At 60.0% G+C, this 57,671-nt stretch carries 51 protein-coding genes and 1 tRNA gene (2 of these 52 cut by a window edge); 38 read left to right on the forward strand and 14 right to left on the reverse strand.

All coding sequences use genetic code 11. The features are described 5' to 3' along the window. The 15 genes from flgK to folD form a co-directional block, all read left to right on the forward strand. Window positions 1-1,023: the 3' portion of a flagellar hook-associated protein FlgK gene (gene flgK / locus FBZ97_RS24945; RefSeq protein WP_145322481.1), read on the forward strand. It extends 468 nt beyond the left edge of the window; only the last 1,023 of its 1,491 coding nucleotides appear in the window; the start codon falls outside the window, past its left edge; it ends in the stop codon at window positions 1,021-1,023. 3 nt (window positions 1,024-1,026) lie between these two features. Next, window positions 1,027-2,076, forward strand: coding sequence for a flagellar hook-associated family protein (locus FBZ97_RS24950; protein ID WP_095433963.1), 1,050 nt, complete (start codon window positions 1,027-1,029; stop codon window positions 2,074-2,076). 37 nt (window positions 2,077-2,113) lie between these two features. Further along, window positions 2,114-2,461 carry a flagellar biosynthesis regulator FlaF gene (gene flaF, locus FBZ97_RS24955; protein WP_113330066.1) on the forward strand — a complete coding sequence of 116 codons (348 nt, stop codon included), beginning with the start codon at window positions 2,114-2,116 and terminating at the stop codon, window positions 2,459-2,461. Then, a complete protein-coding gene (gene flbT, locus FBZ97_RS24960; protein ID WP_095433964.1) occupies window positions 2,458-2,910 on the forward strand; it encodes a flagellar biosynthesis repressor FlbT in 453 nt (150 codons plus the stop codon). The genes flaF and flbT overlap by 4 nt, the downstream gene beginning before the upstream one ends. After that, complete coding sequence (flgD, locus tag FBZ97_RS24965; RefSeq protein ID WP_113330067.1) at window positions 2,898-3,395, forward strand: flagellar hook assembly protein FlgD; 498 nt, start codon at window positions 2,898-2,900, stop codon at window positions 3,393-3,395. The genes flbT and flgD overlap by 13 nt, the downstream gene beginning before the upstream one ends. Before the next feature lie 29 nt (window positions 3,396-3,424). Continuing rightward, the gene (fliQ, locus tag FBZ97_RS24970) at window positions 3,425-3,691 is read left to right on the forward strand and encodes a flagellar biosynthesis protein FliQ (protein ID WP_075855152.1); all 267 of its coding nucleotides are present in this window, start codon (window positions 3,425-3,427) and stop codon (window positions 3,689-3,691) included. 148 nt (window positions 3,692-3,839) lie between these two features. Next, a complete protein-coding gene (gene flhA / locus FBZ97_RS24975; RefSeq protein ID WP_069611337.1) occupies window positions 3,840-5,927 on the forward strand; it encodes a flagellar biosynthesis protein FlhA in 2,088 nt (695 codons plus the stop codon). After that, the gene (gene fliR, locus FBZ97_RS24980; RefSeq protein ID WP_069611338.1) at window positions 5,924-6,676 is read left to right on the forward strand and encodes a flagellar biosynthetic protein FliR; all 753 of its coding nucleotides are present in this window, start codon (window positions 5,924-5,926) and stop codon (window positions 6,674-6,676) included. Before flhA ends, fliR begins: the two co-directional genes overlap by 4 nt. 71 nt (window positions 6,677-6,747) lie before the next feature. After that, window positions 6,748-7,164 carry a hypothetical protein gene (locus FBZ97_RS24985; protein ID WP_113355677.1) on the forward strand — a complete coding sequence of 139 codons (417 nt, stop codon included), beginning with the start codon at window positions 6,748-6,750 and terminating at the stop codon, window positions 7,162-7,164. 134 nt (window positions 7,165-7,298) lie between these two features. Beyond that, complete coding sequence (locus FBZ97_RS24990) at window positions 7,299-7,895, forward strand: rod-binding protein (RefSeq protein WP_145322483.1); 597 nt, start codon at window positions 7,299-7,301, stop codon at window positions 7,893-7,895. A 14-nt stretch (window positions 7,896-7,909) separates the two neighbouring features. Then, window positions 7,910-8,278, forward strand: a complete 369-nt coding sequence (locus tag FBZ97_RS24995; RefSeq protein WP_095433968.1) for a hypothetical protein — start codon at window positions 7,910-7,912, stop codon at window positions 8,276-8,278. After that, window positions 8,275-8,802 (forward strand): hypothetical protein, encoded by a 528-nt coding sequence (locus tag FBZ97_RS25000; protein ID WP_145322485.1) that lies wholly within the window; start codon window positions 8,275-8,277, stop codon window positions 8,800-8,802. The genes FBZ97_RS24995 and FBZ97_RS25000 overlap by 4 nt, the downstream gene beginning before the upstream one ends. Before the next feature lie 253 nt (window positions 8,803-9,055). Continuing rightward, entirely contained in the window at window positions 9,056-9,895 is an 840-nt protein-coding gene (locus tag FBZ97_RS25005; RefSeq protein ID WP_113330159.1) for a WecB/TagA/CpsF family glycosyltransferase, read from the forward strand. 219 nt (window positions 9,896-10,114) lie between these two features. Next, window positions 10,115-11,914 (forward strand): succinoglycan biosynthesis transport protein, encoded by a 1,800-nt coding sequence (locus tag FBZ97_RS25010; protein WP_246661838.1) that lies wholly within the window; start codon window positions 10,115-10,117, stop codon window positions 11,912-11,914. Between the two features lie 117 nt (window positions 11,915-12,031). After that, window positions 12,032-12,931 (forward strand): bifunctional methylenetetrahydrofolate dehydrogenase/methenyltetrahydrofolate cyclohydrolase FolD, encoded by a 900-nt coding sequence (gene folD / locus FBZ97_RS25015; protein ID WP_145322489.1) that lies wholly within the window; start codon window positions 12,032-12,034, stop codon window positions 12,929-12,931. Between the two features lie 7 nt (window positions 12,932-12,938). Here folD and FBZ97_RS25020 read toward each other — a convergent pair whose 3' ends face one another. Continuing rightward, window positions 12,939-13,970, reverse strand: a complete 1,032-nt coding sequence (locus FBZ97_RS25020) for a substrate-binding domain-containing protein (RefSeq protein ID WP_145322491.1) — start codon at window positions 13,968-13,970, stop codon at window positions 12,939-12,941. 310 nt (window positions 13,971-14,280) lie between these two features. On the opposite strand from FBZ97_RS25020, the gene FBZ97_RS25025 reads away from it, so the two are divergent. The 6 genes from FBZ97_RS25025 (at window position 14,281) to FBZ97_RS25050 (ending at window position 21,284) form a co-directional block, all read left to right on the forward strand. Next, window positions 14,281-15,642 carry an ABC transporter substrate-binding protein gene (locus FBZ97_RS25025; RefSeq protein WP_145322493.1) on the forward strand — a complete coding sequence of 454 codons (1,362 nt, stop codon included), beginning with the start codon at window positions 14,281-14,283 and terminating at the stop codon, window positions 15,640-15,642. Window positions 15,643-15,766: 124 nt separating this feature from the next. Then, entirely contained in the window at window positions 15,767-16,783 is a 1,017-nt protein-coding gene (locus FBZ97_RS25030) for a sugar ABC transporter permease (RefSeq protein ID WP_145322495.1), read from the forward strand. 1 nt (window position 16,784) lies between these two features. Continuing rightward, window positions 16,785-17,939, forward strand: coding sequence for a carbohydrate ABC transporter permease (locus tag FBZ97_RS25035; protein ID WP_113330076.1), 1,155 nt, complete (start codon window positions 16,785-16,787; stop codon window positions 17,937-17,939). 36 nt (window positions 17,940-17,975) lie between these two features. Then, window positions 17,976-19,628, forward strand: a complete 1,653-nt coding sequence (locus FBZ97_RS25040) for an alpha-glucosidase (RefSeq protein WP_145322498.1) — start codon at window positions 17,976-17,978, stop codon at window positions 19,626-19,628. Between the two features lie 22 nt (window positions 19,629-19,650). Next, on the forward strand, window positions 19,651-20,739 hold the full coding sequence (gene ugpC, locus FBZ97_RS25045) for a sn-glycerol-3-phosphate ABC transporter ATP-binding protein UgpC (protein ID WP_113330078.1): 1,089 nt from the start codon (window positions 19,651-19,653) through the stop codon (window positions 20,737-20,739). 191 nt (window positions 20,740-20,930) lie between these two features. Beyond that, window positions 20,931-21,284, forward strand: a complete 354-nt coding sequence (locus FBZ97_RS25050) for a hypothetical protein (protein ID WP_113330160.1) — start codon at window positions 20,931-20,933, stop codon at window positions 21,282-21,284. A 46-nt stretch (window positions 21,285-21,330) separates the two neighbouring features. Here the strand turns inward: FBZ97_RS25050 and FBZ97_RS25055 are convergent, their stop codons facing one another. After that, complete coding sequence (locus FBZ97_RS25055; protein ID WP_246661839.1) at window positions 21,331-22,047, reverse strand: TetR/AcrR family transcriptional regulator; 717 nt, start codon at window positions 22,045-22,047, stop codon at window positions 21,331-21,333. A gap of 174 nt (window positions 22,048-22,221) precedes the next feature. Between FBZ97_RS25055 and FBZ97_RS25060 the strand changes: the two genes are divergently transcribed. After that, a complete protein-coding gene (locus tag FBZ97_RS25060) occupies window positions 22,222-23,052 on the forward strand; it encodes a DUF3313 domain-containing protein (RefSeq protein ID WP_246661840.1) in 831 nt (276 codons plus the stop codon). A 41-nt stretch (window positions 23,053-23,093) separates the two neighbouring features. Here FBZ97_RS25060 and edd read toward each other — a convergent pair whose 3' ends face one another. The 5 genes from edd to FBZ97_RS25085 form a co-directional block, all read right to left on the reverse strand. Further along, on the reverse strand, window positions 23,094-24,917 hold the full coding sequence (gene edd / locus FBZ97_RS25065) for a phosphogluconate dehydratase (RefSeq protein WP_145322501.1): 1,824 nt from the start codon (window positions 24,915-24,917) through the stop codon (window positions 23,094-23,096). Between the two features lie 166 nt (window positions 24,918-25,083). Continuing rightward, window positions 25,084-25,782 carry a 6-phosphogluconolactonase gene (gene pgl / locus FBZ97_RS25070; RefSeq protein WP_113330082.1) on the reverse strand — a complete coding sequence of 233 codons (699 nt, stop codon included), beginning with the start codon at window positions 25,780-25,782 and terminating at the stop codon, window positions 25,084-25,086. A 15-nt stretch (window positions 25,783-25,797) separates the two neighbouring features. Next, complete coding sequence (gene zwf / locus FBZ97_RS25075) at window positions 25,798-27,273, reverse strand: glucose-6-phosphate dehydrogenase (protein WP_145322503.1); 1,476 nt, start codon at window positions 27,271-27,273, stop codon at window positions 25,798-25,800. A 131-nt stretch (window positions 27,274-27,404) separates the two neighbouring features. Next, window positions 27,405-28,703: an FAD-binding oxidoreductase gene (locus tag FBZ97_RS25080; protein ID WP_145322505.1), complete on the reverse strand. Its 1,299-nt coding sequence runs from the start codon at window positions 28,701-28,703 to the stop codon at window positions 27,405-27,407. 12 nt (window positions 28,704-28,715) lie between these two features. Beyond that, complete coding sequence (locus FBZ97_RS25085; RefSeq protein WP_113330084.1) at window positions 28,716-30,152, reverse strand: glutamine synthetase family protein; 1,437 nt, start codon at window positions 30,150-30,152, stop codon at window positions 28,716-28,718. Window positions 30,153-30,289: 137 nt separating this feature from the next. Between FBZ97_RS25085 and FBZ97_RS25090 the strand changes: the two genes are divergently transcribed. The 3 genes from FBZ97_RS25090 (at window position 30,290) to FBZ97_RS25095 (ending at window position 34,630) form a co-directional block, all read left to right on the forward strand. Continuing rightward, window positions 30,290-31,471, forward strand: a complete 1,182-nt coding sequence (locus FBZ97_RS25090) for an NAD(P)/FAD-dependent oxidoreductase (RefSeq protein WP_145322507.1) — start codon at window positions 30,290-30,292, stop codon at window positions 31,469-31,471. A 154-nt stretch (window positions 31,472-31,625) separates the two neighbouring features. Further along, entirely contained in the window at window positions 31,626-31,769 is a 144-nt protein-coding gene (locus FBZ97_RS34525) for a hypothetical protein (protein ID WP_186449546.1), read from the forward strand. 323 nt (window positions 31,770-32,092) lie between these two features. After that, the gene (locus tag FBZ97_RS25095; protein ID WP_145322509.1) at window positions 32,093-34,630 is read left to right on the forward strand and encodes a methyl-accepting chemotaxis protein; all 2,538 of its coding nucleotides are present in this window, start codon (window positions 32,093-32,095) and stop codon (window positions 34,628-34,630) included. Here the strand turns inward: FBZ97_RS25095 and FBZ97_RS25100 are convergent. Continuing rightward, window positions 34,606-34,863 (reverse strand): hypothetical protein, encoded by a 258-nt coding sequence (locus tag FBZ97_RS25100; protein ID WP_145322511.1) that lies wholly within the window; start codon window positions 34,861-34,863, stop codon window positions 34,606-34,608. The two genes, FBZ97_RS25095 and FBZ97_RS25100, sit on opposite strands and share 25 nt — an antisense overlap. 87 nt (window positions 34,864-34,950) lie before the next feature. Here FBZ97_RS25100 and FBZ97_RS25105 point away from each other — a divergent pair, with 87 nt between their 5' ends. After that, a complete protein-coding gene (locus FBZ97_RS25105; RefSeq protein ID WP_145322513.1) occupies window positions 34,951-35,823 on the forward strand; it encodes a LysR family transcriptional regulator in 873 nt (290 codons plus the stop codon). Between the two features lie 36 nt (window positions 35,824-35,859). Here the strand turns inward: FBZ97_RS25105 and FBZ97_RS25110 are convergent, their stop codons facing one another. After that, window positions 35,860-36,858: an aldo/keto reductase gene (locus FBZ97_RS25110; protein ID WP_113353787.1), complete on the reverse strand. Its 999-nt coding sequence runs from the start codon at window positions 36,856-36,858 to the stop codon at window positions 35,860-35,862. 339 nt (window positions 36,859-37,197) lie between these two features. On the opposite strand from FBZ97_RS25110, the gene FBZ97_RS25115 reads away from it, so the two are divergent. The 4 genes from FBZ97_RS25115 to FBZ97_RS25130 all read left to right on the forward strand — a co-directional run bounded on the left by FBZ97_RS25115 (window position 37,198) and on the right by FBZ97_RS25130 (window position 41,291). Next, on the forward strand, window positions 37,198-38,286 hold the full coding sequence (locus FBZ97_RS25115) for a polyamine ABC transporter substrate-binding protein (RefSeq protein ID WP_246661850.1): 1,089 nt from the start codon (window positions 37,198-37,200) through the stop codon (window positions 38,284-38,286). A 129-nt stretch (window positions 38,287-38,415) separates the two neighbouring features. Continuing rightward, on the forward strand, window positions 38,416-39,558 hold the full coding sequence (locus FBZ97_RS25120; protein WP_113353788.1) for an ABC transporter ATP-binding protein: 1,143 nt from the start codon (window positions 38,416-38,418) through the stop codon (window positions 39,556-39,558). 2 nt (window positions 39,559-39,560) lie between these two features. Beyond that, entirely contained in the window at window positions 39,561-40,472 is a 912-nt protein-coding gene (locus FBZ97_RS25125; RefSeq protein ID WP_145322517.1) for an ABC transporter permease subunit, read from the forward strand. Between the two features lie 3 nt (window positions 40,473-40,475). Beyond that, window positions 40,476-41,291, forward strand: coding sequence for an ABC transporter permease subunit (locus tag FBZ97_RS25130; protein WP_145322519.1), 816 nt, complete (start codon window positions 40,476-40,478; stop codon window positions 41,289-41,291). A 28-nt stretch (window positions 41,292-41,319) separates the two neighbouring features. On the opposite strand, the gene FBZ97_RS25135 is transcribed toward FBZ97_RS25130, so the two are convergent. Continuing rightward, window positions 41,320-43,215: an AsmA-like C-terminal region-containing protein gene (locus tag FBZ97_RS25135; RefSeq protein ID WP_113330094.1), complete on the reverse strand. Its 1,896-nt coding sequence runs from the start codon at window positions 43,213-43,215 to the stop codon at window positions 41,320-41,322. A gap of 165 nt (window positions 43,216-43,380) precedes the next feature. On the opposite strand from FBZ97_RS25135, the gene FBZ97_RS25140 reads away from it, so the two are divergent. After that, window positions 43,381-45,333 carry an acetoacetate--CoA ligase gene (locus FBZ97_RS25140; protein ID WP_145322521.1) on the forward strand — a complete coding sequence of 651 codons (1,953 nt, stop codon included), beginning with the start codon at window positions 43,381-43,383 and terminating at the stop codon, window positions 45,331-45,333. Window positions 45,334-45,687: 354 nt separating this feature from the next. Continuing rightward, window positions 45,688-47,604: a DEAD/DEAH box helicase gene (locus FBZ97_RS25145; protein WP_145322783.1), complete on the forward strand. Its 1,917-nt coding sequence runs from the start codon at window positions 45,688-45,690 to the stop codon at window positions 47,602-47,604. A gap of 88 nt (window positions 47,605-47,692) precedes the next feature. Here FBZ97_RS25145 and FBZ97_RS25150 read toward each other — a convergent pair whose 3' ends face one another. Beyond that, the gene (locus FBZ97_RS25150) at window positions 47,693-48,715 is read right to left on the reverse strand and encodes a class I SAM-dependent methyltransferase (RefSeq protein ID WP_145322523.1); all 1,023 of its coding nucleotides are present in this window, start codon (window positions 48,713-48,715) and stop codon (window positions 47,693-47,695) included. 358 nt (window positions 48,716-49,073) lie between these two features. On the opposite strand from FBZ97_RS25150, the gene FBZ97_RS25155 reads away from it, so the two are divergent. The 3 genes from FBZ97_RS25155 (at window position 49,074) to FBZ97_RS25165 (ending at window position 51,825) form a co-directional block, all read left to right on the forward strand. Beyond that, complete coding sequence (locus FBZ97_RS25155) at window positions 49,074-49,886, forward strand: sulfurtransferase/chromate resistance protein (RefSeq protein WP_145322525.1); 813 nt, start codon at window positions 49,074-49,076, stop codon at window positions 49,884-49,886. 6 nt (window positions 49,887-49,892) lie between these two features. Beyond that, window positions 49,893-51,296, forward strand: a complete 1,404-nt coding sequence (gene chrA / locus FBZ97_RS25160; protein WP_145322527.1) for a chromate efflux transporter — start codon at window positions 49,893-49,895, stop codon at window positions 51,294-51,296. A 127-nt stretch (window positions 51,297-51,423) separates the two neighbouring features. Beyond that, complete coding sequence (locus FBZ97_RS25165; protein WP_145322529.1) at window positions 51,424-51,825, forward strand: GFA family protein; 402 nt, start codon at window positions 51,424-51,426, stop codon at window positions 51,823-51,825. 18 nt (window positions 51,826-51,843) lie between these two features. On the opposite strand, the gene FBZ97_RS25170 is transcribed toward FBZ97_RS25165, so the two are convergent. Continuing rightward, on the reverse strand, window positions 51,844-55,518 hold the full coding sequence (locus FBZ97_RS25170) for an ATP-binding protein (RefSeq protein WP_145322531.1): 3,675 nt from the start codon (window positions 55,516-55,518) through the stop codon (window positions 51,844-51,846). Window positions 55,519-55,740: 222 nt separating this feature from the next. On the opposite strand from FBZ97_RS25170, the gene FBZ97_RS25175 reads away from it, so the two are divergent. Both FBZ97_RS25175 and FBZ97_RS25180 read left to right on the forward strand, forming a co-directional pair. Continuing rightward, window positions 55,741-56,187 (forward strand): phasin, encoded by a 447-nt coding sequence (locus FBZ97_RS25175; RefSeq protein ID WP_069612335.1) that lies wholly within the window; start codon window positions 55,741-55,743, stop codon window positions 56,185-56,187. Between the two features lie 220 nt (window positions 56,188-56,407). After that, window positions 56,408-56,484 (forward strand) — tRNA-His (locus tag FBZ97_RS25180). Between the two features lie 52 nt (window positions 56,485-56,536). On the opposite strand, the gene FBZ97_RS34530 is transcribed toward FBZ97_RS25180, so the two are convergent. Continuing rightward, a complete protein-coding gene (locus FBZ97_RS34530) occupies window positions 56,537-56,683 on the reverse strand; it encodes a hypothetical protein (protein WP_167078186.1) in 147 nt (48 codons plus the stop codon). A 190-nt stretch (window positions 56,684-56,873) separates the two neighbouring features. On the opposite strand from FBZ97_RS34530, the gene FBZ97_RS25185 reads away from it, so the two are divergent. Next, window positions 56,874-57,080 (forward strand): hypothetical protein, encoded by a 207-nt coding sequence (locus tag FBZ97_RS25185; RefSeq protein ID WP_145322533.1) that lies wholly within the window; start codon window positions 56,874-56,876, stop codon window positions 57,078-57,080. Between the two features lie 40 nt (window positions 57,081-57,120). Here FBZ97_RS25185 and FBZ97_RS25190 read toward each other — a convergent pair whose 3' ends face one another. Beyond that, window positions 57,121-57,671 carry the 3' portion of a LysR family transcriptional regulator gene (locus FBZ97_RS25190; RefSeq protein ID WP_069612336.1) on the reverse strand. It continues 331 nt past the right edge of the window, so only the last 551 of its 882 coding nucleotides appear in the window; its start codon lies off the right edge, out of view; it ends in the stop codon at window positions 57,121-57,123.

Below are 57,671 nucleotides of genomic sequence, written 5' to 3' on the forward strand. Positions count from 1 at the left end.
ATCAGCTCCGACGTCGATACGCTGAACAGCCTGCTGAAACAATTCCAGACCGCCAACGACGCGGTGAAATCGGCAACGACCACGGCTGGCCCGACATCGAGCGCCCTTGCCGATGCAATGGACCAGCGCGATTCGATCCTGAACCAGATTTCGAAGATCGTCGGCGTGACAACCGTGACGCGCGGCAACAACGACATGGCGCTTTACACCACGAGCGGAACGACCCTGTTCGAGACCATTCCGCGCTCGGTGACGTTCCAGCCGACGAGTACCTACACGGCAGACACGACAGGCAACAGCGTTTACATCGATGGCGTTGCGCTGACTCCAGGCCAGGGCGCGAATACGACGGCACAAGGCACGCTTCAGGCGGCACTTCAGATTCGCGATGATGTTGCGCCGACCTATCAGAAGCAGCTTGATGAAATGGCTCGAGGGCTGGTTACGGTCTTTGCGGAAACGAACAGCGATTCTTCAAAACCGACTCTGCCTGGCTTGTTCACCTGGAGCGGTGGCACCGTTCCGGCCAGCGGTACGGCAGTCACGGGCTTGGCGGGCTCGATAACCGTTAATTCGAAATTAATCACGTCTCAAGGTGGTGACCCGACGTTGCTACGTGATGGTGGTATTAATAACGATAGTACTACTGGTGAAACCGGTTATACCAAGAATACCAGCGGCGACAGTGGATATTCCACCCAGCTTGATGGATTTATCACTGCCATGAATACGAAGATGGCGTTCGATCCTGCCGCTGGCTCCGACACCAATTCCACGCTCATGGATTATTCGGCGAGCTCCATCGGTTGGCTCGAGGGCCAGCGCAGCACGGCAACGACGGCGGGGGAAAATACTTCTGCTGCTCTCTCGCGCTCCTCGAGCGCCTATTCGAATGCGACGGGCGTCAATCTCGATGAAGAACTGACGCTGATGATGGATATCGAACAGTCCTACAAGGCTGGAACGAAGATATTGAACGCAGTCAATGAAATGCTTCAATCTGTACTGGATATTGCGAGCTAAGCCATGAAACTTTCTTTCATTTCGAGCACGGCCATTCAGAACGCCATGCGTCAGACGATTCGTCAGGCGCAGAATGAGATGACGAGTGCATCGACCGAGGCGACCACGGGCGTCTATGCCGACATCGGCGTGGCGCTTGGCAGCAGCACGTCGCTCAATGTGAATCTGACGCGGGAAGTGTCGCGCATCGATTCCATTCTCAGCAGCAATTCCATTGCGAACCAGCGTATGACGACGTCGCAAACCGCCTTGACCGGCATGGGCACGCAGGCACAGAACCTGATGGACCAGCTTGTGGCGCTGAGCGGCAACACCGATGGCAGCAGCGTCGCCCTGGCGCAGCAGACGGCGAGCTCGACGCTGTCGAGCGTCATTGCATCGGCCAATACGATGGTGAATGGCGAGTATCTCTTTGCCGGAACCAATACCGACGTCCAGCCGATGACGGATAATTCCTCGGCAACGAACGCGGATATTCAGGCGCAGCTTGCGACTTACATGGCAAATCAGTCACCGCCGGTAACTGCAGATACCATATCAGCCGACCAGATAACGGATTTCATCACCAATACTGTCGCGCCGATGTTCACATCAGACAGCAGCTGGTCGAGCTGGTCGAGTGCGTCCGATCAGAATATGACGAGCCGCATCAATAATTCGGAAGTCATCGAAACTTCGACGAACTCGAATTCGTCCGGCATGCGGTATCTGGCACTCGCGACCAGCGTGACCAATGCGCTGATGGGTACGCCGCCGGGCCTCAATCAAAGTGCGGTGAATGCCGTCACACAGCAGGCCATCAGCTATACACGCCAGTCGATCGACGGGTTGAACAGCCAGGCAAGTCAGCTCGGTCTCTCGCAGTCGCGACTGTCGGACGCGAATACGACGCTCAATGCCCAGAAGACTATTCTCAACACCAGTATAGGCGACTTGACCGGAGTCGATCCTTATGAGGCATCGACCAAAGTCAACAGTCTCGAGACCCAGCTCGAAACGGCTTATACGATTGTTTCCAAGATCCAGCAGTTAAGCCTTGTAAATTACCTTTGATGATCAAAGGGAAGTAATGACCAGGAAGGATGCATGAATGTATCAGTTCTCATATGCGGAAGTCATGCAGGATGCAGTGGCCGACGCCAAGGAACGAGAACGACAAGTTCTGGACCGGTCGATAGCTCTTCTCTCTGCGGCCCGTGATGCGGGGAAATACGGCCGTGAAGCGATCGAGGCTCTCTTCTATACGCGACGCCTATGGGTAAGCTTTGTCGAGGACCTCAAAAGCCCAGAGAACCAGCTCAATGTCGAGCTGCGCGCCAATCTGATTTCGATCGCCATCTGGATATTGAAGGAATGCGAACGGATCAGGCGGCGCCAGTCGGAAAACTATCAAGGCATCATCGATGTCACCACCATCATCAGGGATGGACTTAAATGAAAAGTACGCTTCGCATATCGCTTAAAGCCGGGGAAAAGATCTTTATCAACGGGGCCGTCCTGCGCGTCGATCGCAAGGTTGCTCTGGAATTCCTGAATGATGTGACATTCCTGCTCGAGAACCACGTGCTCCAGCCGGAGGACGCAACGACGCCCTTGCGTCAGCTCTATTTCATCGCGCAGATGATTCTCATCAATCCGGAAGGCAAGGAACAGTCGACGGCGATGTTCCGCAAGTCGATCGTCATGCTGCTGTCGTGCTTCCACAATGAGGAAGTGCTGGCCGAGCTGAAGCGCATCGACGGCCTCGTTGCCACCGGCCGCGCCTTCGATGCGCTGAAGGCGATCCGCGGCCTCTACCCGGTCGAAGACAATATTCTGAACAATCAGGAAATGCCGGCGGCGACGATCGAGCACATCCGTCGGGAGATTGCTCCATGGCAACGGTAGACGCCGTCAACAGCAGCACGAGCAGCAGCTCCTCGAAGACTGCTGCTGCCGCATCGGCGAGCGCCAACCTAAATTATAACGACTTCCTGCAGCTTCTCATCGCGCAGATGCAGAACCAGGATCCGACCGACCCGATGGACGCCAGCCAGCAGATTTCTCAGCTGGCGAGCTTCTCTCAGGTCGAACAACAGATCCAGACGAACTCGCATCTGGAAACGGTGTTGCAGAACCAATGGATCTCGCAGGCGTCGGACTATATCGGCAAGCAGATCATGAGCGCCGATGGTAAGACGACGGGCACGATCAAGGAAGTGACCGTCTACACGGACGGCATCATCGCCCAGACCGATGCCGGCGACAAGATCCTGATCCAGGCCGGCGTGACGATCGCTCCGGCAGGCACGACCATTGATCCGCCGGCCACGTCGAGCGATAGTAGCAACAGCAGCGATTCGTCGAGCACGGATTCGACCAGCAGCTCATGAGGAGCCGCTGAACCGGGAGTGGACATGCCATGAATGAAGCCGATGCCTTAGATATTTTCCAGGCTGCGATCTGGACGGTACTTGTGGCTTCCGGTCCGGCTGTCGTCGCTGCCATGGTCGTCGGTCTGGTGATCGCCCTGATCCAGGCGCTCACCCAGGTGCAGGAAGCGACCTTGACCTTCGTGCCGAAGATCGTCGCCGTCATGGTCACGATCGGTATCTCGGCACCGTTCGTCGGCGCGCAGATTTCGATCTTCACCAATCTCGTCTTCTCCCGCATCCAATCGGGTTTCTAAGACAAATCCGAAGGCCATTTCGGCCTCTGGATCGCGCGCATCGATGGCAACGGCCATGCTCGCGCAAGCTTCGACCTTTAGAGGTCGGTTCCCATAGGGCAGACGGCTCAGCCGTTTGCCACCTCTCATGAAGAGACGGAACCGGTCGATGGCACAACCACCCGCAATAGCACTTCCCAAAGCCAATCCCAGCATACGCGATATCGGGTTTGCCCTCGGTATCATGGTCATCCTGTGCGTGCTGTTCCTGCCGATCCCGCCGTTTCTGATCGACCTTGGACTGGCTTTCTCGATCGCGTTCTCCGTGCTGATCCTCATGGTGGCGCTCTGGATCAAGAAGCCGCTGGAATTTTCGTCTTTCCCGACGATCCTGCTGATCGCGACGATGACGCGTCTGGCGCTGAACATCGCCACGACCCGCGTCATCCTTTCGCACGGCTATGAAGGGCACGATGCCGCCGGCGGCGTCATCGCCGGCTTTTCCAGCCTGGTCATGTCCGGCGATTTCGTCATCGGTCTGATCGTCTTCCTGATCCTCATCACCATCAACTTCATCGTCATCACCAAGGGTGCGACCCGTATCGCCGAAGTGGGCGCCCGCTTCACTCTCGATGCCATCCCCGGCAAGCAGATGGCGATCGACGCCGATCTTTCCGCCGGCCTCATCGATGAGAAGGAAGCGCAGCGCCGCCGCCGCGAACTGGAAGAGGAAAGCTCCTTCTTCGGCGCGATGGACGGTGCCTCCAAATTCGTACGCGGTGACGCGGTTGCCGGCCTTCTGATTACCTGCATCAACGTCTTTGGCGGCATCATTATCGGCTATTTCCGTCATGGCATGCCGATCGGCCAGGCTGCCGACGTTTTCGTGAAGCTCTCCGTCGGCGACGGTCTGGTTTCGCAGATGCCGGCGCTCATCGTCTCTCTCGCGGCCGGCCTTCTCGTTTCGCGCGGTGGCACCTCCGGCTCTACCGACCAGGCCGTCGTCAATCAGCTGAGCGGCTATCCGCGTGCGCTCGCCGTCTCGGCGGTTCTCATGGGCATACTGGCCATCATGCCTGGCATGCCCTTCCTTCCCTTCGTTTTCCTTGGCGGCCTGATGGCTGCCGGCGCCTGGTTCATTCCGCGCCAGATCGAAGCCGAGAACAAGCTTCGCCGCGATGCTGAAGAGCAGAAGGTGATGCAGACGAAGGAAATGGAAAAGGATTCGGTCAAGTCGGTTCTGAAGACTGCCGAAATCGAACTGGCGCTCGGCAAGATCGTCTCCACCCGCCTGCTCGGCGCTCACCAGGAGCTCGCCTTCCGCGTCGGCAAGATGCGTAAGAAGTTCGCGACGCAATACGGCTTCGTCGTGCCGGAGATCAAGGTGATCGACGACATGGCGATTGCCGACAAGTCGTATCAGATTCGCATCCACGGCACGACGATCGCCTCCAACATGCTGCGCGTCGGCGAAGTGCTTGTCGTCACCGGTTCCGGCCGCAAGCCGACCGTTCCGGGCGACGAGATTCGCGAACCCGCTTTCGGCATGCCCGCCGTCTCCGTTCTCGAAGCCTTTACCGAGGATCTGAAGCGCGAGGGTTTCCAGCCGATCGATAACGTCTCCGTCGTGCTCACCCATATGAGCGAGGTCATCCGCAACAACCTGCCGGCGCTGCTGTCGTATAAGGACGTCAAGATCCTGATCGAGCGCCTCGATCCGGAATACAAGAAGCTCGCCGACGAAATCTGCTCGTCGCATATGTCCTATTCCGGCCTGCAGGCCGTGCTGAAGCTGTTGCTCGCCGAACGCGTCTCGATCCGCAACCTGCATCTCATTCTCGAAGCGGTCGCTGAACTCGCGCCGCATGTGCGCAAGACCGAGCAGATCGTCGAGCACGTGCGCGTACGCATGGCGCAGCAACTCTGCGGCGATCTGGCCGATAACGGCGTGCTGCGCGTCCTCAGACTCGGCAGCAAATGGGACCTGATTTTCCACCAGGCGCTGAAGCGCGACCAGAAGGGCGAAATTGTCGAATTCGACATCGACCCGCGCAGCCTGGAAGAGTTCAGCGAGCAGGCCGGCAAAGTTATCCGTGAATACATGGACCGGGGCATGCCCTTCGTTCTTGTCACGTCGCCGGAAACGCGCTCCTATGTACGCATGATCATCGAACGCCTGTTCGCGACGCTTCCGGTCCTGTCGCATGTGGAATTGGCCAAGGGGATCGAGATCAAGATTCTAGGTTCGATTTCATGATTTCAGACCCGCAGGGGACCATTCTGGCGCTGTTCGTCGCCTTCTGCCGCATCGGCGGCTGCATGATGGTCCTCCCGGGATTTTCCTCCGGTCGCGTTCCCCCGCAGATCAGGCTGCTTCTTTCCGCAGCACTGACGATGGCGATCCTGCCGTTGCTCTGGAACACGATCTATCCGCAGGTGTCGAAGGGCGATGCGAACTATATCGGCCTCATCTTTACCGAAACCGTCATCGGATTGATGTATGGGATGATGGCCAGGATCTATACGCTGGGCCTGCAATTCACCGGCACGGTCATATCGATGATGATCGGCTTCAACGCGCCCGGCGGCGCCGACATCATCGAGGAATCGAACGAAACATCGCTCACCAGCCTTGTCAGCTTTTGCGGGCTGATGATTCTCTTCATTATGGATTTTCACCATTATGTTTTGCAGGCGTTGGTTGATTCCTATTCGGTCATTCCCTTCGGTGGCCACATTGAGCCGCGCGCCGCGCTGATCTCGATTACGGATACGCTGGAGACGACCTTCTTCATCATGCTGCGGCTGGCAAGCCCCTTCGTGCTCTATGGCCTGATGTTCCAGATTTCGATCGGTTTCATCAACAAGCTGGCACCGCAGATTCCGATCTATTTCATTTCCACGCCGTATCTGCTGATGGGAGGGCTGTTCATGCTCTATCTCAGCATCGCGGCCCTGGTCAGTCAGTTTTCCAGTGCGTTCCTCACCGTCTTTAACGGGCATTAGCCCGTAGGCGGACAGATGAAGAAGCCCGATTCGGGCAGGGCCGGCAAAAGCAGCCGGCGGGTAGGTAGACGATGGCGGAGAAAAACCGCTCCGAAAAACTGAAGCGCCTGGTCGCGGTGCAGCGACATCTGGAACGGATGGCGGAAAACGAGCTTGCCGATACGACCCGGCAGCGCGCCGAAGTGACGGAAGCGATGGAGCGGGTCATGGTTGCCATCGGTTCGGTCGATCCGGTGCACATGGCGTTCTCGATCCATTACGCCGAACGTTACGGCCGCCTGATGATCCGGGATCAGCAGCTGGAAAGCATCCAGACGCTCATTCAGATGAAGGTCCAGCAGGAGCGCACCAAGGCCGACAGGCTGGAAGAGCACATGAAGGATGCGCGCGAGCTCGAATTGCGAGCATCGGACGACAATGCCGTCTACGATATCATCGATCAGCGTTTCGCCGGCGCAACGCCAGCCTCCAGCAAGGTTCAAAAATAATAATCATCGCGATCATGGAGCGGGATTCGCAGCGTTGGGTTGCCGACCTGCTCTAACAGTTTGATTCGACATGTCCTGAGATAGGCGCTGAGCTGCGCATTTTCCGGATATGCGAGAGCAGAAGGAGACGTGACGTGGCTATTTCGCCTCCGAGTGATTTGGTCCTCGATGTCGTCAAGGCGGCAAATCCCGCCGATGTCGAGGCCGCGCAGGCCAAGCTTGCCGCCAATCGGGCCGCTTTCGCCGCCACCAGCCTGGCCGAAAACGGCAATGGTTTCGGCGCGACGGTGGATGCGATGAACAGCGCCGCCACCCAGGCGGGCCTCGCCAACGCCAATACGCATGTGGCTGGGACCAAGGTCCCGCAGGCCTATCGCAAGTTCGAGTCCATGGTGCTGCAGAACTTCGTGAAGAACATGCTGCCGAGCAGCGAGACGCTCTACGGTAAGGGTTCCGCCGGCGAAATCTGGAAGGGCATGATGGCCGAGCAGTTGGGCGACACGATCTCCAAGAATGGCGGCGTGGGCATCGCTGAGAAAATGTACAAGGAGCAGGTCGACAAGATGCGCAATACCGGCGCCATCCACTCCGCGACCGATGAGAATGACAAGAAGATGGCGCTTAGTGCGATTACCGATTTTCAGCGCAAGACGCTGGCCGCCGCCGATGCCGATAATGACGGCAACAACAGCATCACCAACCAGAATTCGTTGACGTCCCAGAAAGCATGAGCGAGGTAACAAACATGGAAATGATGTCGCAGGACTATCGGATCAAGTCTGTCCTTGGCCGCCTGGAGATGATCATCGACAATGAGAACAACCGGATCGGCACAGACCCGGAATTCGATCTCAAGGTATCGAACGCTCACAAGAGCCGCTGCCTTTACGAATTGTCGATGCTGTTTCGCGATACCGATCCGGCCGATCTTGCCGCCGCCCATATCGAGCAGCTGCATGATCTGAAGAAGAAGCTGGTTCTGAACGCCCGCCGCGTCGAGGCTCATCTCGAGGCCGTGCGCGCCGTCGCCGAGATTTTGAAGAATGCCGTGCAGAATGCCGATGCGGACGGCACCTATTCGCAGGAGCAATTCCGCGTCCGTGAGGCCGGATGATCAAGCTCGTTATCACCGGCCTGTGGGTCTGCGTCGTAACATTGGCCTCGGTCTATTTTTCGGTGCAGGTGGCGACGGCGCCCGCGATCAGTCCTGATGACGCCAAGAAGGCGCAGCAGGAGCTCGTCAAGGGCGAGTCGATCAACGTCCCCGTTATCGCCAACGGCCAGGTGACCGGCTATTTCCTGACGCGCATTTCCTTCATGATGGAGAAGGGCAAGGCGAATGCGTTTCAGATACCTCTGCCGGAGCTGACGACCGATGAGCTCTTTTCGCTGCTGATCGGCAACAAGACGATCGATATTTCGCATGCGCAGAATTTCGACGTTGCCGCCTTCCGCACCGATCTGAAGAAGCGGATGAACGAGCGGCTCGGCGGTGATTACGTCGCCGACGTGCTGATCGAACAGCTTGACTATCTCTCCAAGGAAGAAACCCACGGTGGGGAAAGCGTGGGCAAGAGAACGGTCAAGCCTGTCAAGATCGTGCAGGATGCGGCCAAGGACAAGGTGCCGGTCGAGTAATATTTCCCGGCCGCAAGATGTCGATTCACGCAAGAATATAAGCAATATCTTACATTATGCAGATATGCTTAACAGATCCCTGCTGACATCCGGCAAATCCAACCTTCCTTCCTAACGGAAAGTTGGATTTGTCTTGCTATAAACTCCTCCAAGCCATGCCTCCCAGTCGCCGCACCGATGAACGGTGAGGGGCATGGACTTTATGCGTACCCGCATCATGCGCGTTAGCGATGCCGGGCAGGAGGGTGTTGGATTGAACCAGGTAGCCGATTTTGCCGTCGTCGCGTCGCGCCGCATGATCTTCGATCTGCCGGTATGCGATCTGGGCTGGGATGACGCGCTGACGTTCGTCAACGAGCTTGCGTCCCTGCCGGTCGGACAGACCTCCATCTCTTTCGTCAATGCCCATAACATGCTGGTCATGCTACGCGATGACAGCTACCGCAATGTCCTTGAGCATAATCTGGTTCTTCCCGATGGCGTTGGCCTCGACATCGCATCGCGCGTCGCTCATGGCGAACCTTTCCCGGCCAATCTGAACGGCACGGATTTCGTGCCTGCGCTGCTGACCTTCATGGAGCGGCCGAGGCGGATCGGTCTCTTGGGCGGCAAGCGCTCCGTCGTCGAGAAGGCGGCGGAGAAATTTCGCCAGCACGCCCCGTGGCACCAGTTCATCGTCGTATCGGACGGTTTCTTCGATCCGGCGCGGAGTAACGCCGTGACCGCGGAAATCAGCCGACAGAAGATCGATATCCTGATCGTCGGAATGGGCACGCCGCTGCAGGAAAAATGGGTTGCCGAACATGTCGGGCCGCAGCATGCACGCCTCGTCCTGACCGTCGGCGCCTTGTTCGATTTCATTTCCGAGACGGTGCCGCGGGCGCCGAGGCTCGTGCGTGCGATGCGCAGCGAGTGGCTGTTTCGTCTGGTGTTGGAGCCGAATAGGCTCTGGCGGCGTTACATGCTGGGCATACCGTTATTCTTCTATCAGGTTGTCAGGCATCAGTTTGGTCGCAAGGAGCGCGTCCTTCGCGCAGAGCCGCATCCTTTGCCGCAGCGGCGTATTGCCCCGCCGAATAAATTAGCAAGCTAGTATTTGCGGGCTTGGCGTTAACTCTTTCTTTGGCATGAAATTTTAGAGTGGGTTAACCATTTGCATTGGTCTCGGACCATGTGCGCGAGATAACCCGCCATGTTTGAAAGCAAAGCCAGGACCGGATTCCACCCCGACGATGCGGAAACCCAAAAGGTTTCGCGGCGATCCGTCCGGCATATCTCCCCTTACGATGAAGATGATGGCTTGGGTAGCGCGGTGAACTTACGCGCTGCCAACTCCGACGACCCGCGCGATGCGGAACTGCGCGCCATCCTGCGCAGACGGTTGAATGGCGATCCCTATCCGGTGTCCGGTCGAGGACGATCGCCGGAGATCGGAACGGCGGCTAAGCAGACGGAAGATGTCTCGCACGTCTACCGCCCGGAACGCCGCGAAATATCCGAGCAGGCATCGGAGCCTACGCCCGATTTGCTGGAATTCGTGCCCGATCTGCTTGAAGGCATAGGGGAGCTTCCGCGGCAGGTCGCCCCCGCTCCGGTTGTCGTTGAACAAGTATCTCGGGTCGGACGCTGGTCCCTCGGCTTTGGCGCTCTCTGTTTCATTGCCGCGGCCGCGCTGATGGGAGCGGCTATTCCCACCCTGCTTGCCCCGCCGCCGCTCTATGTGTCGCAGGCTGTTTTGCATGCGGAGGGCGAAGGTCGCGGGCGTCAGGCCCTGCTGGATGTCGCGGCGACGCGTCTCGTCGCTCCAGCCGTATTGTCCGACATTGTCGCCAGGATGAAGCTTGACCGCGATCCGGAATTTACCGGCAGTCGCGCAGGCGCTCTCGGGGTTGCCGTCGAGCTGCTTTCCGGCAGCGGCAACGCGTCCGACGCGCCGTCACGCGCGCAGGCAATGCTGCGCAAAGACATTGCCGTCGATATCGATAATCAGACGGGTCTGCTGCGCCTGAGCGTTACGTCGGGCGATCCCGCCAGATCGGCCGATATTGCCAACCGGCTTGTTATCGCTTCCCTTTATGATCCCGCCGTTGCAAAGGCGGCCGGTACGTCACTTGGGGCCGAAACGGCGGCTGATCGCAGCCGAAAGGAGCTCGATCGCGCCTCCGCCGCCCTTGCCGAATTCAAGGCGCGCTATGGCGAAGACAGGATTGCTGCGGCGGAAGCGCTCCGGCAGCAGCGTCAGCAGCTGGATGCGCAGATAAAGGCAGCCGATCTGGCGGTACGCACCGCAAAGGCCCGTCTCGCGGCCGCCAAATCGGCCACGCTGGCATCGGTGCTGACCGGTGCATTGTCAGGCGATCTTTCGTCGCCGGTACTTGATGATCTGCGCAGCCGTTACAACGCCGCCAAATCACAGCTGACCCAGCTCTCGGTGCAGCTCGGCCCGCGCCATCCTCGCCTGCTTGCACAACAGGCCACCGTCGATGATCTTGCGGCCAATATGCGCAGCCAGCTACAACGTCTGGCCGTCAGCAGCGAAGCGGACGTGAAAGCGGCTCTTGAGAAACAGGCTTCTCTCTCTTCGCAAATGACTGCCGTCAGTCAGGCGGGGAGCGATGTCGATCTCGGCCGTCTCGCACAGCTCCAGAATGCCGTCGCGACAGCGCAGAGCCACTATGAGGCGGACCAGCAGAATGCCGCCATGACGGTGTCGGAAGCCAAGCCACCGCTGACGGTATTGTCCCAGGCGGTCGCTTCCGCCGCGCCGCTGGATGATCATCTGGCGAGCAATCAGGCTGCCGGCTTCCTCGCGGGGCTTGGCCTGGCACTTTGCGCCATATTCCTGCGCAAGTGGCTGGCCGGCACGGAACTGGCAGAAGACCAAGCGGACGAGGAGAGCATCATGCCGATGGCTCAAGCTTTGCATCATGACGATGATATGGAGCTCCGATCATTGCCGGCGATCGCGCCGGAACCATCGGTTGCTCTTGTTTCCGATGGTGCAGATCGGCTCGATATGGCGGACGAGTGGGTCCGCATCCAGCAGGAACTTGCATCCCTGCGTGCCAAAGTCGAAACCTACGCGGTGCGCCGGCATCAGGATCGCGGCTGAACGCCCCATCGTTTTCCCTTGCAATTACCGCTTTCAGACACCATAGGGCGTTGGCAGGCAACTCCCCCGGGCGGATGGCCTGTAGATTGCCAGCGAATTCATGATCGGGAGACGAGCGTGACGACAGTGATCGACGGTAAGAAAGCGGCGGCTTCGGTGATCGAGGCCGTGAAGGCTGCAGCGGCTGGGCTTGAGGCGGAGGCCGGTGTGAAGACCGGGCTTGCGGTCGTCATCGTCGGCGATGATCCGGCCAGCCACGCCTATGTGAACTCCAAGAGCAAGATGGCCAAGGAGTGCGGCTTCAAGTCGGTCCAGCACACGCTGCCGGCGGAGACGACGCAGGAAGAGCTGGCAAGGCTCGTCCAGTCGCTAAACGACGATCCCTCTATCCACGGCATTCTCGTACAGCTGCCGCTGCCGAAGCATCTGAATTCCGATGCGATCATTCAGTCGATCCGTCCTGAGAAGGATGTCGATGGCCTGCATGTGGTCAATGCCGGCAAGCTGGCAACCGGCGATCTCGAAACCGGGCTGATCTCGTGTACGCCGGCCGGCGCCATGCTTTTGGTACGCTCCATCCATGGCGAGGACCTGTCGGGTCTCAATGCCGTTGTCATCGGCCGTTCCAACCTGTTCGGCAAGCCGATGGTGCAATTGCTGCTTTCCGCCAATGCGACGGTCACGACGGCGCATTCGCGCACGAAGGATCTCGCCTCGGTGGCAAGAGGCGCCGATATTCTGGTGGCAGCCGTCGGCCGTCCCGAGATGGTCAAGGCCGATTGGGTGAAGCCCGGTGCCACCGTCATCGATGTCGGCATCAACCGGATCGATGCACCGGAGCGTGGCGAGGGCAAGAGCCGGCTGGTGGGCGATGTTGCCTATGGTGAAGCATCCGAAGTCGCTGCCGCGATCACGCCAGTTCCAGGCGGTGTCGGACCGATGACGATCGCCATGCTGATGGCCAATACCGTCATCGCTGCCCATCGTGCCGCGGGTCAGAAGCCGCCGAAATTCTAAACAGATATCAGTCGGCCGGCGCAACGCCGGTCGATGCGCGCACGATCAATTCCGCCTTCCATAGTTCTTGGGCCGGGAACGTATCCGTATGCTTGATTTCCCCGATCAGCCGCTCGGCGATGCGCACACCGGCGGCTCGCAGGGACGAGCGGGTGGTCGTCAGCGGCACGGTGAAGTTTTCCGGCTTGAGCAATGTCAACACGTCGTCGTGGGCAATCATCGAGATGTCCTCGCCAAGCCTGAGCTTTGCCTGATTAATGGCGCGAACGGCGCCGAGCGCCAGCACCGTACTCGAGCAAAGCACGGCCGTCGGGCGCTTGTCTTTTTCCATCTGCAGAATGCGTTCCATGGCGAGCAGGCCCTGTTCGTCCGTCATCGGCGTATGGCTGGTGCAGGCCTCCTCAAGCGCCAGGCCACGTTCGGCGAGGGCCGCATCCACGCCGTTCTTCCGGCGAATGGCGAAATCGAGGTAGATCGGGCCGTTCAGAAGAGCAAAGCGCCGATGGCCGAGCTGCAGCAGCAGCTTCGTGGCATCGTAGAAAGCGGCTTCGTTGTCGAGATCCAGGAAGGGATAGTCCGGCTCGGAGCCGATCGATCGTCCATGCACGAGGAAGGGCATGGAGAGCGACTTCAGCATTTCCAGGCGGGGGTCGTGGCCGCGCATATAGTTGACGAACAGCGCGTCGACATTGCCGCTGGCGGCCAGTCGTCGCAAGGCGCCGACCTCATCATTCGGATCCGCCGGCGTCAATACGAAATGGAAGTCGTGCCGCAAGGCTTCTTCGCCAAGGCCGGTCAGAAACTCCGAGAAGTGCACATCCGAGGAATTTCCGGGTGAGGTCGGCATGACGAGCCCGATTGAGCCGGCTTTGCCGGTCGCTAGTCTCTGGGCCGCCTTGTTCGGTCGGTAGCCGGTTTCCCGAACCGCTTTGAGAACGCGCTCGCGAGTCTCGCGATTGACCTCCGGATATCCGTTCAATGCCCGGCTGACTGTCGTCTGCGACAGCCCGAGCATGTGCGATAGCTGTTTCAGATTCACGGTATTTCGGCTCCTCCAACTGCATGCCGCCACGATGCCGAGACAACCTCCCGAAAAGTCTCAGGCTTTCAAAGCGCTTTCAATTATGTAGCAGCAGAAGCGTGGGAGACAAGATAATTAGTGAAAAATCGACATGCATTCTATGCTGCAACGCGAGAATTGCTGTGTATACTGGCTGAAATCTGAAAATCGCTTGACTTTATCCCGCTCTCAATGGATGACAGGAGTAGCCAAAGCGCTTTGAGGAATGGGGCGCGCAGCACAAAACTGTGCCGGGCTCATGGGTTTCGTTATTAGGGAGGACAACCGCATGAAGAAAATGTTTCTGATGACCGTCGCTGCCGCCGCTCTGGTGGCCGGTGCGGCGATGGCTGCCGATCTGAAGTTCCAGCCGGGCCAGGACTCCAAGTTCAACTGGAAGAGCTATGACGACTTCAAGGCGGCGCATGCCGACCTGAAGGGCGAGACGCTGACCATCTTCGGCCCCTGGCGCGGCGAGGACGAGGCTCTCTTCACCAGCGTCCTGAACTACTTCACCGAAGCGACCGGCGTAAATGCCAAATATTCGTCCTCGGAAAATTACGAGCAGCAGATCGTCATCGACACGCAGGCGGGGTCGCCGCCGAATGTCGCCATTCTCCCGCAGCCGGGCCTGCTCGCCAACCTTGCCAGCAAGGGCTATCTAACGCCGCTCGGTGATGATCTCTCGTCCTGGGTCAAGACCAATTACGGCGCCGGCGACAGCTGGGTCGGCTACGGCACCTACAAGGGCAAGGACGGCAAGGACGCCTTCTATGCCTTCCCCTACAAGGCCGACCTGAAGTCGCTGGTCTGGTATGTGCCTGAGAATTTCGAGGAAGCCGGCTACAAGGTTCCGACGACCATGGAGGACCTGATCAAGCTTTCGGATCAGATCGTCAAGGATGGCGGTACCCCCTGGTGCATCGGCCTCGGTTCTGGCGGTGCGACCGGCTGGCCGGCAACCGACTGGGTGGAAGATCTGATGCTGCGTCTGAATACGCCGCAGGATTATGATCACTGGGTCGATAACTCGCTGAAGTTCAATGATCCGAAGGTCGTTGCGGCGATCGATGAATTCGGCAAGTTTGCAAAGAATCCGAAATATGTTGCCGGCGGTGTTGCGGCCGTTGCCTCGACCGACTTCCGTGACAGCCCGAAGGGCCTCTTCACGGTCCCACCGAAGTGCTACCTTCACAAGCAGGCATCCTTCATCCCGTCCTTCTTCCCGGAAGGCACCAAGCTCGGCCAGGATGCGGACTTCTTCTACTTCCCGCCCAGCGCCGCGCATCCTGAACTCGGTAAGCCGGTTCTCGGTGCCGGCACGCTGGCAGCCATCACCAAGGATTCGAAGGCCGCTCGCGCCTTTATCCAGTTCCTGCAGACGCCGATCGCCCAGGAAGTCTGGATGGCCCAGTCCGGCTTCCTGACGCCCTACAAGTCCGTCAACACGGCTGCCTACGCCAACGACACGCTGCGTAAGGAAGGCGAAATTCTGACCACGGCGACCACCTTCCGCTTCGACGGTTCCGACCTGATGCCGGGTAAGATCGGCGCAGGCTCGTTCTGGACGGGCATGGTGGATTTCGTCGGCGGCAAGTCCGCTCAGGATGTAGCCGACGGTATCCAGAGGTCCTGGGACGCCATCAAGTAAGACATCATAGCCCTGCCGTCGCCGGCATTTCGCCGGCGGCGCCATACTGCATATAACGACGCGCCCTTCAGCGCGGCCGATGCCCGACTGATGGACAAAAGCAGAGAATTCGGGGAGGGAAGGGATGTTTTCGCAGATCGTATCGGCGATTGGCGCCATGATATTCGGCGTTGCCATTTGCGCCGCTTATTTTTGGTTCTCCAACAAGTTTCTGGACGTGATTTTCCCTGCGCGGGAGGGTGGCGACGTCCATCAGGCGGCTGTCAATCTTCGCCGCCGTGGCCTCATCCGCCCCTGGCTGTTTTTGGGGCCGGCACTGCTCCTGCTCATCGTCTATCTCGTCTATCCGGTCGTCGCGACCTTCATCCTGTCCTTCTACGGGCCGGACGGCAGCAAATTCGTCGGCGGTGCCAACTATATGTGGGCGCTCAACGATACCGAATTCCGCCAGTCGATCTTCAACAACATTCTCTGGTTGGCCGTGGTTCCGGCCGCCTGCACCTTCTTCGGCCTCGTCATCGCCGTCATGACCGACCGCATCTGGTGGGGCAACATCGCCAAGGCCGTCATCTTCATGCCGATGGCGATTTCCTTCGTCGGCGCCTCGGTCATCTGGAAATTCATCTATGAATATCGTGGCGGCACCGACGCGCAGATCGGCCTACTGAATGCCATCGTCCAGTTGTTCGGCGGCACGCCGGAGGTCTGGATCACCATTCCGTTCTGGAACAACTTCTTCCTGATGGTCATGCTGATCTGGATCCAGACCGGTTTTGCCATGGTCATCCTTTCGGCGGCCCTGCGCGGCATTCCGGAGGAGACGATCGAAGCGGCCGTCATCGATGGCGCCAATGGCTGGCAGATCTTCTGGAAGATCATGGTGCCACAGGTCTGGGGCACGATTGCCACGGTTTGGACCACGATCACCATCCTTGTCCTCAAGGTGTTCGACATCGTGCTCACCATGACCAACGGTCAATGGAACACGATGGTGCTCGCCAACCTGATGTTCAACTGGATGTTCCGCGGCGGCGGCGACAGTGGTCGAAGCGCCGTCATCGCGTTGGTCATCATGATCGCGGTCACGCCGATCATGATCTGGAACATCCGCCGTGCAAACGCAGAAACGAAGGGGCGCTGACATGATTGGAAATCTCGGTCGTATCGGCCCCGCCCGCATCTTCGTTCACGCCGCGGTATTGCTCATCGTCCTTATCTGGCTGTTGCCGACGCTCGGCATCTTTGTCACGGCACTGCGCGACAAGGATCAGATCGTCGCTTCCGGCTGGTGGACGGCCTTTGCCGGCTCGTCGCGCACCACGGCAGCCCGCCTCGACGGTCCGGATAAGGCAAAGCCGGACGGCGCAAATTTCGTGATATCAGGCACGCTCGCCGTCGAAGGCGGCGGCAAGATCCAGTCCTTCGGCCTGCGCGTACAGGAGCCGGCAGCCTACAAGGCTGGCGCTCCCGCCGCACTGGAAAATGGTGAGACGCTGACGATCAACTCTGACGGAAGCTATCGCTATCAGAAGAATGGCCCGTTCGAAGCTGATGCGCGGGCGAAGCGCGTCTATTTGACGGTCGCCACGCCGCCGCAATTCACGCTCGACAACTATCGCAACGTGCTGGGCGGCGAGGGTATCGGCCAGTCCTTCATCAACTCGCTGACGGTAACGATTCCCGCGACGGTCATTCCGATCCTGATCGCTGCCTTTGCGGCCTATGCGCTTGCCTGGATGGAGTTTCCAGGTCGCGCGATTCTGATTGCGCTCGTCGTCGGCCTGATCGTCGTGCCGCTGCAGATGTCACTGATTCCGCTTCTGCGCATTTATAACGAGATCGGCCAGATGTTCGGCGTGCCGTCGAAGACCTATCCAGGCATCTGGCTGGCGCACACGGCCTTCGGTCTGCCGCTCGCCATCTATCTCCTGCGCAACTATATTGCCGGCCTGCCGAAGGAAATCATCGAATCCGCCCGCGTCGATGGCGCCAGCGATTTCGATATCTTCGTCAAGATCATCCTGCCGCTGTCATTCCCGGCACTGGCCTCCTTCGCGATCTTCCAGTTTCTCTGGGTGTGGAACGACCTTCTGATTGCGATGGTCTTCCTCGGCACCGACAAGGATCACCTCGTGCTCACGGCCGCCCTCAACGCGCTGCTCGGCTCGCGCGGCGGCAACTGGGAAATCCTGACGGCCTCGGCCTTCGTCACTATCCTTATCCCACTCCTCGTCTTCTTTGGTCTGCAGCGCTATCTCGTGCGCGGTCTGCTTGCCGGGTCGGTGAAGGGGGGCTGATTCAAAAACACGTACTTACTACAGGACCCATTCAGCATGAGCATTGCTCTTCAATCGGCTTCGGAAGTTGACAAGGACTGGTGGCGCGGCGCCGTGATCTATCAGATCTATCCGCGTTCCTATCAGGACTCCAACGGCGACGGCATCGGCGATCTCAAGGGCATCGCCGTCCGCCTGCCGCATGTCGCATCGCTTGGCGTCGATGCGATCTGGATTTCGCCGTTCTTCACGTCGCCGATGCGCGATTTCGGCTATGACGTCTCCAATTACGAGGACGTCGATCCGATCTTCGGTTCGCTCGCCGATTTCGATGCGATGGTGACGGAAGCTCATCGTCTCGGCATCAAGGTGATGATCGATCTGGTGCTGTCGCACAGCTCGGATCGCCATCCCTGGTTCGTCGAGAGCCGTTCGAGCAAGAATAACCCCAAGGCCGACTGGTACGTCTGGGCCGATGCCAAGCCGGACGGCACGCCGCCCAACAACTGGCTGTCGATCTTCGGCGGCTCGGCCTGGGCGTGGGATCCGACCCGCATGCAATATTACCTGCACAACTTCCTGACCTCGCAGCCGGATATGAACCTGCATAATCCAGAGGTGCAGGATCGCTTGCTTGATGTCGTACGTTTCTGGCTCGACCGTGGCGTCGATGGCTTCCGTCTCGACACCATCAATTTTTACTTCCACGACAAGGAATTGCGCGACAACCCGGCGCTGGAGCCCTCGCGCCGCAACGCCTCCACTGCACCGGCGGTCAATCCCTATAACTTCCAGGAGCATCTCTACGACAAGAACCGCCCCGAGAACCTGGAATTCCTGAAGCGCTTCCGTGCCGTCCTCGACGAATATCCGGCGATTGCCGCCGTCGGCGAAGTGGGCGACAGCCAGCGTGGCCTCGAAATCGTCGGCGAATACACCTCCGGCGGCGACAAGATGCATATGTGCTACGCCTTCGAATTCCTGGCGCCGGATGCCCTGTCGCCGGATCGCGTCGAAGAGGTGATGAACGACTTCGACACGGCTGCTCCGGAAGGCTGGGCGTGCTGGGCCTTCTCCAACCACGACGTCGTGCGCCATGTCAGCCGCTGGGGCAATCTGGTGGCGGACCGCGATGCTTTCGCCAAGCTCTATGCGGCGCTGCTGCTGACCCTGCGCGGTTCCGTCTGCCTCTATCAGGGCGAGGAACTGGCGCTGACGGAAGCCGATCTCGCCTATCAGGACCTGCAGGACCCCTATGGCATCCAGTTCTGGCCGGAATTCAAGGGGCGAGATGGTTGCCGCACGCCGATGGTCTGGGACAGCCAGGTGACACAAGGCGGATTCTCGGCGGTTAAGCCATGGCTGCCGGTGCCGGTCGAACATATCCTGCGCGCCGTCAGCGTCCAGCAGGGCGATGAAAATTCGGTGCTGGAGCAGTACCGTCGCTTCCTTGCCTTCCGCAAGCAGCACCCGGCTTTCGCCAAGGGCGAAATCGCCTTTTCGGAGCCGCAGGGTGATGTGCTGATCTATACCCGCACTTACGCCGGCGAGACCATTCTTTGCGTCTTCAACATGAGCCCTGTCGAAACGCTGGCGACCCTGCCTGACGGCAATTGGCAGGCGTTGACGGGACACGGCTTTACCAGCAACAACTACGGCAGCAGGATCGATATTCCGGCCTGGGGCGCCTACTTCGCGCGTCTTGCCTGAGCCTTTGGGAGGAGGAAGCATAATGACGGGACTTGTTCTGAAGGATATCAAGAAATCCTACGGCAGCGTGCATGTGCTGCACGGCATCGATCTGGAGATCAACGAAGGCGAATTCATCGTCTTCGTCGGCCCCTCCGGCTGCGGCAAGTCCACCTTGCTCAGGATGATCGCCGGCCTGGAGAGCATTACGGCCGGGGATATGATGATCGCCGGACAGAAGGTGAATGAGGTGCCGCCGTCGCGGCGCGGCATTGCCATGGTCTTCCAGTCCTACGCGCTCTACCCGCATATGACAGTCTACGACAACATGGCCTTCGGCATGCGCATCGCCGGCGAAAGCAAGCAGGAGATCGACCGTCGCGTGAGGGCGGCGGCAGCGAGCCTGCAACTCACGCAATATCTGGAGCGTCTGCCAAAGGCACTTTCGGGTGGTCAGCGCCAGCGCGTCGCCATCGGCCGCGCCATCTGCCGCAATCCGAAGGTCTTCCTGTTCGACGAGCCGCTGTCGAACCTCGACGCCGCGCTCCGTGTCGCGACCCGCATCGAGATCGCCAAGCTCAGCCAGTCGATGCCAGAGACGACGATGATTTACGTCACCCACGACCAGGTGGAGGCCATGACGCTGGCCGATCGCATCGTGGTGCTGTCAGCCGGCCGCGTCGAACAGGTCGGTGCACCGCTCGAGCTTTACGAGCGCCCGGCCAATCTGTTCGTCGCCAAGTTCATCGGCTCGCCCGCCATGAACATCATCCCGGCGACGGTAACCGAAACCGGCTCGACGACCACCGTGACGCTGACGGGCGGCAAGGCCGTGACGCTGGATGTTCCGACGACGGCCGACGAGAAGGGCAAGACAGCGAGCTTCGGGGTGCGTCCGGAAGACCTGCGTGTCGCAACCGGTGACGACTATCTTTTCGAAGGCGAGGTTTCCATTGTCGAGGCGCTCGGCGAAGTGACCCAGCTCTATCTCGAAGGCCTGGTCGATGGTGAGCCGATTATCGTCAAGATTCCCGGCATTGCCGATATTCATCGCGGGCAGAAGATGCGCTTTACGGCCGACCGGCAGAAGCTGCATCTGTTCGATGCCAGCGGCCATTCCTATCGCAAGTAGTGGCTTACGGGAGCGTCGCCGGCTCAAACAAAGGTGAATAACAAAATTCATCTTGGGCCGGCGCGTTCAAACCTTCTGTTAAAGACCGGCTGATAGTCTCCCTCCATAATATACTTCAGGGGTCTACTAAGATGGCCGCGTTCGGCAGAGCTAATTCGGGTCAGCATTTCCTCAACAAAGAAGAATCCTTCATGTATGACCGCGAGGTGCGGTTCCGCATGGAAGATACGATGAATGCGGCGCGCCTCGAATACACCGAAAAGGGTGTGATGAACCTTGCGTCCCGCCGCTGCGATATTATTCGTATCTCGCAGAGCAGTGCGGTTCTCGCGATCCTCACCCAGTATAATCTGCCGAAGCAATTCTATCTGGATATCCCCGACGCGCGCATTACCAAGATCGGCTGCGTGTTGATGAAGGTCTTCTCCAACAACACCGTCGAAGTTCGTTTCCTGCGTCTTCTCACCGAGAAGGAAATGAACAAGATCTTCGTCTACAGCACGCATCCGGCTCATAAGAACCGCGTGCTCGATATCCGCGCCTGATCGACGGCCACAAGAAACGGGCATAGCGATCCGTACGGCAGACGGTTCAGATTTCCGTCCGCCATTTTTCGAGCGCATCCTCAAGATATTTGATCAGCGGCAGTCTGCCATTTTCCCGCAACCATTTGTCGACCGACAGGCGCAGCGGACTGACTGCGATCATCGAAACCAGCCGCAGACCGTCTGGGTCCTTCGTCGGAAACAATTCGCACAGGGCTTGGTAGGCGATTTGCTCGAGCTCCAAAGAGTTGCCTCGTGCGCGGGCGCGCAAGATCTCGCTTTGACGTAAAAGCTTGGCAGTCTCCAGAAGCCGAGGCGCTTCCGCCTCGATACGGACCACAAGTCCCAGGGTGGCTTGATGGACGACCTCTAGGGGGCGCCCGGCCGAGGCACTCTCCATGATGCCAGTCCGCAGCGCATCCATATATCGGCGTTGATGCGCCAGAAGAATATCGTCCTTGCTTTTGAAGTAATAAAAGAAAGTCCGGCGGGAAATCCCGGCTGCTGCCGCAATCTCCTCGATTGTCGTTTCCTGATAACCTTTCTCAAGAAAGGATTTCATTCCGACGTCCGCTATGCGTTGAAAGGTCACGCGGCGCTTCTGTTGGCGCAGGCCTTCCGGCTTGGATGGTGCATCGTGCATTGGATCATTTTGGCATGAGTCGCAACGCCGCTCAAATCTGGCGCATGCCTCGTGGCTCCTTCTCTGTGGTCTCAATCTCTGGTGAAATAAATTCTCCGCTTCGCTCCCCGATTGCCGCAAATCGGCCGATATTAATATTACACTCAGTGCGATATTTAATGTTGATGCTGATGTTCATAACCCGGTGCAGGAGCACAAACATCCATGGCAGCCAATGCAATCTCAAATCACGATGGAAGTAAGACCTGTGGTCCATATGCCGCCGAAAGCCGTCGGAGGCGCGATATTTGCTCGATGGCTCTGCTGTTGAGCGTGCTAGGGGGCTGTGCCGCCGCGCCGCTGGATCGGGCGGGATCCCTGCGATCTTATGATGGCCTGGCTCGATCGGACGGGTTGGTCGCGCATTCGCTTCTGAGGGTGAGCAAGGACGATGTTCTTGCGGCCAAAACCGTGAAGATCATTCCCACGGCCTTTTCCATGCGCGCCGAAAATGCCGCCTTTACACCCAAACAGCGCGATCTCGTCACCAATGCCGTCGACAGGGCGCTTTGTTCCGGATTGAGCGAACGCTTTGCCGTCGTCGGTCTGTCCGAGCCAGCGGATTTGACCGTACGCGCCGTCGTGACGCAGGTCAAGGCAACGAATGCCACCGCCGTCGGAGTCTCGAAAGTCGCGTCCGTGGGTAAGAGCGTATTGCTGCCGGGTGTACCGGTTCCGGTTCCGCGTATTCCGATCGGCATGGGCAGCCTCTCGCTCGAGGCGGAGGCTTTCAGTCCCCAAGGCGTACAGAAGGCTGTCATGATCTGGGGACGTGGCGCGAACGCATTTTTTGATTCGGGCACCATCGCCAAGGAAGGGGATGCCTATAGCCTCGCTGCCAAATTTGGCGGCGATTTCAGCAAGATGCTGGTCAAGGGCAAGACGCCGTTTGGCGCGGCGCCTTCGTTCCCATCCAGGGCGAGATTGGCGGCCCTCGTCGGCCGCGCGCCCAAGTATGAGGCCTGCAAGGCGTTCGGGAAGTCACCGGGCGTAACGGGCTTTGTGGGAGCACGCCTCGGCCTTCCGCCTGCCTGGACCGACAAGGCTCCGCCGGCAGCAGGAAATACGGCATCGAAAGCTCCTTGATCAGCCTTCGATGTCGCCCTGCCGAAATCCGGCGGATAATCTCAATGGCGGAACAGGACGCTTGCGCCCTGATCCGCCGGCCCCGCGGCGTGGCGGAACGGCACGAAGAGCTCGCGGCCCATGCCGAACTCGTTCTCGGAGAGATCAGCGACCACGGGCTCCCGCTCCGCCATATCGGCGGCATCGACGAGAACTTCCAGCGTACCGGCGATCGCATCGATGCGGATGATGTCGCCTTCGCGAATACGGGCGATCGGGCCACCGTCGACGGCTTCCGGCGTTACGTGAATGGCGGCCGGGACCTTGCCCGATGCGCCAGACATGCGGCCGTCGGTCAACAGAGCCACGCGGAAACCGCGATCCTGCAGCACGCCGAGTGCCGGCGTCAGCTTGTGCAGCTCGGGCATGCCATTGGCCTTCGGTCCCTGGAAGCGGACGACGGCGACGAAATCGCGGTTCAGCTTGCCGTCCTTGAAGGCCTGCTGCATCTCGAGCTGGTCGTGGAAGATCACGGCCGGCGCTTCGATGATGTGGCGCTCCGGCTTGACGGCAGAAATCTTGATGACCGCCTTGCCGATATTGCCGCGCAGCATCTTCAGGCCGCCATTGCTCTGGAAGGGCGTGTCGATGCTTGCCAGCACTTTCGGGTCGTGGCTTTTGTCCGGGGCTGGCTCGCGCACCACATTGCCGTCAGCACCGAGCTTGACGTCGATGGAGTAGCTCTCGAGGCCCTGGCCGTAGACGGTGCGCACGTCGTCGTGCAGCAGCCCCTTCTTCAGAAGTTCCTTGATGAGGAAGCCCATACCGCCGGCAGCATGGAAATGGTTCACGTCGGCAAGCCCGTTCGGATAGACGCGGGCAAGCAGCGGGATGATGTCGGAAAGCTCGGAAATATCCTGCCAGGTGAGTACGATGCCGGCCGCGCGAGCCATGGCGACGATGTGCATTGTGTGGTTCGTCGAGCCGCCGGTCGCATGCAGGCCGACGACGCCGTTGACGATCGAGCGCTCGTCGATCATCTCGCCGGCCGGCGTGAATTCATTGCCCATGGCGGTGATGGCGAGTGCGCGCTTGGTCGCCTCGCGCGTCAGAGCCTCGCGCAGCGGCGTGCCGGGATTGATAAAGGAGGCGCCTGGCATGTGGAAGCCCATGATCTCCATCAGCATCTGATTGGAATTGGCCGTGCCGTAGAAGGTGCAGGTGCCGGGGCCATGATAGGATTTCGATTCCGCTTCGAGGAGTTCAGCGCGGCCGACCTTACCTTCGGCATAGAGCTGGCGTACGCGTGACTTCTCGTCGTTCGGCAACCCCGAGGTCATCGGGCCGGCCGGGATGAAGACGGCAGGCAGATGGCCGAAGGAGAGAGCGGCGATGACGAGGCCGGGGACGATCTTGTCGCAGACGCCGAGGTAGACGGCCGCATCGAACATATTGTGCGACAGGCCAACGGCAGCCGACATGGCAATCAGGTCACGCGAGAAGAGCGAGAGCTCCATGCCGGGCTGGCCCTGCGTGACGCCGTCGCACATGGCCGGCACGCCGCCGGCCACCTGGGCGATACCGCCCGCTTGCGCCGCCGCCTCGCGAATGATCGCAGGATAAGTCTCAAAGGGCTGATGTGCCGAGAGCATATCGTTGTAGGAAGTGATGATCCCGAGATTGGGCACGCGGTCTCCGGCCAGCGCATCCTTCTCGGAGGGGGAACAGATCGCGAAGCCATGCGCAAGATTGGCGCAGCCAAGCACGGAGCGCTGCGCGCCCTTCGTTGCGGCATTGCGCAGGCGGTCCAGATAGCGTTCGCGCGTCGGCTTCGAGCGCTCGACGATGCGTGCGGTGATCTTGGAAATGCGGGCGTCAGCGGCCATGGTCGATCTGCCTCCGTCTGTTCTGCGCAATGCCCGAAGATCTGTCTCGGTGGGGCGTGGCGCGGGGTCCAAAAGTCAATGCTTTGTCGCTGCGCCCGCAAGGGCACATGGCGCAGCATAGGTTGCTGTGTCATTCAGGGTTCGATGACGAGGCCCGTCGGCCGTGTCAGGGAGCCCAATAAATCTCGACCGGGGAAGCCGCCCGTCGCAGCATGGAGCGGATCGGCATCTCGGTTTCCTCGCCCGCCGCTTCGGCTTTGGCGAGAACCTCTTTCTTTCCTTCTCCCTCGATATGGAGCACCAGCAATCGGGCATCCTGAAGGCTGGAGAAAGTGAATGTCAGCCGCGGCTCACCGGCACCTTCCGCTTCCATCGTGATGATGCCGCGCGGGGTGTTCGGATCGAGTGCGGTCTTGAGATTGCTGCCGCCGGGAAAGAAGGAGGCGGTGTGGCCGTCATTGCCCATGCCGAGAATGGCGACATCGAAGGGATGGCCGATAGCCTTGGTTTCTTCCGTGGCGATAACTGCAGCCTCTTCGACAGAGGCCGCAGCCTGATAGAGCGGAAGGAACTTGGCGGCTGCCGCCTTGTCCTTCAGCAGGTTTTCCTGAACGAGCAGGTGGTTCGAACGCGGATTGTCCGCCGGCACGAAGCGTTCGTCGACGAGGGTGATCGTCACCTTGCCCCATTCGATCGAGCGCGATGACAGCGCCTGGAAGAAGGCCTTCGGCGTCGAGCCACCGGAGACCGCGATGCTTGCGGAGCCGCGCGTCGCGACGGCGACCGAGAGGGTCTCGGCCACCTTGTCCGCGAGCTTGCCGGCGAGTTCGGCACCATTGGCAAAAGCATGCATATTCGCTGTCATCGTTATCGTCCCAGATTAGATATCGTCGTGCCAGGTGCGGCCGTCACGCTCGATAAGCGCAATAGCCTGGCTCGGACCCCAGGTGCCTGCCGTGTAGCCCTGCACCTGCTGGCTGGCTTCTTCCCAACCCTTGAGGATCGGGTCGACCCATTCCCATGCGGCTTCGACTTCGTCGCGACGCATGAACAGCGTCTGGTTGGAGCGGACGACGTCCATCAGCAGGCGCTCGTAGGCATCCGGATTGCGGACGTTGAAGGCAGACGCGAAGCTCATGTCGAGCGAGACGTTGCGCAGGCGCATGCCGCCCGGGCCTGGGTCCTTGATCATCAGCGACTGCTTGACGCCTTCATCCGGCTGCAGGCGGATGATGAGCTGGTTGGCGACTATGCGGCCGGCAGCCTGATCGAAGATGGTGTGGGGAATGTGCTTGAAGGTGATGACGATCTCCGACATACGGCCGGCGAGACGCTTGCCGGTGCGGATGTAGAAGGGAACGCCAGCCCAGCGCCAGTTGCCGATCTCGGCCTTGATGGCGACGAAGGTTTCGGTGTTGGAAACGCCGCCTTCCAGCTCGTCGAGGTAGCCCTTGACCGGGCCGCCTGCCGAAGCGCCGGCGCGGTACTGACCGCGAACCGTTGCCTGCTCGACGTTGGAAGCGTCGATCGGCTTCAGCGCGCGCAGCACCTTCAGCTTCTCGTCGCGAACGGCTTCCGAATCCATCGAGGAGGGGATTTCCATCGCGGTCAGGCAAAGCAGCTGCAGGATGTGGTTCTGTACCATGTCGCGCAGGGCGCCGGCGGTGTCGTAGTAGCCGGCGCGGCCTTCGAGACCGACCGATTCAGCGACGGTGATCTGGACGTGGTCGATATGATTGGCGTTCCATAGCGGCTCGTAGAGCGCATTGGCAAAGCGCAGCGCCATCAGGTTCTGCACGGTTTCCTTGCCGAGATAGTGGTCGATGCGGAAAATCTGCTCTTCCTTGAAGACCTTGCCGATCGTGTCGTTCAGCTGCAGGGCGGATGCAAGGTCGCGGCCGATCGGCTTTTCGACGACGATACGGGTCTGCTTGGTGATCAGCTTGTGATCGTGGATCTTCTGCGAGATGTCGCCGAAGATGCCCGGAGCGACGGCGAGATAGAAGGCGCGCACGCGCTCCTTGCCTTCGTCCAGGATCTTCTTGAGCTGATCCCAGCCGGCGTCGCTGCGGGCGTCAACGGGTACGTAGAACAGACGAGCGAGGAACTTCTTGACCTCGGCGTCGTCATATTCGCCCTTCTTCAGGTGTTCCTTGAGGGCGGCGTCGGCAAATTTGCGATATTCCTCATTGGAAAGCGCGCTGCGCGAAGCGCCGATGATGCGGGTTGGCTCGGAAAACTGACCTTCGACCTGACGATGGTAAAGAGCGGGCAGGAGCTTGCGTTCGGCAAGGTCGCCGCTGCCGCCGAAAACGACATAATCAAATGGTTCAACGGGAATGATCTGGCTGCTCATGAGCTATCTCTCAATCGGTCTTGGTTGAGGCCCCTTTTAATCTAATCGATTTAAAAAGGCCAGTGTGCATCGCAAAATTCAGACTCGGTTTTTAGAGCGGATTACCGGCGGAAGAAATCATCTTCCGGTTTTCAAAACCTGTCGCGCAACGCAAACCACGAGAGCGCCAGGAACAGCAGAGGCGCCCGCATGCGCGCGCCGCCGGGGAAGGGCGGAATGTTCAGTTCCCTGAAGAGGCGAAGTTCATCCGCGTTCCCGAGAACCGTTTTCGCATAGAGTTTACCGCAATAATTTGACAGCATCACCCCATGGCCGGAATAGCCGCCGATCGAAGTGACACCAGGCATGACCTCACGCACGAAGGGCTGCCTCGGCATGGTGATGCCGACCGAACCGCCCCAGGCATAGTCGATCCTGATATCGCCGAGAGCTGGATAGATTTCAGTGATTTGCCGGCGGATGTGCTGCGTTATGTCGCGCGGATTGTCTGATGTATAAGCCTCGCGCCCGCCGAACAGCAGGCGACCGTCCTTCGATTTGCGGAAATAGCGCACGACGAATCGCGAATCGGCCACCGCCTCGTTGCCGGGAAGAACCTGCGGAAAGCGGTCGAGCGGTTCGGTCGCACCGATGAAGGAGCGGATCGGCATGACGTGACTTGCCGTCACCGGCTCCAGATTGCCGATATAGCCGTTGCAGGCGATCAGCACCCGGTCGGCGGTGATCTCGCCGCCATCCGTCTCGATAATGGTCTTGCCGTCCGCTTGACGAAAGCGCTTTGCCTTGGTCATCTCGAAGAGAGAAGCGCCGGCCTCAGCCGCGACGCGGGCAAGGCCTATGAGAAGCTTCAGCGGGTGGATATGACCCGTGCCCGTATCCCGGACGCCATAGAGATAGAACTTCGACCCCAGCCGCTCCTGGGTTTCGGCCTCATCCATGAACGTCATGTGCGGATAGCCATAGCGGGTCGCTGCGATCTCCGCACTATCCATATAGTCGCGCTTGTAGCTGCGCTTATGCGTGACATTCATCTGGCCGGGCAGGAAATCGATGTCGATGCCATGCTCGGACGCGAAATCGAGAAGATGCCGCTTGGCATCTTCGGCCAGATCGAAGAGGGCCTTCGATCGCTCATAGCCAATTTTCTCTTCGAGCTCTTCCGGCCACCAGCGCTGGCCGGTGCCGAGCTGTCCGCCGTTACGCCCGGACGCACCGTCGCCGAAGCGGTTGGCGTCGATCAGAACGACGTCGACACCGCCTTTGGCGAGGTTGTAGGCGGCCTGAAGGCCGGTATAGCCACCGCCGACGATCGCGACATCTGCGCGGCGCGAGCCGTCGAGCTTCGGATAGATCGGACGCGGGCCGACGGTCGCCTGGTAGAAGGAAAGGCCTGGAGCAATCGGGCTCTGCCAAGTTTCCTGCAATGTCATGGGCGATCTCCCTCACACGTTGAGCAGAAGGAATTCCCGCTCCCACGGGCTGATCACCTGCATGAAGGTCTCGAACTCGCCGCGTTTCACGCCGGCATAGATACCGATGAAATCCTGGCCGAAGACCTCTTCGAAGGCCGGCTCGTCTTCCATCAGTGCGATGGCTTCGAGGAGACCGCGCGGCAGGTCAATGGAGCCTTCGTTGGCAGAATCCTCGGTCGGCGCCGTCGGCTCCACCTTTTTCATGATGCCGAGCAGGCCGGAGGCGAGCGAGGCTGCGAGCGCCAGATAGGGATTGGCATCCGAGCTCGGCAGCCGGTTTTCCACACGTCTCGCCTGCGGATCGGAGATTGGCACGCGGAAAGCCGTGGTACGGTTGTCGTAGCCCCAGGCATTGTTGACCGGGCAGGACATGTTCGGCGCCAGCCGGCGATAGGAGTTCACATAGGGCGCCAGCATGGCGAGCGCATTCGGCACGAAGCGCTGCATGCCGCCGATGAAATGGAAGAATTCGGGCGAGGGACTGCCATCCGGATTGGTGAAGACGTTCTTGCCCGTCTCGATGTTCACGACAGACTGATGGATGTGCATCGCCGAGCCGGGTTGGCTCTGCATCGGTTTGGCCATGAAGGTCGCGTAGATGCCGTGCTTCAGCGCCGCCTCGCGGATCGTACGCTTGAACATGAACACCTGGTCGGCAAGCTCGATCGGGTCGCCATGGCGCAGGTTGATTTCCAGCTGCGCCGGCCCTTCTTCATGGATCAGCGTATCGATCTCAAGGCCCTGCTTCTCGGAGAAGTGATAGATGTCGTCGATGAGCTCGTCGAACTCGTTGATGCCGGCGATCGAATAGCCTTGGCCGCCGAGGATCGAGCGGCCGGAACGACCCTTCGGCGGGTGCAGCGGATAATCCGGATCGTCATTCTTGGCGACGAGATAGAATTCGATTTCCGGCGCCACCACCGGCTTCCAGCCGCGATCACGATAGAGCCCCATGATGCGCTTCAGCACGTTGCGCGGCGTATAGGAGACTTCCTGTCCCTCGGAATTGACGATATCGCAGATGACCTGCGCGGTCGGATCCGTTTCCCAGGGCACGACCGACAGCGTCGACAGGTCGGGGACCAGCTTCAGGTCGTTGTCGCGCGGCTCGTAGCGGAAGCTTTCGGTCTCTTCCGGATATTCGCCGGAGATCGTGTGTCGATAGATCGCCGAGGGCAGTGCCAGCGATGTGTTGGAGGTGAATTTCGATGTCGGCATCATCTTGCCGCGCGGCACGCCGGCAAGGTCCGGCGTGATGCATTCTATGTCCTCGATCCCGCGTGCCCGCAGCCATTGAGCCGCTTCCTTCCAGTTTGCCACGCCGCGCGCCGATCTCAGAGAAGGAGGGACTGTAGGGGCTTTCGAGACGGGTATGGAAGCTTTCAGCGGGGTCTTTCTCGCGGGCATAAAACACCGTATTTGGGTTGATCGGTGAGTGCATCATAACTGCAGTTTGCCAATTGGCGAGGGGGAAAACCGCTCGGACTTTCGCCGTATGATGGAAAAATGACGAGAGAGCGCGGCGAAGAATAAAGGGCTGAAGCGTGACCGGCAGATATGATGTGATCGTCCTTGGCGCAGGCGCGGCCGGCATGATGTGCGCCATCCGCGCCGGCCAGCGCGGCCGGTCCGTTCTCGTGCTCGATCATGCCGCCGCACCCGGCGAAAAGATCCGCATTTCCGGCGGCGGCCGCTGCAATTTCACCAATATCCATGCCGGTCCGAAGAACTTCCTGTCCGCCAATCCGCATTTCGCCAAATCGGCGCTGGCGCGTTTCACGCCTGCCGATTTTCTGGCCATGGTCGAGCGCCATGGCATCGGCTGGCATGAAAAGACGCTCGGCCAGCTCTTCTGCGATGATAGCGCCAACGATATCATCCGCATGCTGACGGACGAGATGCGTGCGGCCGGCGTGCAACTGCGACTGCGAACGGAGATCAGCGGCATTGAGCAGAAGGCAGGCGGCTACCGTGTCAGCACATCCGAAGGCGCCTTCGAAGCATCCTCACTGGTCGTCGCTACCGGCGGCAAGTCGATCCCGAAGATGGGCGCGACAGGTTTTGCCTATCGCATTGCCGAGCAATTCGGCTTGCCTGTCGTCGAAACGCGGCCGGGCCTTGTGCCGCTGACGCTCGATCCGCAATTGCTTCAGCGTCTGGCTCCGTTGTCGGGCATTGCTGCCCCCGCCGAGATCCGCCACGGCAAGACGGCATTCCGCGAGGCCCTGCTCTTTACCCATCGCGGCCTCAGCGGCCCCGCCATTCTGCAGATTTCCTCCTATTGGCGGGAAGGCGAGGACATCACCGTCGCGATCGAGCCCGATATCGACATTTTCGCACTGCTAAAGAAAGCCAAGCAGGTCAATGGCCGGCAATCGGCCCAGACGGCGCTTGCGGAAATCCTGCCGAAACGGTTGGCTCAGCACATTGTCGAGAGCGAAGGCATCTCCGGCAACATGGCCGATCTATCGGACAAACGCCTGCAGCAGCTTGCGGCTTCTATCCAGTCCTGGCCGGTCAAACCTTCCGGATCGGAAGGCTATCGCACCGCCGAAGTGACGCTCGGCGGCATCGACACGGCTTGCCTCGATTCGCGGACGATGCAGGCAAAGACCATTCCCGGCCTGTTCTTCATCGGCGAATGTGTCGACGTGACCGGCTGGCTCGGCGGCTATAATTTCCAATGGGCGTGGGCCTCCGGACATGTGGCCGGCGAAGCGGCTTGAGCTGCCGTTTCAAGGCCTTGTCGGCGCCTTGAGAAAATGGAACCCGCCTCTGTTTCTCGCGTTTTCCTTTCCTACATTATTAGTGAATACATTGGCAGTTGCCGAAAGCACTATTTGCCGGTTATCGTGTCAGTGCGAAAATGGGAATATACTCATGAACAGAACACATCGTCGCGCTCGCGCCATTGCAATCGCTCAGACCCGTGACAGTGCCAAGCTTTTGGCGGCAAGACTGTTGATGTTGGCGACCGGCGTTACAGCCGCTTGCATCGCCTACCTTACCGTACGCGGCTTCTGACTTCAGCCGCCACATTGCTCTTGGCCGTCGTCGAACGGCAGCCTCGGCTCGCGCACAGAGATAGATCTCTCCCTCCGCTTTTCAGCGTTCGATTGTATGCTGCGGGTCACACTACATCCTTATCTGAAAATTAATTAATCACGCCGACAATCCCTGTCGATTTCTTGGGGCGCTCTACTGCAAGCTGGAGCCGAAGCAATGATTGCTTCCCGACTTATACTCGGGAACCCCGCCTGCTGATATTTCAAGAATGATGATTATACATCCGGTCAGCGCCGAGGCGGCGTCGACGGGGGAGCGGTGTGTGAGAGGTCTGGGCCAAAATGTTCATTGACAAGATATTGTCGCGTTTCAACATCAAGACGAAAGTTCTGATATTCGTCCTGCCGTTCGTCATCAGCATTTCCGCCGTGGGCCTTACCGGGCTTTATGCGTCGGGCCTGCTTCAGGGCCGCATGGAGATCTCCAACAGCGTCCTGCAGTCCCTGACCGGGTTCAAGAACCTCTATGGTTCCATGGATGACTTCCTGCGCATCACGAACACACAGCAGCGCGACAAGCTCTATGAGGACATCAAGTCGCAGCAGGGCGTGCTGAATGCGACTCTCGGCCAGCTCAGTGCGGATGCGGATGGTCGCGACAATCTGACCGACGCGATGGCAAAGACCGCCGACATGTCCAACCTCGTCGGCAGGCTGTGGTCTCTGCACGAACAGGAACTCTCGCTGCGCAAGAGGATCGACGACGCCCAGCGCGCCTTGATCAGTGCCCGCTTCAACGTCAATTTCAACAGCCAGCAGCTGGAAGACCGGATGCGCCAGGACCAGGCGGACGCGACCTCCACGCTGCGCTCCGCCGACCGCCTGCTGAAGGGCGGCGATATGCTGGCCTCTGTTGCCGAAGACTTCAACAAGGCCGCGACACCGGCCGACAAGGTCAAGGTACTGAAGGACCGGCTGCCGGACCTGAACAAGGCGCAGCGCTCCATCGACCTTGCCTTGCCGCAGAACCAGAAGAGCGTTGTCCAGTCGCTCGTGGGTACCATCAAGGATCTTGCTGCCTTCACCGAAAGCACGGATATTCCGACCGACGATACGATCACCAATATCAGCCGGCTGCTTTCGCGCTTCCGCCAGACCTCGACCTATACGCAGCTGACGGCGACGCAGATGATGCGCCAGGCGACCACGACCTTCGTCTCCCTCGATGCCCGAGTCGCACAGACCAATTCGGTCCTGCAGGACACGCGCCGCCTTGAAGACTCGATCTATTCGCTGCAGCTCGTGCTGGCCGATTTCAACGCCAATACGAACAAGGACAATCTCGTCCGCCTGCGCCAGGAAGTCTCCAAGCTCGGTGGCGATATCGATACGCTGAACCAGAGCGCGAAGAGCATGGATTTCGCCGGCGACATCGACTCGGCCATTCGTCCGGCCATCAAGTCCATGGATGAGGCCGGCGGCAAGCTGGTCGATACCATCAATCAGCGGATCGGCGAATATGCCAGTGCCCGCCAGCAGCTCGATCAGGTCTGGGGCCAGCTGACCGCTTTCGCCGAGACGCAGAAGCAGAGCGCCGGCAGCGAGCGCAACCAGGCAAATTCCATATCCATCCTGGCAACTGCACTTGGCATCATCCTCTCGGTTGCTGGTGGCATCGCGCTCGTCCTGACCCTGCAGCGTCCGATCGGGCAGATCACCGCCGCCATGCGCCGCATCGCCGATGGCATGCTGGAGACTTCGATCTCCGGCGAGCAGCGTCGCGACGAGATCGGCGACATGGCCAGAGCCCTCGGCATCTTCAAGGAAAACGCCATTTCGAAGATCCGCATCGAGGAGCAGAGCGACGAGGAGCGTGCTGCCGCAGAGCACGAACGCCAGCGCAACGATGCCGAAAAGCGCGAGCTCGACCGTCAGATCGACTATGCCGTCAGCGAGCTTGCCGCCGGTCTCGAGCGCCTTGCCCAGGGCGATATCTCGGCGACGATCGACACGCCTTTCATCGGCCGCCTCGAGCAGCTGCGCCAGGACTTCAACAGTTCGCTGTCCCGCCTGCAACAGACGCTGAGCCAGGTCCGCAGCAATGTCGAGATGATCCAGAGCAACGGCGCTCAGATGGCGGCTTCCGCCGAGGATCTCTCCAAGCGCACCGAGCAGCAGGCCTCATCGCTGGAGCAGACCGCCGCTGCCGTCGACCAGATCACCACGACGGTCCGTTCATCTGCCGAGCGCGCGAAGGACGCGGATGCAATCGTGCGCGAAGCCAAGCGCAGTGCCGATGACAGCTCTGTCGTCGTCGGCAACGCCATCGATGCCATGTCGCGTATCGAGGAGGCCTCGCGCCGGATCGAGCAGATCATCGGCGTCATCGACGAGATCGCTTTCCAGACCAACCTTCTTGCGCTCAATGCCGGTATCGAAGCCGCCCGCGCAGGCGATGCGGGCAAGGGCTTCGCGGTCGTCGCCATGGAGGTGCGCGAGCTGGCACAGCGCTCGGCTGCTGCCGCCAAGGAGATCAAGGGGCTCATCAACAAGTCGACCGAGGAGGTCAATTCCGGTTCGCAGTACGTGCAGGAGGCCGGTTCGGTGCTCGCGCAGATCAGCAGCCAGATCGTGACGATCAGCCACCACGTGGAGATGATCGCCCGCGCCAGCCACGATCAGGCAAGCGCGCTGCAGGAGGTCAACTCCTCGGTCAATCACATGGATCAGATGACCCAGCAGAATGCCGGCATGGTAGAAGAAACCACGGCGGCGAGCCGCGAGCTCGCCACCGAGGCCGATGCCCTGCTGCACCTTATCCTGCAGTTCAAGATCGAGACCGGCTATAGCGCGAACTACATGCGTGAGCAGGCGGCCTGACCGCAGCGGGTGTTGCTATCGCAGGCGGATCGGCCCATTTCCGGCCGGTCCGCCTTTTTCATTGCCTGGAGCCGGGTGCTCAAAGCGACAAATATCCGCTCAATCCATATGAAGAGCCGCGGCGGCTCGAGCCCGTAGTCGAGGTAGAATAAATCTTCGTCGCAGCGCCATTGCTCTTCGCGCGCCAGGCTCTGTATTTCTATGGCTTTCGCCAGGGCCATGCTGTCCATCATGAGATGTCTCCTTCCGTGAGGCATCCCTTCAACTACACATACGAATTTGCTTTATAAACAGCCATGATCATCTTATGTTTTTCAATTATGAAAAACACGACATGGGATTCCTATCAGCTTTTTCTGGATGTCGCCCGTGGTGGCGGCCTGACCGGCGCGGTTGCTTCCAGCGGCTTGAGCCCGGCGACGATCGGCCGGCGCATGCTGGAGCTGGAGGGACAGATCGGTCGCCCGCTGTTCGAGCGCAGCCAGGCGGGCTATACGCTGACCGGCAATGGCCAGGCCCTGTTCGACCAACTGCTGGAGATGGAAGCCGCCGCCCGCAAGGTCGATAGCTGGCAGCGCGATGCTCAGGGTGCATCGATCGTGCGTATCGCTGCCGGCACCTGGGTCGGCTGGCTGCTCAGCCAGAACATGCCGACTATCTGCTCTGAGCGTGACGGGTTCGGCATCGACCTTCATCTCGGCGAACGCCGCGCCAGCCTCGCCCATCGCGAAAGCGATATCGGCATCCGCGCCTTCGAGCCGGAGGAGACCAATCTCGCCGCCATCAAGACCGGCGATGTCGCCTATGCCGCCTATCAGGCCCGCAATATGCGCTTTTCCGGCCCGCAGCGCTGGATCGCGGTAGCGGAGGAGGAGGCGATCTCGGCCTATCTGCGCTGGCCGCACCAGAACAAGCGCGAGGAAATCGTTTTCACGGTCAGCCGCCCGCGTTCGCTACGCGATCTGGTGCTTGCCGGCTCCGGCATTGCCGTTCTGCCCTGCTTCGTCGGCGACCAGGAGCCGCGGCTGGAGCGGGTCGGCGAGGAAATTCCGGAGTTGCGCCACCGGCAGTGGATCGTCATGAACAATGCCGACCGTCATCGCCGGGAGATCCGCACCGTGGTCGACCGCATGACCAAGCTGTTGAAAAGCCACGCTGAGCTCTTTGCCGGCAAGCGTCCGACCTATCTGTAAAGAAACCGGCGGCAATTGGCCGCCGTTCGTGCTTCTTCACCGAGCCGCGTCGCCCCAGCGATATTCGACCGTGGCCTCGTCAAGCTTCGCCTTCAGTTCCGGATCGAGCTTCAGGTCGATGGCGGCCAGCGTGTCCGTGAGCTGTTCGGGGCGGCTGGCGCCGATAATGGCTGAGGTGATGACCGGGTTGGCCGCAACCCAGGCGACGGCAAGCTTGGTCAGCGATTGCCCGGCCTCTTCGGCTATGCCGCGCAACTTCTCGATCGTGGCAAATTCGCGTTCATGCCAATAGCGCTGCAGATAATTGCTGCCGGCGCTGCGCAGCTGCGCGCTGAAACGCCCTTCTGTCGGTGCGACATCGTGCTTGTGCTTACCGGTAAGGAGGCCGCCGGCGATCGGGTTGTAGGGAATGACGGCGAGGTGCTGTTCTTCGGCAAGCGGCAGAAGCTCGCGCTCGATCTGGCGGAACAAGAGATTGTAGCGCGGCTGCACCGACACGAAGCGCGCGGTGCGCAGGAAATCGGCGCGGCCGAGCGCAAGTGCCAGCCGGTAGGCGAGGAAGTTCGACACGCCGACATAGCGGGCCTTGCCGGAGCGCACGATGGTATCGAGCGCCTCCAGCGTCTCGTCGATCGGCGTCTCGCGATCGTCCGAATGCAGCTGGTAAAGGTCGACATAATCGGTGCCCAGGCGCCGCAGCGAAGCGTCGATGGCGTCGAGAAGATGCTTGCGCGACGCGCCCTGATCCCAAGGAGACGGGCCGACCTTTCCGACAGCCTTCGTCGCGACGATGAAGCGGTCGCGCTTGCCCTTCAGCCAGCGGCCGACAATCTCCTCGGTGCGGCCGGCAAGCTGCTCGCCGCCGCCGAGCGGGTAGACATCGGCGGTGTCGATGAAATTGACTCCGGCATCGGCCGCCTTGTCGAGAATGGCATGGGCGATCTCTTCCTGCTCGATCTGCAGGCCGAAGGTCATCGTGCCGAGACACAGGCGCGAGACGCTGAGACCGGTATTGCCGAATTTTTGATACTGCATGATAGGTCCCCGCTGATGGGTTTGAGTTTGCCCGCTGGGCAGGATGGCGAAACAGGCGTGAGAATGTTTGTGGACGAGAACGTCTCGATGTTAGCAAAGCCTGCTTCCGCATTCACGTGCGAAGCAAGCCCTGCATTCACAATTGCGTGCGAACGGCATTGTCTCTTGGCGGGCAATTTTGCTTGGAGATCGGTCGTTTTCGGGGAAAACGGCTAAAGCTTATGCCGGCTTGCTTTTTCCCTTGTCGCCTTCCGATTTCCTTTCTAGTCTAGCGGGAAAAACAGAGGGTTGGGTATCGCCTGGATGCCCTTGAACAAAACAGGAGAGACTATGAAGTCCATGTTCGCACGGCTTGCAGCAACGGCGTTTGCCGTCGTTTCGCTGGCAACGGTCGCTCAGGCAGAAGACAAGGTCGTCAATATCTACAACTGGTCGGATTATATCGACAATTCGATCCTGGAGGATTTCACTAAGGAAACCGGCATCAAGGTCGTCTACGATACCTTCGACCAGAACGAGACGCTGGAAACCAAGCTGCTGGCCGGCAAGACCGGCTACGACATCGTCGTCCCGACCGCCTATTTCCTGCAGCGCCAGATCAAGGCCGGCGTCTTCCAGAAGCTCGACAAGTCCAAGCTGCCAAATATCTCCAACATGTGGGATACGGTGCAGCAGCGCATCGCCACCTATGATCCTGGTAACCAATACGCCATCGACTATATGTGGGGCACGAGCGGTGTCGGCTACAACGTCGACAAGGTGAAGCAGATCCTCGGCACCGACGACGCTCCCGATATCAACGTGATCTTCGATCCGAAGCTCGCCGCAAAGTTCAAGGATTGCGGCATTTACGTGCTGGATTCGCCGACGGACGTCATCCCGGCCGCGCTGCGCTATCTGGGCCTCGACCCGAATTCGACAAAGCAAGAGGACTTCAAGAAGGCCGAGGATCTCCTGACCGCGATCCGTCCCTTCGTACGCAAGTTCCACTCCTCCGAATACATTAACGCGCTTGCCAATGGCGATATCTGCCTAGCGTTTGGTTATTCCGGCGACGTGCTGCAGGCCCGCAACCGTGCCGCCGAAGCGAAGAACGGCGTCAACATCGCCTATTCGATCCCCACCAAGGGCGCGCAGATGTGGTTCGACGTCATGGCGATCCCCGCCGATGCGCCGCATGTCGAAGAGGCGCATATCTTCCTCAACTACATCATGAAGCCTGATGTCATCGCCAAGGCCAGCAACTTCACCGCCTATGCCAACGGCAACAAGGCGTCGCAGCAGTTCGTGAGCAAGGATGTACTCGATGATCCGGCCGTTTATCCCACGGATGCGGTTCGCGAGAAACTGTACACGCTGACCCCTTGGGACTCTAAAACGCAGCGCTTGGCGACACGCTTGTGGACAAAGGTCACGACAGGCCAATAAATCGAAGCGGCCCGGACGGCAACGTCCGGGCCTTTCCTTATGAGGATAAAGTCAGGAATCACGAGCGTGCCGGGATGGGGAAGAGCCGGCGCGACGCGCGCCACAATGGCGTTCAATTGGGGATAGATAATGAAGTCACTCGGTAATATCCGGCGTTCCTTTGCTCCTTGGATCGATCCTTCGGCCAAGCCTTACATTTCCTTCAAGAACGTGACTAAGAAGTTCGGTGATTTCACCGCCGTCGATAACCTCTCCCTGAATATCTACAATCGTGAATTCTTCGCCCTTCTCGGCGCATCCGGCTGCGGCAAATCTACGCTTTTGCGCATGCTCGCGGGCTTCGAACAGCCGACGACGGGGGAGATCGTGCTCGATGGTCAGGATCTTGCTGGTACGCCGCCCTATCGCCGCCCAGTCAACATGATGTTCCAGTCCTACGCGCTGTTTCCGCATATGTCGGTGGAAAAGAACATAGCCTTTGGCTTGCGCCAGGATGGCATGCCGAAAGCCGAGATCGACGATCGAGTCGGGCAGATGTTGAAGCTCGTGAAGCTCGAACAGTTCGCCAAGCGCAAGCCCAACCAGTTGTCCGGCGGCCAGCGCCAGCGTGTCGCCTTGGCACGCTCGCTTGCGAAACGCCCGAAGGTGCTGCTGCTTGACGAGCCGCTCGGCGCGCTCGACAAGAAGCTTCGCGAAGAGACGCAGTTCGAACTCATGGATCTGCAGCAGAGCCTGGGGCTGACCTTCGTCGTCGTCACCCACGACCAGGAAGAAGCAATGACCATGGCCGACCGCATCGCGGTCATGAGCCACGGCAAGGTGGTGCAGGTGGCAACGCCGGCCGAGATCTACGAGGCGCCCAATTGCCGCTTCGTTGCAGACTTCATCGGCGATGTGAACATCCTCGACGGCAACGTCACCTCGGCACAATCCGGCATCGTCGAGATAGCGGTCGAATCGGGCTTCACGGTGCGCACGGCTTCCGGAGACACGCCCTCGGCGGGAAGCCGAGCCAGCCTTGCCATCCGTCCGGAGAAGCTCAGAGTGACACCGCGCCCGCCGGCCAATGCCTCGGTCAATGCGGCCGAAGGCGAGATATGGGATATCGCCTATCTCGGCGACATGACCGTCTTCCACGTCAAGCTGAAGAGCGGGCAGGTGGTCAAGGCCTCGTCGCTGAACGCTGTCCGCGCCGTGGAAGAGCCATTCGCCTACGACCAGAACGTCTGGGTCTCCTTCGACGAAAATGCCGGCGTCTTGCTGAAGGATTGATCATGAAAGCGCTCGGTTCCCTAATCTATCAGCGCCTCGTGATCATCGTTCCCTATGCTTGGTTGCTGATCTTCTTTCTCGCGCCCTTCCTCATCGTCTTCCGCATCTCGCTGTCGACGAAGGCCTTGTCGGTGCCGCCCTACGACCCGTCCTTCGCCTGGAGCGACAGTTTCAGCGACTGGTGGGACAAGCTGCAGACCATGTCGTTCGACAATTACACATGGCTTGCCGGCGACCCGCTCTACATGAACGCCTATATCGAGAGCCTGCAGATCGCCGGCATCTCGACGCTATTGACGCTGATCATCGCCTATCCGATCGCCTACGGCATGGCGCAGGCGCCGCGCACGATCCGGTCGATATTGCTGATGCTGGTCATCCTGCCCTTCTGGACGAGCTTTCTGATCCGCGTCTATTCCTGGATGTCGATCCTGAGCACGACGGGCCTGCTGAACCAGCTTCTGATGGCGCTCGGCATCATCCATGAGCCGCTCGTCATCCTGAACACCAATACCGCCGTCTATATCGGCATGGTCTATTCCTACCTGCCGTTTATGGTGCTGCCGCTCTATTCCGCGCTGGAAAAGATGGACGGCACGCTGATCGAGGCGGCGCAGGATCTCGGCTGCACGCCGATCGGCGCCTTCTGGCGCGTCACCTTTCCGCTCTCGCTTCCTGGTGTTATCGCCGGCTGCATGCTGGTCTTCATCCCAGCTGTCGGTGAGTTCGTCATCCCCGACCTGCTCGGCGGCTCGCAAACCCTGATGATCGGCAAGGTGCTCTGGACGGAATTCTACAGCAATACCGACTGGCCGCTCGCCTCGGCGGTGGCGACCATCCTGCTTCTGGTGCTGGTGGTGCCCATCGTCTTCTTCCAGCATTTCCAGGCCAAGGCCGATGAGAAGGGGAGATAAGTTATGATCCGCTGGTCCCGCTTCAACATCGTCTCGGTCACGCTCGGTTTGGCCTTCCTCTACCTGCCGATCCTGCTGCTGGTCATCTATTCATTCAACAGCTCGCGCCTCGTCACCGTCTGGGGCGGCTTTTCGACGCAATGGTATGTGCATCTTTTCAGCAATGACACGATGCTGAATGCCGCCTGGCTGACGGTGCGCATCGCGCTGCTTTCGGCGACGATTGCAACAGTGCTCGGTACGCTGGCGGCTATCACCCTTGTGCGCTATACGCGCTTCCGCGGCCGCATCCTGTTTTCGGGCATGATCTATGCGCCACTGGTCATGCCAGATGTCATCACCGGCTTGTCGCTGTTGCTGCTCTTCGTCACCTCAGGCGTCGATCGTGGCTTCTGGACGATCGTCATGGCGCATACGACGCTCACCATGTGCTTCGTCGCCGTTGTCGTGCAGTCGCGCCTGCTGACCTTCGATCGCTCGATCGAGGAAGCGGCGATGGATCTCGGTGCGCCGCCGGTGCGCACCTTCTTCGAGGTGACGCTGCCGATCATCGCACCGGCGGTCTTCTCCGGCTGGGTGCTGGCACTCACCCTGTCGCTCGACGATCTGGTCATTGCCACTTTCGCTTCGGGTGCCGGCGCCAAGACCCTGCCGATGCTGATCTATAGTCAGGTGAAGCTTGGCGTGACGCCGGAGATCAACGCCATCTGCACCATCCTGATCGGCGTGGTCGCCGTGGGCGTTATCTGCGCCTCCATCGCGACGAAGCGCCGGGAGGTCCAACGGCAGAGGGACGAGCAGACGGCTGCAGCAGCTTGAAGTGCTGCGGCTGAACGGCGTGAAAGAACTACGGCTGTTGCATGGGCTTCTGCAGAAGCGTTGCGACCGGCGAAATCACCGGATTCGGCCAGCTGCCGCCAATGAAGAAGGGCAGCATCGGCAGTTCGTCCGCGTCGGAGGGCGAGGTCGCCTCGAGCGCGCCGGACAGTGCCAGCCCGTTGGTGCGGAACGGAACGACACCGTTGAAGCTGATCGTTTCGTTGCGGCCCGCAATGGCCGCGTTCTGCACCTCGGCGGAACCCTTCGCAAAACTGGCATCCACGCTGATGCTATCGAAGTCGAAAGAAGAATCGGCGATATCGCTCATCCGGAAGAAAGCCTTCTCGGCGGCGAGCGTCCGGAAGGTCGAGATATCGAATTGGCGAAACGATCCTGCCGACGAGGTGAAGTGCAGCGTGCCGGCGACGTCGCTGAGCGTGGCAACCCAGATCGGCTTCGAGGTGCTGAGCGAAAGATCCAGTGAAGCCGATGAGGGCATCGGCAACGGGCCTACCAGCTTCAGGCGCGTGAAGAGGCCACCAAAATCGGCGTTGCGGATCGATATCTGCAATTTGCCGCCGCCATCGAAATCGCCTGGTGCGACCTCCAGATGCGCGGTCAGCGAACCGCTCTCGAAGCTGCTGTCGCCTATGTCGAATTTCGCCTTACCGCCTGCCACCAGCAGGCTGGCGCCGATATTCTCGAACTGGAAGGGGCCGAGAGCCGCCTTGCTCGACGACAGCCGCATATCGAGATCGAGCCGCTGCAGCGGATTGCCGTTCAACAGCGCATCAATGGCGGTTTCCGCGGCCAGACGCATGGAGAAGGCGGCCAGGAACGGATTGAGGTTCATCTGGTCGAAGGCAAGCGTACCGGAAATCTTCGGCTTGCCCGATTTCGTATAGTTCAGATCCATGATGCCGGAAGCGGCGGAATCGTTGACTTTGAAGCTAAGGTTGTTGAAGCGCAGGCCGTTGTCGATTGCTGCGATATTGGCGCTCAGCGAAATATTCTTGAGGGCGTCGGCTGCCGGCAGGCGCTGCCCGCTCCAGGCGATGAAGGAGGGCACGTTCGGCACACTCAGATCCAGATTGCCCGAAAGTGCCGAAAAATCCGATATGCTGGTAATGCCAGTATAGGTCCAGCTGATCAGCGGCGAAACGAAGCTGGTCGTGGTGTTCACATTCTTGCCGGCGAAGAAGAGCAGGGGCTGCGTCGAGTCGAAGTTCAGCTTGATGTCCTGACCGTTGAAGCGGGCAAGAATGACAGCGCTCAGCGACTGGGAAAGCCGCGGCCAGGCGATGTCGGCATTGACGGCGTTCAGCTTGTAGATGCTGCCGCTGCGCTCGTCGGTCATTTCGACGCTTCCGTCCTCAATGGTCAGCATGCCGATGGCGGCATCCTGTTCCTTGCTCATCCGCATGCCCTGGCCGGAGGAGGTTTCGGCCTGTTCGATCGCCTTGGAAAGGCGGCCTTCGTTCGTCCAGTCGATCAGGCCGTTCTCGTCGCGGCGGATATAAAGGATCGGGCGCAGGAAATGGAATTCGTGAAAATGCGCATGCCCGCGGATCGCCGACCATAGCGAGAAATCCGCGGAGAGGCTGTCGACATGGCCGAGGACCTTGCCGTTTCGCGACGGCTCGCGGATGGTGACCTGATTGAGCGTCACGCGCGGGGTTGGCCAGAATTCGAGCGTCGGGTCGCCTTCGATCTGGGCTCGATATCCCGTCCAGTCCGACAATGCCTTCTCAATGCCGGAGCGCACCAGACCGCTTGAAATCAGGAAAGGCGCGGTCGCTCTGAAGACAGCGAACACGATGAGGATCGTGAGAAGAATGATGCCGGTCGTGCGAGCAACGGCAGGCAGCCAGCGCGAGGCCGAACGCATCGTCAACCGCCACTTGTTGTTTTTCGAAGCTCTCATGATCCCGTGGAGACTCTTGAACTGATAGGGATAATCTGCCTGAGTTTGCCGGATATAGGAAATGTTTGTCGGATGCAAACGTCACGCACTGGCAATACCCACAACACCGTGATTTTATTAATGCGCTGCAGCATTGCTATATAGTGCAAAAAGCGGGAGAGAAATATGCAGGATCAGCAGCCGCTCTGGACACCATCGGAAACATTTCGCCGCCAGAGTCCGATGTTCGCTTTCATGCAGGAATGCAACCGCCGTTTCGACCTCCCGCTGTCCGACTTTGCCAGCCTCCACGCCTGGTCCATCGCCGACCGTGAGAACTTCTGGTCGGCGGTCTGGGATTTCTGCGGTGTGAAGGGCAAGCGCGGTGAACGGGCGTTGATCCATGGCGATGTCATGCTGGATGCCCGCTTCTTTCCCGATGCCGAGCTGAATTTCGCGGAAAACCTGCTCTCGCGAAGCGGCGAGGGCGATGCGCTTGTGTTCTGGGGCGAGGACAAGGTGCGCGATCGCTGGTCGTGGGATCGGCTGGCCGCCATGGTCTCCCGCCTGCAGCAGGCCTATCGCGCCGAGGGTATCGGCAAGGGCGACCGCATCGCTGCAATGATGCCGAACATGCCCGAAACCATCGCCTGCATGCTGGCGGCCGCGTCGATCGGTGCGATCTGGTCCTCCTGTTCGCCGGATTTCGGCGAGCAGGGCGTCATGGATCGTTTCGGCCAGATCGAGCCGAAGCTCTTCATCGCGTGCAGCGGCTATTGGTACAGCGGCAAGCTGCAGGACGTCACAGCAAAGGTCAGCGCCATCGCCCAGCGCCTGAAAGCGCCTACCGTCATCGTGCCCTATGCCGGCAATGCCGAAGCCGTCGTGGCAGCGACACCGGGCGCGAGGACCCTTGGTGATCTGGTCGCGCCCTTCGAGGCGAAGCCGGTCGAGTTTGTGCCCGTGTCCTTCTCCCACCCGCTGTTCATCCTGTTTTCTTCAGGCACCACAGGCGTTCCGAAATGCATCGTGCACTCCACCGGAGGCGCGCTGCTGCAGCTCCTCAAGGAGCATCGCCTCCATTGCGGCGTCGTGCCTGGTGAGAAGGTCTTCTATTTCACCACCTGCGGCTGGATGATGTGGAACTGGCTGGCGACGGGCCTTGCCGCCGGCGCGACGCTTTGCCTTTACGATGGTTCGCCCTTCGCCCCCGATGGCAACATTTTGTTCGACTATGCGCAGGAAGAGAAATTCGCGCTGTTCGGCACCTCGGCCAAATATATCGACGCCGTCCATAAGAGCGGCCTGACGCCGAAGACCTCGCATGATCTTTCGAGCCTGCGGCTGATGACCTCCACCGGCTCGCCGCTGTCGCCCGAGGGCTTCACCTTCGTCTATGAGGGCATCAAGGACGATATCCAGCTGGCCTCCATTTCCGGCGGCACGGATATCGTCTCCTGCTTCGTGCTCGGCAATCCGCTGCAAGCGGTCTGGCGCGGTGAGATCCAGGGGCCGGGCCTCGGACTTGCCGTCGATGTCTGGAACGACGAAGGCAAGCCGGTGCGCGGCGAGAAGGGCGAGCTTGTCTGCACCAAAGCCTTCCCCTCCATGCCGGTCATGTTCTGGAATGATCCGGAGCGCGCCAAATATCGGGCTGCCTATTTCGAGCGCTTCGACAATATCTGGTGCCACGGGGATTTCGCCGAGTGGACAGAGCATGGCGGCCTCATCATTCACGGCCGCTCCGACGCCACGCTCAATCCCGGCGGCGTCCGCATCGGCACGGCCGAGATCTACAACCAGGTCGAGCAGATTCCCGAGGTTCTGGAAGCGCTCTGCATCGGCCAAGATTGGGACGATGATGTCCGCGTCGTGCTCTTCGTTCGCCTTGCCGCCGGCGTCTCCCTGACCGAAGATCTCGTCAAGGCGATGAAGACCCGCATCCGCACCGGCGCCTCACCGCGCCATGTGCCGGCCAAGATCATCGCCGTTGCCGATATCCCCCGCACGAAATCCGGCAAGATCGTCGAGCTTGCGGTGCGCGAGGTGGTGCATGGCCGTCCGGTCAAGAACAAGGAGGCGCTCGCCAATCCGGAAGCGCTGGATCTCTTTGCCGGGCTGGAAGAACTCAAAAGTTAAGGTGAGCCTTAAAATTGAGGGGCAAACGATGACCATCGTTTGCTAACCTCGCGTTAAGAAAGCTTGGTCAAAAGTAAAGGCTAACTTGAGGCCGTTCGCATGAGCTGGAGCGGATTGGAGCCGCTCTCGGCTCCCGAGACATGAAGTTCCCCGACTCGAGCTTGCTTTCGACAGCATAAACTTCAAAGGCAGCGCGGTTCGCTGCCTTTTTTTCGTTTCCTCGTCGCGAATCCGCCTCTGCTCTGTACATTGCCTCATTGAACAAGTATGTGCACGCCTGAAGAAGAGGTTCGCGACGTGCGAACCACGATGATCGCCGCCTGATGGTGTGCGAAGAATTCCGAAAGACAGATGATGACTGAATTCGAAGGCATCGCTCCTGCGATCGCCCAGGCTTTGGCGAAGCGCGGGTATGAAACGCTGACGCCGGTGCAAAAGGCCATGCTCGATCCCGGCCTCGCCGGCAAGGATGCGCTTGTCTCGGCTCAGACCGGTTCGGGCAAGACGGTTGCCTTCGGCTTGGCGCTGGCGCCCGGCCTCCTTGACGGCGCGGAACGGTTTGGCCCGGCAGGCGCGCCTCTCGCACTGGCGATCGCTCCGACCCGCGAACTGGCGCTGCAGGTGCAGCGCGAGCTGGAATGGCTCTATGGGCTGACGGGCGCGACCATTGCGTCCTGCGTCGGCGGCATGGACATGCGCACGGAGCGACGCACGCTCGAGCGCGGCGCTCATATCGTCGTCGGCACACCCGGCCGTCTCTGCGATCACATCCGCCGCAACTCGCTCGATATCTCCGAACTCAAGGCCGTTGTGCTCGACGAGGCGGACGAGATGCTTGATCTCGGTTTCCGCGAGGATCTGGAATTCATCTTGGAAGCAGCACCCTCCGAGCGCCGCACCCTGATGTTTTCCGCCACGGTGCCGCGCTCGATCGCCAAGCTTGCCGAAAACTACCAGCGCGACGCGGTCCGCGTCGCCACCGCTTCCGAAGCCAAGCAGCATGTCGATATCGACTATCGCGCGCTGACCGTGGTTCCGAGCGATAGGGAAAACGCCATCATCAACGTGCTGCGCTACTATGAAGCGCGCAATGCCATCGTCTTCTGCTCGACGCGCGCCGCCGTCAATCATCTGACGGCCCGCTTCAACAATCGCGGCTTTTCGGTTGTCGCTCTCTCGGGCGAGCTCAGCCAGAACGAGCGCACGCACGCGCTCCAGGCCATGCGCGACGGCCGCGCCCGCGTCTGTATCGCAACCGACGTCGCGGCCCGCGGCATCGATCTGCCGGGCTTGGAACTGGTCATCCATGCCGATCTGCCGACCAATCCGGAAACGCTGCTGCATCGCAGCGGCCGCACTGGCCGCGCCGGCAACAAGGGTGTCAGCGCCATGATCGTGCCGCTGAGCGCCCGTCGCCGCACGGAGCGCCTGCTGGAAGCCGCCCGTATCCGCGCCACCTGGGCAAAGCCGCCGTCAGCCGACGAGGTGAGCCAGCGGGATGATGAGCGTCTTCTCGCCGATCCGGTCTTTACAGCGCCGCTTGCCGAAGACGAGCAGTCGATCGTTCAACAGCTGCTGGAGCGCCATGGCGCCGAGCAGGTGGCAGCTGCATTCCTGCGGCAATATCGCGCCGGCCATTCTGCGCCCGAGGAGCTGCAGGACGTGCCGGCCGAAGGCGAGCGCAGAAAGCCACGTCGGGATGACTTTCCGGTCACGCCACGCGATGAGGGCTCGTCTGCGGGACGCAACGACTTCACCGATGGCCTCTGGGTATCGCTCTCTGTCGGACGCAAGCAGAATGCCGAACCGCGCTGGCTGATCCCCATGCTTTGCCGCAATGGCAATCTGACCAAGCGCGACATCGGCGCCATCAAGATGCAGCCCGAGGAGACCTTCGTCGAGCTCTCGCAGGAGAGTTTCGAGCGCTTCCTCGCGGCCATCGGCCCCGACAAGACCCTCGAGCGCGGCATCCGTGTCAAGCCGCTTGCCGGCATGCCGGATTTCCAGGCCAAGCGGGAAGGCGGCTTCGCAAAGAAGAAGCCCTTCGCTGACAAGGGACCGCGTTCGAATGACGGCCCGAAGCCGAAATGGAAGTCCGACCGCAAGCCGGAGCGGGCGCATGCAGGCGAGGGCGGCGTTTCCGAGCGTTCCGACAAGAAGCCCTGGGCGAAAAAGCCCGGCAAACCGGGCTTCGCCAAGAACGACGGCCCGCCAGCAGGCAAGCCGAATTCGAGGGCCAAGCGCAAGGCCGCGCGGGCGCAGGAGAATTAACTTCTATCAGCGAGTTCAAGGGGGCGGCGGCCCCCTCGGCGCTATCTCCGCATCTGCCGGCAAGAGGAGACCGGTACTCCCGGCATCGCTACTCGAAGAAGATCAAGCTTGCCGGCGACGGTGGTAGTGGCTTTATCCTCACATTATGAAAACCGGCACGCCTAGCCATCTCAGCCAGGTCCTTCTGCGGGTAGGCCTCGCCTTTTGGCGTACTGGCCAGCATCTCCCATGAGAAAGCGGCGGGGAAGGGCGGGGATACGAGATCGTCGTTCGGCACGAATTCCACCGCAACCACCTTACCCTCGGTGCTCAGGCTGCCTCGGCTCTTCCGCAGCAATCCTGCGCAGGTTTCCAGGTCGAAGTGATGCAGGAAGTTCGGCATCAGGATAAGATCATAATCCGTGCCCCAGTCGACTTCGAATGCACTGCCCGGAATGACCTTGTAGCGCTCGGCGACGCCAAATTGCTGCGCATTATGCTTGGCCAATTCCAGAACGGAGCCCCAATCGACTGCAACGATCTCGGCCGAAGGAAAAGCCTTCGCCATCTCGATCCCGAAAAGTCCGTGCCCTGCGGCAATATCAAGTATTTTCCTTGGCTGCATGGGCAAATTGGACATTTCGGCAGCGAGGCTGATGGCGCTGCCGCCTGTGAACGAGCCCATGCCGCGAGCAAATTTCACCCAAACCGGATTGTCCGGAGACATATTTGCCAATCCAATGGATCCGCCGTTGCGGACATAGGAAGCCGGATTGTCTAGGATCTGCTTGAGGATTTCCGGTGCGGCCAGGAATTCGATGGCCGCGCCCATATAGGCTGGCGAATGCCGGTCGAGGAAGACCCGGCTAGATGGTGTCAGAGCGTATTGATTGCCTGTTTTCGTGAGAAAGCCGTTCACAACGAGATAGTCGCACAGAATGCGCACACCTCTTTCGGCAGCATTTGTTGCGGCCGCCAAGGATGCCGCATTGCTGCCGTCACCGATCAGAGTAAAAAGATCGAGTTCGAGGGCGGCCACGATGGCGGCAGTCTTTCGGCACGCAAACATCGCATCGACCACTAGATTAGGTGAAACTTCGCCTACGTCTGCTTCTACTGCCGTCGTTGACATTGGATCCCCCCTTATGTGCCCAATGACCGACCGGAATAGTCGGTCGCAACGATGAATTATCTCACAAAAGGCGACGGACTTTAAGTTTGTCGTCGATAATACTTCAGAGGTACATCAGATATTCTTGATCGGCAGCGCGGTCTTTCATCGTTGCCGCAGAACTTCGCGACACCACGACGTCATAGGTAATCTGTAAGTGGCTGCAGAAGCCGAAAAATGCCTGCCGGTGCAGCACGCGGTTATTCGGCTTGACATTTGGAACGCGTCAGGCAGAAAATTAATTATGGGGTTGCGATCACCCCACGAGGCTACGGCTGAAGAATCGCGTCCTTAAAACCGAGCCAACGGAGGACGCGCCATGCCGTCATTTCTGGAAATCACACCCGACAAGCTCAATCGTATTATCGGCACGCCCGGTTTGCCGATGATTATCGATGTCCGCAATGACGAGGATTTCGCGGCGGATCCTCGCCTTATCCCCGGCTCGATCCGCCGTGATTATCGAACGGTAACCGACTGGGCGAACGAGCTGGCGGGGCCAGCCATCATTCTCTGCCAGAAAGGGCAGAAACTCGCTCACGGAGTTGCTGCCCATCTGCGTGTCGTCGGAAAGGAGGCGGAGGTCCTTGAAGGTGGGTTCGAAGCGTGGCGCAGCGCGAAGTACATGTTGGTCGCCGAGGAAAAGCTGCCTCTCCGCGATGCCAAGGGGCGAACCGTATGGGTAACGAGGGCACGGCCGAAGATCGATCGCATCGCCTGCCCATGGCTGATCCGGCGCTTTATCGATCCGTCAGCGATCTTCCTGTTCGTTCCGGCAACCGAAGTCGCGGCCGTCGCCGATCGATTCAAGGCAACACCATTCGATATCGAAGACGTCTTCTGGAGCCATCGTGGCGAGCTATGCACCTTCGATGTCATGATCGAGGAATTCGGTCTCGGCACAGAACCTGTCCTTCATCTTGCGACCATCGTTCGGGGCGCGGATACCGCCCGGCCCGACCTCGCGCCTGAAGTGCCGGGGTTGCTTGCGGCTTCGCTTGGGCTTTCGCGAATGTTCAACGACGACCTGCAGCAGCTGGAAGCCGGCATGACGCTCTATGATGCCTTCTATCGTTGGTGTCGTGACGCGACAGAAGAGACGCACAACTGGCCAAATCCAAGGAAGATATAACCGGCTATGACCGATCTCGTAAAAAATACAGCCGAGCGATCAAGCGCGGCTGATCGGGACCTCGTCCCCCTCCATGAGGCCGTCAAGGTCTGGACCCGCGTTGCCGCCTTGAGCTTCGGCGGGCCGGCGGGGCAGATCGCCGTCATGCACCGCATCGTCGTCGATGAGAAGAAATGGGTGGGAGAGCACAGGTTCCTTCATGCCCTGAACTACTGCATGTTGCTGCCAGGCCCCGAAGCGCATCAGCTCGCTATCTATATCGGCTGGCTGCTGAACAGGACGCCGGGTGGGATGATCGCCGGCATTCTATTCGTCCTGCCGGGCTTCATTGCAATCCTTGCGCTCAGTTATGTCTACGTCCTGTTCGGGAACCTGACCTTTATCGAAGGGATGTTCTTCGGGCTCAAATGCGCCGTGCTGGCGGTCGTCGTCCAGGCGGTCTTTCGCATCGGGAGTCGAGCCCTCAAAAGGAGGGCTATGGTCGCTTTGGCCGCCGCTGCCTTTGTGGCGATCTTCTTCCTGCATGTTCCATTCCCCGTCATCATCGTTGGAGCCGGACTTATCGGCTACCTGGCCTCCCGGGCAGGGATCGCGGCCTTCAAGATGGGCGGCGGACATAAGTCGGGCTCCGGGGCAATTCTGGAGGACAAGGACTCCGTTCTTGGCGAGGAGATCCCTTTGCACGCGCGACCGAACCTCGCCTGGTCTTTGAAGACGTCAGGTGCGCTGGCGGCCGCGTGGCTCATTCCAGTCGCGGCCCTGCTGGTTACGCTCGGCCCCGATAACGTCTTTTCCAAAATCGGCATATTCTTCAGCGAGATGGCAGTCGTCACCTTTGGCGGCGCCTATGCCGTGCTGGCCTATGTCGCGCAGGAGGCCGTGCAGCAATTGGGCTGGCTGCGGCCGGGTGAGATGTTGGATGGTTTAGGGATGGCAGAAACGACGCCTGGACCGCTGATCATGGTCACGCAGTTCGTTGGTTTTCTGGCGGGCTATCGCAATCCCGGTACCCTCAGCCCACTTGCGGCAGCAACCTTTGCCGCCGTGCTGACGACGTGGGTCACCTTCCTGCCGAGCTTCCTTTGGATTTTCGCAGGCGCACCATTCATCGAGAAGATGCGTGGGAATGTCGCGCTGACCGGCGCCATGTCGGCAATAACGGCAGCGGTGGTGGGCGTCATCCTCAATCTCGCGATTTGGTTCGGGCTCCATGTGCTGTTCCGTGAGACCACGAGTTTCACCTATGGCTCCTGGGCAATGGATGTGCCCGTCCTGACGTCGCTTTCATTACCCTCGCTGGTGCTGACCCTGTTGGCAGCGATGGCCATTTTTCGCCTGAAGATGTCAGTAATATCGACCTTGTTGGCATCTGCCGCTTTGGGTGTTGGCTGGACTGTCCTCGTTTCCTGAAAGCCGAGCATTCACCGCGTCGGTGGCCGGGAGTGAGAATTCGTGTCCTCCCGCGCATTTGCAGGGATCTCGTGACTAAGGCAGAATGCCGCTCCTTCGACCAGGCAGCGAATGGAGTGGTGCACCCATGCTGATCGGCTCCTGTCATTGCGGCAAGACGGGCTGGACGCTTGAAGGCAATCCGGGTTCGATCACCGCCTGCAACTGCACGCTCTGCCGGCGTTACGGCACGCTGTGGGCCTATGACTACGAAGGGGAGCGGGTCTCCGTCACGGGCCAGACTGCCTCCTATACCCGCGTCGGCAAGGACAAGCCCTCTCTCGAAATACTGTTCTGCCCGTGCTGCGCCTGCGTCGTGAGCTGGCGGGGCTTAAGGCTGCAAAAGGATGGTCGCCGGCGTATGGCGGTCAATGTTCGGCTGGCGCCGCCGGATCTCGTTGCCGAGCTGCCGATCGATCATTTCGATGGGCTCGACACGTTCAAAGATCTTCCTTCCGACGGACGATGCGTGCGCGATCTTTGGTTTTGACGGCGAGCCGAGATTGTCTCAGTTCGCCAGCACCCTCGGCGATGGGAAGGTGATCTCGACCAGCGTGCCCTCGTTCGGGGCGGAATTGATCGAGAAGGTCGCGCGGTTGGCATCGACCATCGCCTTGGTCAGTGGCAGGCCGAGGCCGGTGCCGTCGCCGCGCTTGCGGGAATTGGTGGACACCTGCCGGAACGGCTTCATGGCCTGCTCCAGCTCCGAGCGTGTCATGCCGATGCCGGTATCCCGGATGCGCATCACGACGCTGCCATTGCCCTCATACGCAGTCGACACGACGATCTGCCCGCCCGATGGCGTGAAGCGGATGGCATTGGAGAGAATGTTGAGCGCAATCTGCTTGATCGAGCGCAAATCGGCCACGACATTAGGCACAGCCTGAGAAAGTGCGGTGCGGATGATGACGCGCTGGCTGTTAGCCTGCGGTTGCACCAGCGACACCGCTTCGGTGATCGCTTCGTTCAGGCCGACCGATGCGAAATCCAAGTCCATCTCGCCGGCTTCAATCTTCGAGATGTCGAGAAGGTCGTTCACGATGTCCAGCACGTGGCGACCGGAGCGGCCGATATCGGTCGCATATTCGACATAGCGCGAATGGCCGATCGGCCCGAAACGCTCACCGGCCATCATGTCGGAAAAGCCGATGATGGCGTTGAGCGGCGTGCGGATTTCATGGCTGACGCGAGCCAGAAAGTCGGTCTTGTGCGCGTTGGCGGTTTCGGCGGCACGCTTGGCGTTGCGCAGCTCTTCTTCGGTGCGCTTCCATTGCGTGATGTCGCGGATGACGGCGCAGTAACCGTTCGAGGAATTCAGCCGACCCATGGTCATGAACAGCGGCACGAAACCGCCGGAAGCCTCGCGGCCGATCACTTCGCGGCCGTCGTTCAGCACGCTGGCGACGCCATGGCCCGAAAGGCCGCCGAGATAGTCGAGCACTGCCTTCTGGCTTTCATGCGCAAACAGCATGACGAAGGGTTTGCCGCGGGTCTCCTGGTCGTCATAGTTGAAGAGGGCGCTCGCCGAGCGGTTCATCGAGCGGATCTCGCCGTCCTGGCCGATGATGATCACGCCATCCGTCGCCGTTTCCAGCGTCGAGCGCAGTTCCTCGATCTCGACCTGCAGCTTCGCGACCTTTTCGAGGATGCGCTCCGGGCGGGCCTCTTCAGGAATTGGTTGTGGCGGCGGTGCTGGCGGCTCGCTTCTTTCCACCGGCATCAACGCCAGCATCAAGGCTGTGCCGTCTTCCCAACGGATCGACTGCAGCCGAGCCGTCACCGGCACCAGTGCATCGTCGGCGCGCACGACCATCATCGTGCCGGGCTGCTCGGTCTTGCCTTCGAGATCGTTGCGTTGCAGCAGCGCATCAAGTCCGCCGACCTGCTCGAGCTCATCAAGGCTGTCATAGCCGGTCAGCCGCAGGAATTCCGGATTGCCGTGGATCAGGCGATCCCCGGCGTGGATGAGGATCGCGAGCGGCAGCTGGTCGATGATGTCCGGCGACAGGCCGGTGCGCATCTTCACACGCGGCGGAATCGCGTTGTTCAGGACATCCAGCGGGTCGAAATCCTCCTCCGGCTCGGCCGATGCCGGCGATGCTTCAGCTGCAGCCTCGTCAGCCGCTTTCGCGCTCTTATCATCCGCAGCCTCGACGAATGTCACGACTGGCGTCGCGACGTTCTCTTCCGCAATTGCCGCTGCTGGCGGCTGGTCATCGGCATGGCCGTGTCCGTCCGTTGTTTCGGATGCCTCGGAGAGGATTTCGTCGGCCGCATTCGGTTGTGGAGGAGTGTCTGTACCCTCCTCATGCTCATGCTGCCCGTCGTGAGGCTGCTCCGCCGGCGGTTCCGTGCGCTTGCCGAAAGGTTCGAGCTGTCGTGCGATTTCGCGGAAGGCTGCCTGTTCGCTCAGCGAAAGGGCAGTCTGCGTCAATGTCCGACGCTCGTGCAGACGAACGACCTTGTCCGACTCGCGACGATTCGGCGTCTCGGAAATCCGCAGTGCCGGCGGTTCGTAATGCGAGATCGGGGCGGATTCTGCGCTATCCTGAGCCGGATTTTCAATCTCTTCCGTCGCTGGGGATAGTTCAGCTTCGGTAGCGGGTGATTGCTCGTTGGATGCAGTTTCCACTTCGGGGGGCAATTCGGCGATGGGCGCGGCGTCTCCAACTGCATGGGTGCCGAGGGTCATGCCGCGCTTCATCGGATCTTCGATGGCATCCGCCAGGCGGACGACGCCGAAGCCCCGGAAGCCATCGAATTCGCGGCTGCGGGTATAGGTCGGCAAAGCGGCGAGATCGACCGGCACGGTCAGGCTCGTGCCCTCCACCGGCCAGTAGATCGTGCGGCCGGACCATGTGTCGCGCCGCGCCAATAGTTCCGCGATCTTGCCGTCCGGATCGAGATTGAAGCGGCGAGCGACATCGGCAAAGGCCGTGCCGGCAATCTGGGCGGCATGCGGTCCCACGGCATCGGCAAATTCGCGGGAAACCTCGCTGAAATGGCCGGCGGCATCGATCTTCCAGACGAAACGGGTGGCGCGCCCGTTGTGCTTGAAGCTGAAACCTTCCGCAGGGGTGTTTTCAATATCGGTGCGGGTTTCCGGATTGGTGTGAGTTTCCGGCGGAGGCGGTTCCGCTGCCGTCTTTGTCTCTGAGGCAGCCTTATCTTCGCTATCCGGCACGGTTTCCGGCTGATGCTCATTGGCGTGAGCTTTGGTTTCGGCAGCGCCGGGCGTGCCATCCGCATCGGCGGTCGCGCCCGTTCCGGTCTCACCGGAGCTTCCGGTGGCCGGGGTCGCCTCCGCTTGTTCGTCCTCGCGATATTCCGGCGTTTCGTCCAGCTCTTCGATGCCAGCTACCGCATCGATGATATCGCCGAAGGGTGCGGCCGGAGCAGCTTTCGGCTCCTCGTCCGGCGCCGCTGCTTCCAGCTCCTTACGGACTTCCTCCGCCTGCGGCTCGATGGCGGGAAGGCTGGTCTCCTCGGCAAGGCTTCCCGTCGGGTCGAGATGGCCAAGCACTGTTTCGACAACGAAGAGCAGGTGTAGGGCCGGAATTTCGGAGAGCTTGCCGATGGCGGCAGGCAGATAGCCACGTCCGGTCGGGATGGGCCGCTTGATCAGCCGGTCCGGCTGGGCGCCGGCCATGGTCGTCAGCATCCGTGCGGTCTGCGGCGTTACGCCGAGTGTTCTGAAGCCAACAGAGGCGGTAACGATTTCGCCGTCGCGGCCGATGACGGCAATATGGGTATCAGGATCGTCGAACCCGTCGATCATGCGCTTGGCGCATTCGGCCGAGGAAAGCGGCTTCGAAGAGACCGGAGAGGAAAACAGCACAGCCTCTTCGCCGGCCTGAATGCGGACCAGCTCGACGGAGGCATTGACGACAGCCCGCTGGAAGCCGGAAGCCATGCGGATCAGGAATGTGCGCTGATCGCCGATAGTACCAAGGCCGCGCGCCGTCGCCTCGATCTGGCGGAACGAGACGTCGCCTGGCTTCGGTCCCTGTTCGACGAAATCGTAAATGACATCATAGCCGAAAAGGTTGGCGCCGGCGCCATTGGCCCAGAGCACGCGATCCATGCCGGTCGAGAACATGACCATGGCTTCACCGCGCGCGAAACGCTCCCGAACGCGCGGATGCACGGCAATGTCAATGAACGGATATTGAATTGCGGGCATTTTCCAACCTGTTTTGCGGGCGTGATCGCCTCTCATGATTTAACAGTTTATTAATAACGGCGCCCCGCTTTTCGGTCCAGCGAGCGGCCCATTTTTCGGCCGGAAAGGTTAACGTATTGTGCGGCGCACAAATATGTTGCGCTGCACAATATTTTATATTATATACCCCTCACACAAGTTCACGACGGGCGCCTCAGGGAGGGCCCTTTTAGGAGCGTAATCATGGCTACTGTAAAGAAAGACGACGTTTTTTCAACGGCTGCATTCGATCCGTCCAAGTTCTCCGAATCCTTCCGCGACTTCGCGGAAAAGGGTGCTGCCCAGTCCAAGGAAGCCTTTGCCAAGCTGAAGGCTGCCACCGAGGAAGCCGGCAAGACTGTTGAGGCAACCGTGCAGACCGCACAGGCCGGCTCGGTCGAAATCGGCCTCAAGGCCATCGACGTTCTGCGCACCAATGCCGAAAGCTCGCTGGCTCATATGGAAGCCCTGCTTCGCGTCAAGTCCGTTGCAGAACTCTTCGAACTTCAGACCGCCTTCATCCGCAAGCAGGCCGAAGTCACCGTCGAGCAGGCCAAGTCCATTCAGGACACCACCAAGAAGGTTGCCGAAAAGCTGGCAAAGCCCGCCAAGGACGCCGCTGAAAAGGCAATGGCCTCCTTCAAGGCCTGATCATTTCCAATAAGCCTCCCAAGGCATGAATGTCCCGTTCCCAGGTGAAAACCCTGGGGCGGGACTTTTCATTTGCAGCTCAAGCCGGCTTGACCGATATCCGGCCCAGCATCATCATTTGGATATCTGCAAAGCTTTTTTATATTGCGGGGAGATAGGACTTGAAATAATTTCAAAGTCCTCGTATGTGACCCCCGTTGACGCGGCAACGCGATCATGTGCGGTTGTAGCTCAGTTGGTTAGAGCGCAGGTTTGTGGCACCTGAGGTCAGTGGTTCGACCCCACTCAACCGTACCATTCTCTCCCGATCCATCCTTTACAAGATACCGACGCCTTTAGCCTCGTGGGATTATTTCTTGTCTTCAGGCTTCTTGGACACGTGACCTGGCGATATCGGATCGCTTGCCGGAAAAGTCTCTTCCAGCGCTTCCTCCAGATAATCGTCCTGTTCCTTGTGCTTTTTCTCGTCCAGTTTCTGCTGCTTCTTGTCGCTCATCGTCCTGGCTCCCTGATCTCTGTCTAAAATACTAGGCTTCGTCCGGCCTTTGTCCAGCGGCGAGGGACGAACGGGGAGGAGTGCCGGACCCGCCCACGCCACAAATGCGGGCCGCGTGCCGAAATATCTTGGAACCGTCCGCATTGCTGGTCGTTGTGTCCATATCGGCAACGAGACGAAAGGAGCGGACATGTCTGTACCGAACGAGCCGATCCCCGAGACGCCTCCGATGCCCGAACCCGGCTGGACACCGAAGCCGCCTGTCGAGGAGCCGGATCCGGACAGGCTGCCGGATGAGGTTCCCGTTCCCAATCCGGATGAGAATGAGGAGCCGCCGAAGCATGCGGAAACTCAGCCGCCGCATGCGCCGTCATGGTGGTGTAGCTTGATGCCGTGACCTCTGCCTGCGAGCAGGAAGCGCGTCCATCGGCATCATTTTACAGGAAGATCCGCCGCTCCTCGCTGACAAGCTCCTGCAGGAAGTCCGCGACGGTGCGCACACGCACCAGGTCGCGGGCACTTTCATGATAGGTCGTCCAATAGGCACGCTTAATGGAGAGATCGGGCAGGATGCGCGTCAGCTCTGGAAACTGCCTGGCGATGTAATCATGCAGGATGCCGATGCCGGCGCCGGAGCGCACCGCTTCGGTCTGGCCGATGGCGGTGGAAATCTCGAAGGAGGCATCCCAACTGCGCATGATCTCGCCAGAAAAATTGAGCGAAGCCGTAAAGATCAGGTCTTCAACATAGCCGACGCGCGGATGCAGCTTCAGCGCCTCGACGCTGTCGGGCAATCCGGCCTGCTCCAGATAGGCTTTGGAGGCATAGAGCCCGAGCGTGTAATCCGTCAGCTTCGATGAGACCAGGCGACCTTGTTCGGGACGCTCAAGTGTAATCGCGATATCGGCCTCGCGCTGCGATAGCGAGAAGGAGCGAGGAACGGGCACGAGCTGGATGCGCAGTTCCGGATAACGGGCGATCAGCCGCC

The sequence above is a fragment of the Rhizobium sp. ERR 942 genome (assembly GCF_007828395.1).
In the GTDB taxonomy this organism is placed as follows: Bacteria; Pseudomonadota; Alphaproteobacteria; order Rhizobiales; family Rhizobiaceae; genus Rhizobium; species Rhizobium dioscoreae.

Bases quoted from the DNA above. Each gene is read 5' to 3' on its own strand.
- FBZ97_RS25110 (WP_113353787.1), bottom strand. From the start codon at position 36,858: ATGCAGTATCAAAAATTCGGCAATACCGGTCTCAGCGTCTCGCGCCTG.
- FBZ97_RS25140 (WP_145322521.1), top strand. From the start codon at position 43,381: ATGCAGGATCAGCAGCCGCTCTGGACACCATCGGAAACATTTCGCCGC.
- edd (WP_145322501.1), bottom strand. From the start codon at position 24,917: ATGGCCGCTGACGCCCGCATTTCCAAGATCACCGCACGCATCGTCGAG.
- flhA (WP_069611337.1), top strand. From the start codon at position 3,840: ATGGCACAACCACCCGCAATAGCACTTCCCAAAGCCAATCCCAGCATA.
- FBZ97_RS25080 (WP_145322505.1), bottom strand. From the start codon at position 28,703: ATGACATTGCAGGAAACTTGGCAGAGCCCGATTGCTCCAGGCCTTTCC.
- flgD (WP_113330067.1), top strand. From the start codon at position 2,898: ATGGCAACGGTAGACGCCGTCAACAGCAGCACGAGCAGCAGCTCCTCG.
- FBZ97_RS25120 (WP_113353788.1), top strand. From the start codon at position 38,416: ATGAAGTCACTCGGTAATATCCGGCGTTCCTTTGCTCCTTGGATCGAT.
- FBZ97_RS25175 (WP_069612335.1), top strand. From the start codon at position 55,741: ATGGCTACTGTAAAGAAAGACGACGTTTTTTCAACGGCTGCATTCGAT.
- FBZ97_RS25170 (WP_145322531.1), bottom strand. From the start codon at position 55,518: ATGCCCGCAATTCAATATCCGTTCATTGACATTGCCGTGCATCCGCGC.
- FBZ97_RS34525 (WP_186449546.1), top strand. From the start codon at position 31,626: ATGAACAGAACACATCGTCGCGCTCGCGCCATTGCAATCGCTCAGACC.
- flaF (WP_113330066.1), top strand. From the start codon at position 2,114: ATGTATCAGTTCTCATATGCGGAAGTCATGCAGGATGCAGTGGCCGAC.
- FBZ97_RS25155 (WP_145322525.1), top strand. From the start codon at position 49,074: ATGCCGTCATTTCTGGAAATCACACCCGACAAGCTCAATCGTATTATC.
- FBZ97_RS25050 (WP_113330160.1), top strand. From the start codon at position 20,931: ATGTATGACCGCGAGGTGCGGTTCCGCATGGAAGATACGATGAATGCG.
- FBZ97_RS25030 (WP_145322495.1), top strand. From the start codon at position 15,767: ATGTTTTCGCAGATCGTATCGGCGATTGGCGCCATGATATTCGGCGTT.
- FBZ97_RS25105 (WP_145322513.1), top strand. From the start codon at position 34,951: ATGAAAAACACGACATGGGATTCCTATCAGCTTTTTCTGGATGTCGCC.
- FBZ97_RS24985 (WP_113355677.1), top strand. From the start codon at position 6,748: ATGGCGGAGAAAAACCGCTCCGAAAAACTGAAGCGCCTGGTCGCGGTG.
- FBZ97_RS25145 (WP_145322783.1), top strand. From the start codon at position 45,688: ATGACTGAATTCGAAGGCATCGCTCCTGCGATCGCCCAGGCTTTGGCG.
- fliR (WP_069611338.1), top strand. From the start codon at position 5,924: ATGATTTCAGACCCGCAGGGGACCATTCTGGCGCTGTTCGTCGCCTTC.
- pgl (WP_113330082.1), bottom strand. From the start codon at position 25,782: ATGACAGCGAATATGCATGCTTTTGCCAATGGTGCCGAACTCGCCGGC.
- FBZ97_RS25085 (WP_113330084.1), bottom strand. From the start codon at position 30,152: ATGCCCGCGAGAAAGACCCCGCTGAAAGCTTCCATACCCGTCTCGAAA.
- FBZ97_RS24950 (WP_095433963.1), top strand. From the start codon at position 1,027: ATGAAACTTTCTTTCATTTCGAGCACGGCCATTCAGAACGCCATGCGT.
- chrA (WP_145322527.1), top strand. From the start codon at position 49,893: ATGACCGATCTCGTAAAAAATACAGCCGAGCGATCAAGCGCGGCTGAT.
- zwf (WP_145322503.1), bottom strand. From the start codon at position 27,273: ATGAGCAGCCAGATCATTCCCGTTGAACCATTTGATTATGTCGTTTTC.
- FBZ97_RS25135 (WP_113330094.1), bottom strand. From the start codon at position 43,215: ATGAGAGCTTCGAAAAACAACAAGTGGCGGTTGACGATGCGTTCGGCC.
- FBZ97_RS24995 (WP_095433968.1), top strand. From the start codon at position 7,910: ATGGAAATGATGTCGCAGGACTATCGGATCAAGTCTGTCCTTGGCCGC.
- FBZ97_RS25165 (WP_145322529.1), top strand. From the start codon at position 51,424: ATGCTGATCGGCTCCTGTCATTGCGGCAAGACGGGCTGGACGCTTGAA.
- FBZ97_RS25125 (WP_145322517.1), top strand. From the start codon at position 39,561: ATGAAAGCGCTCGGTTCCCTAATCTATCAGCGCCTCGTGATCATCGTT.
- FBZ97_RS25060 (WP_246661840.1), top strand. From the start codon at position 22,222: ATGGCTCTGCTGTTGAGCGTGCTAGGGGGCTGTGCCGCCGCGCCGCTG.
- FBZ97_RS25115 (WP_246661850.1), top strand. From the start codon at position 37,198: ATGTTCGCACGGCTTGCAGCAACGGCGTTTGCCGTCGTTTCGCTGGCA.
- FBZ97_RS34530 (WP_167078186.1), bottom strand. From the start codon at position 56,683: ATGAGCGACAAGAAGCAGCAGAAACTGGACGAGAAAAAGCACAAGGAA.
- FBZ97_RS25035 (WP_113330076.1), top strand. From the start codon at position 16,785: ATGATTGGAAATCTCGGTCGTATCGGCCCCGCCCGCATCTTCGTTCAC.
- flbT (WP_095433964.1), top strand. From the start codon at position 2,458: ATGAAAAGTACGCTTCGCATATCGCTTAAAGCCGGGGAAAAGATCTTT.
- FBZ97_RS25000 (WP_145322485.1), top strand. From the start codon at position 8,275: ATGATCAAGCTCGTTATCACCGGCCTGTGGGTCTGCGTCGTAACATTG.
- FBZ97_RS25100 (WP_145322511.1), bottom strand. From the start codon at position 34,863: ATGATGGACAGCATGGCCCTGGCGAAAGCCATAGAAATACAGAGCCTG.
- ugpC (WP_113330078.1), top strand. From the start codon at position 19,651: ATGACGGGACTTGTTCTGAAGGATATCAAGAAATCCTACGGCAGCGTG.
- FBZ97_RS25130 (WP_145322519.1), top strand. From the start codon at position 40,476: ATGATCCGCTGGTCCCGCTTCAACATCGTCTCGGTCACGCTCGGTTTG.
- FBZ97_RS25150 (WP_145322523.1), bottom strand. From the start codon at position 48,715: ATGTCAACGACGGCAGTAGAAGCAGACGTAGGCGAAGTTTCACCTAAT.
- fliQ (WP_075855152.1), top strand. From the start codon at position 3,425: ATGAATGAAGCCGATGCCTTAGATATTTTCCAGGCTGCGATCTGGACG.
- FBZ97_RS25025 (WP_145322493.1), top strand. From the start codon at position 14,281: ATGAAGAAAATGTTTCTGATGACCGTCGCTGCCGCCGCTCTGGTGGCC.
- FBZ97_RS25040 (WP_145322498.1), top strand. From the start codon at position 17,976: ATGAGCATTGCTCTTCAATCGGCTTCGGAAGTTGACAAGGACTGGTGG.
- FBZ97_RS25095 (WP_145322509.1), top strand. From the start codon at position 32,093: ATGTTCATTGACAAGATATTGTCGCGTTTCAACATCAAGACGAAAGTT.
- FBZ97_RS25185 (WP_145322533.1), top strand. From the start codon at position 56,874: ATGTCTGTACCGAACGAGCCGATCCCCGAGACGCCTCCGATGCCCGAA.